This window comes from Vibrio cincinnatiensis DSM 19608 (assembly GCF_900167345.1).
Lineage (GTDB): Bacteria > Pseudomonadota > Gammaproteobacteria > Enterobacterales > Vibrionaceae > Vibrio > Vibrio cincinnatiensis.
Map to the genome: position 1 here is coordinate 230,685 of NZ_FUXB01000003.1, position 57,671 is coordinate 288,355.

The 57,671-nt window shown below is 43.6% G+C and carries 46 protein-coding genes (2 of these 46 cut by a window edge); 19 read left to right on the top strand and 27 right to left on the bottom strand.

What is annotated here, in order from left to right; genetic code table 11:
* The 7 genes from pabB to B5D54_RS03915 form a co-directional block, all read left to right on the top strand.
* On the top strand, positions 1-1,021 hold the 3' portion of the coding sequence (pabB, locus tag B5D54_RS03885) for an aminodeoxychorismate synthase component 1 (protein ID WP_115173918.1). The gene continues 344 nt to the left of window position 1, outside the view; 1,021 of the gene's 1,365 nt are visible here — the last part of the coding sequence; its start codon lies off the left edge, out of view; the stop codon is at positions 1,019-1,021.
* A gap of 47 nt (positions 1,022-1,068) precedes the next feature.
* Positions 1,069-1,674: a CoA pyrophosphatase gene (locus B5D54_RS03890; protein ID WP_115173942.1), complete on the top strand. Its 606-nt coding sequence runs from the start codon at positions 1,069-1,071 to the stop codon at positions 1,672-1,674.
* 293 nt (positions 1,675-1,967) lie between these two features.
* Positions 1,968-3,221, top strand: coding sequence for an aromatic amino acid transport family protein (locus B5D54_RS03895; protein ID WP_078925169.1), 1,254 nt, complete (start codon positions 1,968-1,970; stop codon positions 3,219-3,221).
* 92 nt (positions 3,222-3,313) lie between these two features.
* Entirely contained in the window at positions 3,314-4,675 is a 1,362-nt protein-coding gene (locus B5D54_RS03900; RefSeq protein ID WP_078925170.1) for an L-serine ammonia-lyase, read from the top strand.
* 171 nt (positions 4,676-4,846) lie between these two features.
* The gene (locus tag B5D54_RS03905; RefSeq protein ID WP_078925220.1) at positions 4,847-6,034 is read left to right on the top strand and encodes an efflux RND transporter periplasmic adaptor subunit; all 1,188 of its coding nucleotides are present in this window, start codon (positions 4,847-4,849) and stop codon (positions 6,032-6,034) included.
* The gene (locus tag B5D54_RS03910) at positions 6,034-8,004 is read left to right on the top strand and encodes a MacB family efflux pump subunit (protein ID WP_078925171.1); all 1,971 of its coding nucleotides are present in this window, start codon (positions 6,034-6,036) and stop codon (positions 8,002-8,004) included. The genes B5D54_RS03905 and B5D54_RS03910 overlap by 1 nt, the downstream gene beginning before the upstream one ends.
* Before the next feature lie 2 nt (positions 8,005-8,006).
* Positions 8,007-9,389, top strand: a complete 1,383-nt coding sequence (locus B5D54_RS03915; protein ID WP_078925172.1) for an efflux transporter outer membrane subunit — start codon at positions 8,007-8,009, stop codon at positions 9,387-9,389.
* A 35-nt stretch (positions 9,390-9,424) separates the two neighbouring features.
* On the opposite strand, the gene queD is transcribed toward B5D54_RS03915, so the two are convergent.
* Positions 9,425-9,784 carry a 6-carboxytetrahydropterin synthase QueD gene (queD, locus tag B5D54_RS03920; RefSeq protein WP_078925173.1) on the bottom strand — a complete coding sequence of 120 codons (360 nt, stop codon included), beginning with the start codon at positions 9,782-9,784 and terminating at the stop codon, positions 9,425-9,427.
* Positions 9,785-10,136: 352 nt separating this feature from the next.
* Here queD and asnS point away from each other — a divergent pair, with 352 nt between their 5' ends.
* The 4 genes from asnS to B5D54_RS03940 all read left to right on the top strand — a co-directional run bounded on the left by asnS (position 10,137) and on the right by B5D54_RS03940 (position 15,705).
* Entirely contained in the window at positions 10,137-11,537 is a 1,401-nt protein-coding gene (gene asnS / locus B5D54_RS03925; protein ID WP_078925174.1) for an asparagine--tRNA ligase, read from the top strand.
* A gap of 140 nt (positions 11,538-11,677) precedes the next feature.
* The gene (locus tag B5D54_RS03930; protein WP_115173919.1) at positions 11,678-12,868 is read left to right on the top strand and encodes an amino acid aminotransferase; all 1,191 of its coding nucleotides are present in this window, start codon (positions 11,678-11,680) and stop codon (positions 12,866-12,868) included.
* A 222-nt stretch (positions 12,869-13,090) separates the two neighbouring features.
* A complete protein-coding gene (locus tag B5D54_RS03935; protein ID WP_078925176.1) occupies positions 13,091-14,980 on the top strand; it encodes a DUF294 nucleotidyltransferase-like domain-containing protein in 1,890 nt (629 codons plus the stop codon).
* Between the two features lie 8 nt (positions 14,981-14,988).
* Positions 14,989-15,705: a 3'-5' exonuclease gene (locus tag B5D54_RS03940; protein WP_078925177.1), complete on the top strand. Its 717-nt coding sequence runs from the start codon at positions 14,989-14,991 to the stop codon at positions 15,703-15,705.
* 59 nt (positions 15,706-15,764) lie between these two features.
* On the opposite strand, the gene B5D54_RS03945 is transcribed toward B5D54_RS03940, so the two are convergent.
* The gene (locus B5D54_RS03945) at positions 15,765-17,648 is read right to left on the bottom strand and encodes a methyl-accepting chemotaxis protein (protein WP_078925178.1); all 1,884 of its coding nucleotides are present in this window, start codon (positions 17,646-17,648) and stop codon (positions 15,765-15,767) included.
* A 216-nt stretch (positions 17,649-17,864) separates the two neighbouring features.
* Complete coding sequence (locus B5D54_RS03950; RefSeq protein ID WP_078925179.1) at positions 17,865-19,439, bottom strand: BCCT family transporter; 1,575 nt, start codon at positions 19,437-19,439, stop codon at positions 17,865-17,867.
* Between the two features lie 388 nt (positions 19,440-19,827).
* Here B5D54_RS03950 and B5D54_RS03955 point away from each other — a divergent pair, with 388 nt between their 5' ends.
* Positions 19,828-20,304, top strand: a complete 477-nt coding sequence (locus B5D54_RS03955) for a MarR family winged helix-turn-helix transcriptional regulator (protein WP_078925180.1) — start codon at positions 19,828-19,830, stop codon at positions 20,302-20,304.
* 83 nt (positions 20,305-20,387) lie between these two features.
* Here B5D54_RS03955 and B5D54_RS03960 read toward each other — a convergent pair whose 3' ends face one another.
* Positions 20,388-20,777: a MarR family transcriptional regulator gene (locus tag B5D54_RS03960; RefSeq protein ID WP_078925181.1), complete on the bottom strand. Its 390-nt coding sequence runs from the start codon at positions 20,775-20,777 to the stop codon at positions 20,388-20,390.
* 214 nt (positions 20,778-20,991) lie between these two features.
* On the opposite strand from B5D54_RS03960, the gene B5D54_RS03965 reads away from it, so the two are divergent.
* Complete coding sequence (locus B5D54_RS03965) at positions 20,992-21,657, top strand: DUF2982 domain-containing protein (RefSeq protein ID WP_078925182.1); 666 nt, start codon at positions 20,992-20,994, stop codon at positions 21,655-21,657.
* Positions 21,658-21,670: 13 nt separating this feature from the next.
* Here B5D54_RS03965 and B5D54_RS03970 read toward each other — a convergent pair whose 3' ends face one another.
* The 6 genes from B5D54_RS03970 to gyrA form a co-directional block, all read right to left on the bottom strand.
* Entirely contained in the window at positions 21,671-22,327 is a 657-nt protein-coding gene (locus B5D54_RS03970; protein WP_078925183.1) for an MBL fold metallo-hydrolase, read from the bottom strand.
* Between the two features lie 67 nt (positions 22,328-22,394).
* A complete protein-coding gene (gene mepK, locus B5D54_RS03975; RefSeq protein WP_078925184.1) occupies positions 22,395-22,946 on the bottom strand; it encodes a peptidoglycan L,D-endopeptidase MepK in 552 nt (183 codons plus the stop codon).
* Between the two features lie 164 nt (positions 22,947-23,110).
* Entirely contained in the window at positions 23,111-24,658 is a 1,548-nt protein-coding gene (locus B5D54_RS03980) for a L,D-transpeptidase family protein (protein ID WP_078925185.1), read from the bottom strand.
* A gap of 123 nt (positions 24,659-24,781) precedes the next feature.
* Positions 24,782-25,378 carry a GTP cyclohydrolase II gene (ribA, locus tag B5D54_RS03985; protein WP_078925186.1) on the bottom strand — a complete coding sequence of 199 codons (597 nt, stop codon included), beginning with the start codon at positions 25,376-25,378 and terminating at the stop codon, positions 24,782-24,784.
* Between the two features lie 231 nt (positions 25,379-25,609).
* Positions 25,610-25,789 (bottom strand): hypothetical protein, encoded by a 180-nt coding sequence (locus B5D54_RS03990; protein WP_078925187.1) that lies wholly within the window; start codon positions 25,787-25,789, stop codon positions 25,610-25,612.
* A gap of 446 nt (positions 25,790-26,235) precedes the next feature.
* Positions 26,236-28,932, bottom strand: coding sequence for a DNA topoisomerase (ATP-hydrolyzing) subunit A (gyrA, locus tag B5D54_RS03995; RefSeq protein ID WP_078925188.1), 2,697 nt, complete (start codon positions 28,930-28,932; stop codon positions 26,236-26,238).
* 354 nt (positions 28,933-29,286) lie between these two features.
* On the opposite strand from gyrA, the gene ubiG reads away from it, so the two are divergent.
* The 4 genes from ubiG (at position 29,287) to yfaE (ending at position 34,237) form a co-directional block, all read left to right on the top strand.
* Positions 29,287-29,997 (top strand): bifunctional 2-polyprenyl-6-hydroxyphenol methylase/3-demethylubiquinol 3-O-methyltransferase UbiG, encoded by a 711-nt coding sequence (ubiG, locus tag B5D54_RS04000; protein ID WP_078925189.1) that lies wholly within the window; start codon positions 29,287-29,289, stop codon positions 29,995-29,997.
* A gap of 427 nt (positions 29,998-30,424) precedes the next feature.
* Complete coding sequence (gene nrdA / locus B5D54_RS04005) at positions 30,425-32,707, top strand: class 1a ribonucleoside-diphosphate reductase subunit alpha (protein WP_078925190.1); 2,283 nt, start codon at positions 30,425-30,427, stop codon at positions 32,705-32,707.
* Positions 32,708-32,825: 118 nt separating this feature from the next.
* Entirely contained in the window at positions 32,826-33,959 is a 1,134-nt protein-coding gene (gene nrdB / locus B5D54_RS04010; RefSeq protein WP_078925191.1) for a class Ia ribonucleoside-diphosphate reductase subunit beta, read from the top strand.
* Complete coding sequence (yfaE, locus tag B5D54_RS04015; protein WP_078925192.1) at positions 33,959-34,237, top strand: class I ribonucleotide reductase maintenance protein YfaE; 279 nt, start codon at positions 33,959-33,961, stop codon at positions 34,235-34,237. Before nrdB ends, yfaE begins: the two co-directional genes overlap by 1 nt.
* Before the next feature lie 48 nt (positions 34,238-34,285).
* Here yfaE and B5D54_RS04020 read toward each other — a convergent pair whose 3' ends face one another.
* Both B5D54_RS04020 and B5D54_RS04025 read right to left on the bottom strand, forming a co-directional pair.
* Entirely contained in the window at positions 34,286-34,540 is a 255-nt protein-coding gene (locus B5D54_RS04020; protein WP_078925193.1) for a 30S ribosomal protein S6 modification protein, read from the bottom strand.
* A gap of 226 nt (positions 34,541-34,766) precedes the next feature.
* Complete coding sequence (locus B5D54_RS04025) at positions 34,767-36,014, bottom strand: CinA family nicotinamide mononucleotide deamidase-related protein (protein WP_078925194.1); 1,248 nt, start codon at positions 36,012-36,014, stop codon at positions 34,767-34,769.
* A 360-nt stretch (positions 36,015-36,374) separates the two neighbouring features.
* Here B5D54_RS04025 and B5D54_RS04030 point away from each other — a divergent pair, with 360 nt between their 5' ends.
* Positions 36,375-36,884, top strand: a complete 510-nt coding sequence (locus B5D54_RS04030; RefSeq protein ID WP_078925195.1) for a glycine cleavage system transcriptional repressor — start codon at positions 36,375-36,377, stop codon at positions 36,882-36,884.
* A 50-nt stretch (positions 36,885-36,934) separates the two neighbouring features.
* Here the strand turns inward: B5D54_RS04030 and nspC are convergent, their stop codons facing one another.
* The 15 genes from nspC to B5D54_RS04110 form a co-directional block, all read right to left on the bottom strand.
* Entirely contained in the window at positions 36,935-38,071 is a 1,137-nt protein-coding gene (gene nspC, locus B5D54_RS04035; RefSeq protein WP_078925196.1) for a carboxynorspermidine decarboxylase, read from the bottom strand.
* A 108-nt stretch (positions 38,072-38,179) separates the two neighbouring features.
* A complete protein-coding gene (locus B5D54_RS04040) occupies positions 38,180-39,424 on the bottom strand; it encodes a carboxynorspermidine synthase (RefSeq protein WP_078925197.1) in 1,245 nt (414 codons plus the stop codon).
* A gap of 15 nt (positions 39,425-39,439) precedes the next feature.
* Positions 39,440-42,325: a pyridoxal phosphate-dependent class III aminotransferase gene (locus B5D54_RS04045; protein WP_078925198.1), complete on the bottom strand. Its 2,886-nt coding sequence runs from the start codon at positions 42,323-42,325 to the stop codon at positions 39,440-39,442.
* A 589-nt stretch (positions 42,326-42,914) separates the two neighbouring features.
* The gene (gene mnhG, locus B5D54_RS04055; protein WP_078925199.1) at positions 42,915-43,310 is read right to left on the bottom strand and encodes a monovalent cation/H(+) antiporter subunit G; all 396 of its coding nucleotides are present in this window, start codon (positions 43,308-43,310) and stop codon (positions 42,915-42,917) included.
* On the bottom strand, positions 43,303-43,578 hold the full coding sequence (locus tag B5D54_RS04060; protein WP_078925200.1) for an MrpF/PhaF family protein: 276 nt from the start codon (positions 43,576-43,578) through the stop codon (positions 43,303-43,305). Before B5D54_RS04060 ends, mnhG begins: the two co-directional genes overlap by 8 nt.
* Positions 43,579-43,584: 6 nt before the next feature.
* Positions 43,585-44,058, bottom strand: a complete 474-nt coding sequence (locus B5D54_RS04065; RefSeq protein ID WP_078925201.1) for a Na+/H+ antiporter subunit E — start codon at positions 44,056-44,058, stop codon at positions 43,585-43,587.
* Positions 44,055-45,551, bottom strand: a complete 1,497-nt coding sequence (locus tag B5D54_RS04070; protein ID WP_078925221.1) for a Na+/H+ antiporter subunit D — start codon at positions 45,549-45,551, stop codon at positions 44,055-44,057. Before B5D54_RS04070 ends, B5D54_RS04065 begins: the two co-directional genes overlap by 4 nt.
* The gene (locus tag B5D54_RS04075; RefSeq protein ID WP_078925202.1) at positions 45,551-45,901 is read right to left on the bottom strand and encodes a Na+/H+ antiporter subunit C; all 351 of its coding nucleotides are present in this window, start codon (positions 45,899-45,901) and stop codon (positions 45,551-45,553) included. Before B5D54_RS04075 ends, B5D54_RS04070 begins: the two co-directional genes overlap by 1 nt.
* Before the next feature lie 2 nt (positions 45,902-45,903).
* Positions 45,904-46,335 carry a Na+/H+ antiporter subunit B gene (locus tag B5D54_RS04080; RefSeq protein ID WP_078925203.1) on the bottom strand — a complete coding sequence of 144 codons (432 nt, stop codon included), beginning with the start codon at positions 46,333-46,335 and terminating at the stop codon, positions 45,904-45,906.
* A complete protein-coding gene (locus tag B5D54_RS04085) occupies positions 46,332-48,620 on the bottom strand; it encodes a putative monovalent cation/H+ antiporter subunit A (RefSeq protein ID WP_078925204.1) in 2,289 nt (762 codons plus the stop codon). The genes B5D54_RS04080 and B5D54_RS04085 overlap by 4 nt, the downstream gene beginning before the upstream one ends.
* Before the next feature lie 351 nt (positions 48,621-48,971).
* On the bottom strand, positions 48,972-50,162 hold the full coding sequence (nhaA, locus tag B5D54_RS04090) for a Na+/H+ antiporter NhaA (RefSeq protein WP_078925205.1): 1,191 nt from the start codon (positions 50,160-50,162) through the stop codon (positions 48,972-48,974).
* A gap of 293 nt (positions 50,163-50,455) precedes the next feature.
* Positions 50,456-51,583, bottom strand: a complete 1,128-nt coding sequence (locus B5D54_RS04095; RefSeq protein ID WP_238843260.1) for a lipocalin-like domain-containing protein — start codon at positions 51,581-51,583, stop codon at positions 50,456-50,458.
* A complete protein-coding gene (locus tag B5D54_RS04100; RefSeq protein WP_078925206.1) occupies positions 51,580-54,036 on the bottom strand; it encodes an ABC transporter permease in 2,457 nt (818 codons plus the stop codon). Before B5D54_RS04100 ends, B5D54_RS04095 begins: the two co-directional genes overlap by 4 nt.
* Positions 54,017-54,688, bottom strand: a complete 672-nt coding sequence (locus B5D54_RS04105; RefSeq protein WP_078925207.1) for an ABC transporter ATP-binding protein — start codon at positions 54,686-54,688, stop codon at positions 54,017-54,019. The genes B5D54_RS04100 and B5D54_RS04105 overlap by 20 nt, the downstream gene beginning before the upstream one ends.
* 123 nt (positions 54,689-54,811) lie before the next feature.
* Positions 54,812-56,227: an MATE family efflux transporter gene (locus B5D54_RS04110; protein WP_458860760.1), complete on the bottom strand. Its 1,416-nt coding sequence runs from the start codon at positions 56,225-56,227 to the stop codon at positions 54,812-54,814.
* Positions 56,228-56,365: 138 nt separating this feature from the next.
* Between B5D54_RS04110 and B5D54_RS04115 the strand changes: the two genes are divergently transcribed.
* On the top strand, positions 56,366-57,671 hold the 5' portion of the coding sequence (locus tag B5D54_RS04115; RefSeq protein WP_078925208.1) for a DUF2867 domain-containing protein. The gene runs 134 nt beyond the window's last position; 1,306 of the gene's 1,440 nt are visible here — the first part of the coding sequence; the start codon lies at positions 56,366-56,368; its stop codon lies beyond the right edge, outside the window.

A 57,671-nucleotide genomic window follows, 5' to 3' on the forward strand; every position in this document is an offset into this window, starting at 1 on the left:
TGATTTAGGCCGTCGCGTGGAAAAATTACCCTCTATCGCTAAGCACGACCTATCGATACCAGACATGGCATTCGGTCTTTATGAATGGGCAATCATAATCGACCACCATCAACAATCAGCGTGCTGGGCCGGCCAACATCTGGACAAAGCACAAGCATGGCTAAATTCCCAGACTCAAGTTTCGCCTCTTCCTTTTAAACTCACTACAGCTTGGCAATCCAATATGTCCGCCGAACAATATCAGCAGAAATTTACTCAGATTCAAGAATACTTACGCTCAGGTGATTGTTATCAAATCAATCTCGCGCAACGCTTTCAAGCTGGGTATCTTGGCAGTGAATGGTTGGCTTACCAAAAACTAGAGCAAGTCAATCAGGCCCCTTTTTCAGCTTTCATACGCCTTAAAGAAGGCGCAATCCTCAGCGTTTCACCTGAACGTTTTTTACTGGTCAATCAAAACGAGATTGAAACGAAACCGATTAAAGGAACCCGTCCTCGCAGTGAGGACCCAGAACAAGATGCAAGCAATGCAAGAGAACTGGCTTGCGCTGAGAAAGATCAAGCAGAAAATTTAATGATCGTCGATCTACTGCGTAATGATATTGGACGGGTCGCTAAACCCGGAAGCGTTCATGTCCCTAAACTATTTACCATTGAAAGCTTTCCTGCCGTCCACCACTTAGTGAGTACGATTCGAGCTAAACTGGATGCGCAGTATCAAACAACCGATTTGTTGCGAGCCAGTTTTCCCGGCGGCTCCATCACAGGAGCCCCTAAAATACGGGCAATGGAAATCGTTGAAGAGTTAGAGCCGCACCGTCGAAGTGCTTATTGCGGCTCTATCGGTTATATCAGCCGCCATGGGCGTATGGATACCAATATTAGCATCCGAACCTTGATAGCCCACCAGCAGCAATTGTATGCTTGGGCAGGAGGTGGCATCGTTGCCGACAGCCAATGTGATGCAGAATATCAAGAAACATTAGATAAACTCAGTCGTATTTTGCCTATTCTTAAATAATAAGACCAGATAGAAACCAAGGGCCTATGGGAATAACTCACGTGGATATTGCTAACGTTAATAAAACACAATTAATGCAAAGCTTTCTTTTAACCATGCCTGCGGCCTATCATGCTCAGTCTCTTCTGCGTGTCGCCCATTTATCGCCAAATTCATTACGAAAAGCATCCGTTTTAGTGGGGTTTGTCGAACGTGAAAATGGGCTCAATATTGTCTTAACAAAACGAGCCGCTCACCTTAAACATCACCCCGGGCAAATCAGTTTTCCCGGTGGGAAATATGAAGAGAGTGATGGTTCACTCTATCAGACAGCCAAACGTGAAGCACAAGAAGAAATTGGGGTATCAAGCAACGAAATCGAGATTTTAGGCCAGCTACCCGAGCTGGTCACTGTCAGCCATTTTGCCGTAACCCCCGTTGTTGCATTCATTGATGCTAATTATAAAACGCGTATCGATCGCAATGAAGTGGAGGAGGTTTTTGAAATTCCAGCCAACTATTTGCTGGATCAACGTAAACTCTACAGCAGCACTTTTCAGATACAAAATACCCTACATAGAGTATTTGCTATTCCATATAAACATCATTTTATATGGGGTATGACCGCTCAAATCATCCAAGCTCTGCAAAACCATATTAATCTGTCTCGTTAGCCAAATTTATCGTCTTTCACAGCACTCTTTTTTCATATTCACCTTTCTTCGCACAAGAAAAGCAAACGTTTGGTATCAATAAAACCCTATCAAAAACACCATTAGATAACTTTATCTAATCCATATATTAACATTTTTCACATGTAGCACAGTTTTTTCGTGATCGTGAGTCGGTTTTTGACATATCATTCAGTAACACAGGTAATACATGATTTAGATCTATTTTTTATTGTAAGAAAAACTGCAAAATTGCACCCGATTTATTTCCTGTTCCCAAAATGAGTAAATTAAACATGAATACAACCACAAAGGTTTTATCGACCACACAATCTGCTGGTAAATGGACCTATAAAGATTTCGTATGGTCACTGTCACTCTTCGGCACCGCCGTCGGGGCTGGCGTCCTATTTTTGCCGATTAAGGCAGGGGCGGGAGGCTTTTGGCCATTAGTTATTCTAGCCCTACTTGCTGCACCTATGACTTGGTTTGCCCATAAAGGATTAGCACGTTTTGTACTTTCAGCGAGCAAACCTGATTCCGATATTACCGATACGGTTGAAGAACACTTTGGTAAAACTGGCGCTAACCTTATCACTTTTGCTTACTTTTTTGCCATTTACCCTATTGTTCTTATCTATGGTGTCGGTATTACTAATACCGTTGATTCTTTCTTAGTTCACCAAGTTGGTATGGCATCCATTCCTCGTTGGCTACTTTCTGGTGCTCTCATTACCGCAATGACGGCGGGTGTCGTTTTTGGTAAAGAACTGATGCTAAAGGCCACTTCGGCTATGGTTTACCCCTTAGTCTTTATCCTGCTTGCGCTTTCTCTATTCCTAATTCCTGATTGGAATACTTCAATGATGGAAAGCTCACCAGATTGGTCTTCGCTCCCATTAGTAGTATGGCTTGCGATTCCTATTATCGTCTTCTCTTTTAACCACAGCCCTATTATTAGCCAGTTTACTAAAGTACAACGCCTTGAGCATGGTGATAAAGCGGTAGCAAAAACAGATATGATTACCGCAGGCTCAGCAATGATGCTGATGGGATTTGTGATGTTTTTTGTCTTCTCTGTAGTACTTTCTCTGACCCCAGAGCAATTACATATGGCGCAGGAACAAAACATCAGTGTATTGTCTTACCTAGCGAATGTGCATGAATCTCCGCTTATCTCTTATTTAGGCCCTATTGTTGCTTTTGCAGCGATTACCTCTAGCTACTTTGGCCACTTTTTAGGTGCCCATGAAGGCTTAGTTGGGTTGGTCAAATCACGTAGCCAACTGTCGACAACGAAAATTGAAAAGATCTCATTGCTGTTCATTGTTCTGACTACTTGGGTGATTGCTATCATTAACCCTAGTATCCTCGGCATGATTGAAACCATGGGGGCTCCCATGATTGCGGCCATCTTGTTCATACTGCCTGTTTTTGCGATGCGCAATGTACCAGCAATGGCAAAGTATAAAACCTCTGCTCCTGTACAAATTTTTACAGTTATTTGTGGTTTTGCCGCCATTAGTTCTGTAATCTACGGCGCTCTTTAATCTCTGAATCAATGTATGAGATTAAAAACATAAAATAGAATGATAAGAAGGCCTCCCTTTTTTAAGGGGGGCCTGATTTTGAGGTAATCAATATGATTAGTGTATTTGATATCTATAAAATTGGTGTCGGACCATCAAGCTCACACACGGTTGGCCCAATGAAAGCGGGAAAACAATTTATTGATGACCTCCGCGCAATGGGAAAATTGCGTGACATCACTAAAATAACCGTGGATGTTTATGGATCATTATCACTGACAGGGAAAGGTCACCATACGGATATCGCCATTGTTATGGGCTTGGCAGGTAATACGCCTGAAAAAGTCGATATTGATGCAATTCCAAATTTCATGGCTCGCGTTGAAGAAACCGAGCGACTTCCAGTCGGTATGCACTGTCATACGGTCGACTTCCCTCGTGAAGGAGGCATGAATTTCCACAAAACGAACTTGTCTTTACATGAGAATGGAATGCAAATCCACGCTTGGATCGATGATGAAGTCGTTTATGCTAAAACCTACTATTCTATTGGTGGTGGCTTTATTGTTGATGAAGAAAGCTTTGGAAAAGCCATTGATTCCCCCATCCAAGTACCTTATCCATTTAGCAGTGCTGAGCAACTGATTAACCAGTGTCAAGAACATGGCTTATCGATCAGTACACTCGTGATGGCAAATGAAAAAGCGATGCACTCTGATGAAGAAGTTCACAGCTATTTTGCTAATATCTGGCGGACAATGCGTGAATGTATGGAACGCGGAATGAGCACAGAGGGCATTTTACCCGGACCGCTACGCGTACCTCGCCGAGCCGCGGCCTTGCGCCAACAATTATTAACCTCAGAAAAAACCACTAATGATCCCATGGCCGTGGTGGACTGGGTCAATATGTATGCCTTTGCTGTCAATGAAGAAAATGCAGCAGGTGGACGAGTCGTCACCGCACCAACAAATGGCGCTTGTGGCATCATTCCCGCCGTTCTGGCCTATTACGATAAATTCATCCAAACCGTCACCGAAAAAGATTACATTCGTTATTTCGCCGCATCAGGTGCGATTGGGGGTCTTTATAAGCAAAATGCATCCATTTCTGGTGCCGAAGTAGGTTGCCAAGGGGAAGTGGGCGTCGCCTGCTCAATGGCAGCGGCAGGCTTAGCGGAACTACTCGGCGGTAGCCCTGAACAAGTGTGTATGGCCGCAGAAATCGCTATGGAACATAACTTAGGCTTAACGTGCGATCCTGTCGCTGGCCAAGTACAAGTTCCCTGCATTGAACGCAACGGGATTGCTGCGGTTAAAGCCATTAACTCCACTCGTATGGCTATGCGTCGCTCTTCCGCTCCACGCGTTTCCTTAGACAAAGTGATTGAGACGATGTTAGAAACAGGAAAGGATATGAATGCCAAATACCGTGAAACCTCCCAAGGTGGATTAGCGGTTAAAGTGATCTGCTAATTCTTTCCTAAAACATTCATCTCTCCAAGCCTGATGCTTCTGCGTCAGGCTTTTTATTTCGCCTTTACCTATCTTTACTTAGCTTTACCAAACAACCACTTGTTTTATCTCAAGATAACGTTATAAATGGTGATAATCATTCTCTTTTATATGCTGGTTCACCTTATTACCATGTCATCCTCTATTACTAAGAAAACCACTCTCACGCTGTTGATCGTCATTTTGATCCTTATCGCACTGGGTTATACCTTGTATCCCAAACCCAAAGCGGCAACCTACGTCACCGATACCGTTCAACGCGGTAATATCGAAGAAACCGTGCTTGCTACCGGAATGCTACAAGCTTCAAAGCTAGTGGCAATTGGGGCTCAAGTCTCAGGTCAAATTGAGACACTGGCCGTCAATTTAGGGGATCATATTCGACAAGGCGATTTAGTGGCTCAAATCGACAACCTGACTCAGCAAAATAAACTCAAAGAAGCCCAAGCCTCATTGAACAGCTTAAATGCACAATATCAAGCCAAACAGGCGTTGATTCGTCAAGCTCAAGCTGAATTTAACCGACAAAAAGCCATGTTGGCAGAGAATGCTAGCTCACAAGCCGATTACGAAGCCGCTCAGGCATCACTTGCCGTGTATAATGCAGAACTTAAACAGCTAGAAGCACAGCAAGAGCAAGCAAAAATTAATGTGGATAGCGCCAAACTCGACCTCAATTACACCACCATTCGAGCGCCGATGGATGGAACGGTGGTTTACAATGCAGTTGAAGAAGGCCAAACGGTTAATGCTAATCAAACCACCCCCACGATTATTGAGCTAGCAGTCCTCGATACCATGACGGTAAAAGCTCAAATATCGGAAGCCGATATCATTAAAGTCACTCCGGGGTTACCCACTTATTTCACCATTCTAGGCCAGCCCAATAAACGTTATTCCAGTACATTACGTGCTATTGAACCCGGTCCAACATTAATGACAGGCAATGACAGTAACCTTTCAATCAGTAATGACGAAGCGATTTACTATCATGGCTTGTTTGATATTGATAACTCTGATGGACTATTACGTATCGGCATGACGGCTCAAGTCACCATTGTTTTACGCCGCTCAGAAAATACGCTATTGATCCCCGCTCAAGTGCTCATCAGACAACCGGGACCAAAACCTCGCTACCAAGTTCCGGTATTAGAAAATGACCAACCTGTGTTTCGTGATGTCAAAATTGGCATCAACAATAAAGTGAATGTAGAAATTCTTGAAGGGCTCAATGAAGGCGATACTCTGATTTTAGGCATGCCAAACACACTCAGTGACAACACGAGCCGTCGTATGGGTCCACCGGGGATGCGTTTCTAATGTCGGATGCTTTATTAAAAATCGTCAATGTTTCCCGCCATTTTACTTCTGGCGATGAAACGCTCACTGTCTTAAAAGAGATCGATCTTACCATTACTCGAGGTGAAATGGTTGCCATTGTTGGCGCTTCTGGTTCAGGTAAATCGACCTTAATGAATATCTTAGGCTGCTTAGATACGCCAAGCTGTGGTGAATATTGGATCAACGGACAGAACACCTCACAACTGAATTCTGATCAACTGGCTGAGCTACGCCGTGAATATTTTGGGTTTATCTTTCAACGCTACCACCTGTTAGGGGATTTAGATGCCTTAGGGAATGTGGAGGTTCCGGCTATTTATGCTGGATACGATAAACAGGCTCGCCATGAAAGAGCGCGTAAACTGCTTGAACGATTAGGCCTAGCCGACCGGCTGGATCACAAGCCGAATCAACTAAGCGGTGGGCAGCAACAACGGGTTTCCGTTGCTCGGGCCCTCGTTAATGGAGGAGATGTGATTCTTGCCGATGAACCGACGGGGGCGCTTGACAGTAAAAGTGGTTCGGAAATGATGCAACTGCTGCAAGAGCTACATAGCCTTGGGCACACCATCATTATCGTTACTCACGATATGCATGTGGCTCAGTATGCTGATCGCATCATTGAGATCAAAGATGGTGAAATTCTCAGTGATCGTATCAAACCCTCGACGAGTGATACTGCTCTACGGCCAAGCGCCCTTCCCCATAGCACTCCTCCATTCAATACCTCGACTCTCGGTCGTAGCCAAAAGTGGATCGACAATTTTTGGGAAGCGTTAAAAATGGCGCTTTTAGCCATGTCAAACCATCGGTTAAGAACCTTCTTAACTATGCTCGGAATCATCATTGGGATTGCATCGGTGGTTTCCGTTGTGGCGCTCGGAAATGGCTCACAAAAGTCGATTTTAGAAAGCATTGCCTCTATGGGCACCAACACGATTGATATTATGCCCGGAACGGGCTTTGGTGACCGACGTTCAGGGCGAATTCGAACGTTAACCGCAGAAGATGCTCAAGCGCTGCAATCACTGCCGTTTATTGACAGTGTCACCCCCACCGTCAATAGTTCCGCCACCATCAAATTTAGTAATCAATCGGTCACCGCTTCCATACAAGGGGTTGGGCCTGATTTTTTCCGAGTTCGTGGCTATGAACTTGCCAAAGGACAATATTGGGATCAGTCCAGTGTTGATCACTTAGCCCAAGAAGCCGTCATCGATCACAATACATTAACGGCGCTTTTTGCTGATGAAAATCCCATCGGTAAAGTCATTTTTGCAGGTAAACTGCCTATCCGAATTATTGGTGTGACTGCGGCCAAAGAGAGCGCATTTGGCAATAATGACTCCCTCAATATATGGGTTCCTTACAGTACAATTAATGCACGGATGATGCGTCAAACCCATCTCAATCGAATTACCGTGCGTCTTGATGACAACATCCCCAGTAATGCGGCAGAACAAGCCATTATCTCTTTATTAACCATGCGCCATGGTACTAAAGACTTTTTCACGATTAATACCGACACCATTCAACAAAACATCCAAAAAACAACCGCCACCATGACTTTACTCATCTCCGCCATTGCCGTTATTTCGTTAATTGTTGGTGGCATTGGCGTCATGAATATTATGCTGGTTTCGGTCACCGAACGTACCCGAGAAATCGGGGTGCGAATGGCCGTAGGTGCAAGGCAGCATGACATTTTACGTCAATTTCTTATCGAAGCCGTGCTTGTGTGTTTGTGCGGTGGGGTCATCGGAATTGCCCTCGCCTATTTAATCGGAGTTGGTTTTTCCTCGTTCGGTAGTAGTTTTACCTTGATCTATTCTACCTCCTCGATCGTCTCTGCATTTTTGTGCTCAACATTAATTGGCGTTTTATTTGGCTATCTTCCTGCGAAAAATGCCGCTCAGCTAAACCCTATTGATGCGCTTGCTCGGGAGTAAACATGTTACCTTCAACTCAATATTCAAGCTTAGCTTTATCCATGTTGCTACTGTTTGGCTGTTCCTCTCACTATGAACCCGTAGAACCTTCTGTTTTTATTGCCACTGATTGGCATACGCCTCAACAAGACACCAATACGGTGTGGGAAAGCCAGTGGTGGAAAAACTTTCAAGATCCTAAGCTTGATCTGTTAGTCGAGCGCGTTCTGTCCACGAACCACGACCTTGCATTAGCGACGCTCACTTTAAAACAAGCTCGCTTAAACGCTAACCTAGACAGAGATCAACGGATTCCCGATCTCGCTGCTGGGGTATCCGGCAACCGTTCAAAAGATCTCAACCATGGCGACACGTCTAACAACTATCAGGCTAAAATCAGCGTCAGTTATGAAGTGGACTTATGGGGTAAGCTTTCAGCGACGATTGATGAAAGTCAATGGCTGGCCCTCGCAACGCAACAAGAGCGAGAAGCAACCGCACAAAGTTTAGTAGCAACCACCGCCCAACTCTATTGGCAAATCGGCTATTTAAAACAACGAATCCGTTTAAGCCAACAAGATATTGATAACGCCATACAAACATTCAACCTTGCTCAAAGCCAATATGCCCATGGTGCGAGCTCACGCTTGACCATGTTAGAAGCCAAACGCTCACTGGCTGGATTGGAAGCGGCACACCGTGATTATCAGCAACAATATCGACAAGCCAGTAATGCCTTAGCTATTTTGTTTGAGCAGGATCCAGATCAAGCCGATATTGAAATTAATCAACTGCCAGAGCAACCCCTACCTTCGATTTCAGCAGGAATACCCGCAGAGGTTTTGGCACGCAGGCCCGATGTCAAACAAGCCTTATATCAACTTCAAGCTTTTTTGGCTGCTAAGGAAAGCACTCGTCGTAGTTATTTTCCCGCGCTCACTCTGACTGGGGCACTGGGAGGATCTTCGACGGAATTAAAGAAACTACTGAGCGATCCCATCGGTACCTTAGGGGCCGACCTGACTCTGCCATTTTTAAATTGGAATGAAATGCAGCTAAAGCGAGACATTGCACAAGTACAGTATGAATCGGCCATCATCACTTATCGCAAGACCTTATATGCCGCCTTTCAGGATGTCGATAATGCCTTATCCGCCCGAGAAAATTATCAGTACCAAGCTGAAAAATTAGTCCAGCAATGGCAAAGCGCCGCTGAAGCAATGCGTATCTATCAAAGCCAATATCAACATGGGGCCATAGAAATTAAAACGCTACTGGATGCCCAAGAAAACGAACGTAATGCACGAGCCGCTTTACTGGAGAACGACTACCATCAACGGGTAACGCTAAGTACCCTTTATCAAAGCCTAGGGGGAGAGACGATCCTCTCAGAGGAAGAGAGTTAAGCCTTTTTGCCCAAGCCTCATGCTTGGGCATCGTATTATCCGGTATACACGCACCCGGCTGTACAGGTTTCTTTAATTTCGACTTTACTCAATAAAGGTAGGTTGGGTTTCAATTGTTGCCAAATCCACTTTGCTAACACTTCACTGGTTGGGTTTTCTAACCCTTCAATGTCATTTAAATAATAGTGATCCAGACGCTCATAAATCGGTTTAAATACCGCTTTAATCTCTGCAAAATCAACGATCCACCCGGTATGGGGATCAACCTCCCCCTCGACATAAAGTCGAACTAAGAAAGAATGCCCATGCAAACGACCACATTTATGCCCTTCTGGCACATGCGGTAAACGATGGGCAGCCTCAAACATAAACTCTTTATAAATTTCGGTTTTCATCTAACGACTCGGGCTTTTGAAAAGAGGGGCCATACTACGGAATCTCATGACATGAGACAAGTACCATCCACACAAGTAAAGTATGCCCTAGGATGGTAAAAATCTTGGCCAATACCCCATGATCAAGGATTAAAATCCGAAAAATTCGCCTTGATCTTGTTCAACATCCCCCTTTCGAACAAGAATTAAGCCGTGAAATGATATTAAAGGTTGATGCGGAAAAATTGACAGGTAATATGTGCCATTGAATTTGTAAAATTTAATCCAACCCAATGTTTAGCCTATTTTTAAACAAAAATACTGTGAATGAACATTGGGTTGAATTTTTACCTCAATGGAGACTATAACAAACATGACTTACGCGCCTGTAAAAGACGTATTAAGCGGTAAGCTTGCAGTAGACAGTGAAGTCACTGTTCGCGGCTGGATCCGTACACGTCGTGATTCCAAAGCTGGAATCTCTTTCCTTGCCATATATGACGGCTCTTGTTTCGACCCGATTCAGGCCGTGGTCCCGAGTAATCTCAATAATTATCAAGACGATGTTTTGAAACTGACCACCGGATGTTCTGTAGAAATTACGGGGACGGTTGTTGAGTCCCCAGCAAGCGGACAAGATTTCGAACTCGCCGCGACCCATGTCAAAGTGGTTGGTTGGGTTGAAGATGCTGAGACTTACCCAATGGCAAAAACTCGTCATTCCATTGAATATTTACGAGAAGTCGCCCACCTACGTCCACGTACTAACGTAATTGGTGCAGTCGCTCGCGTTCGTCACTGCCTCGCTCAAGCCATTCATCGTTTCTACCACGAACAAGGCTACTACTGGGTTTCTGCGCCATTGATCACCGCATCCGATGCGGAAGGTGCTGGGGAAATGTTCCGTGTTTCAACACTAGATATGACCAACTTGCCCCATAAAGACAATGGCGACATCGACTTTAGCGAAGATTTCTTCGGCAAAGAAACCTTTTTAACGGTATCAGGCCAGCTCAACGCCGAAGCTTATGCTTGTGCTTTGAGCAAAGTCTATACCTTTGGCCCCACCTTCCGCGCAGAGAATTCAAACACCAGCCGCCACTTAGCAGAGTTTTGGATGGTTGAGCCGGAAGTGGCGTTTGCTGATCTTAATGATGTAGCAAAACTGGCTGAAGATATGCTCAAATATGTTTTCAATGCCGTACTGACTGAACGTCGTGACGACCTTGAATTCTTTGCTTCTCGCATCGATAAAGACGCCATCACACGTTTAGAGCAGTTTGTTCAATCAGATTTTGCACAGGTTGACTATACCGATGCGATTACGATTCTGCTCGATTCTGGTCGCAAGTTTGAATTTGATGTGGAATGGGGTATCGACCTTTCTTCTGAACATGAACGTTACTTGGCTGAAGAGCACTTTAAAGCACCCGTTATTGTGAAAAACTATCCAAAAGACATTAAAGCCTTTTATATGCGCCTTAATGAAGACGGTAAAACCGTTGCCGCAATGGATGTTTTGGCCCCAGGTATTGGTGAAATTATCGGTGGTTCACAACGTGAAGAGCGTTTAGACGTACTTGATGCACGCATGATTGAGATGGGTATCGACCCTGAACATATGAGCTGGTATCGTGATTTACGTCGTTACGGCACTGTACCACACGCAGGATTTGGTCTTGGTTTCGAGCGCCTCGTTTCTTATGTCACCGGTATGGGTAACGTAAGAGATGTCATCCCATTCCCTCGTACGCCACGTAGTGCTAACTTCTAAACAGCTGGTGTGATCAAAAACCTTCGCTAAGCCGAAGGTTTTTTTCATTTTCCACTGGACTATGGTTGTCACTGCGCAACCAGAAAGGTATAAATAGCTGGAATCAATCTTCTCACCTTAACTTTACATGGATGGATATTATGTTTGAAAAAGTTGTCGCGGCCCCTGCTGACCCAATTCTTGGTTTGACTGAAGAGTTTAAAAATGATCCTCGAAAAGAAAAAATCAACTTGGGTGTGGGCATCTACAAGAATGAAGCAGGTGAAACGCCTGTTCTTGCGACAGTGAAAAAAGCCGAAGCTGCACTGCTTGAATCAGAAAAGACAAAGTCTTATCTGACCATTGAAGGAACGGCCGAGTACGGTCTTGCGGTGCAAAAACTTCTGTTTGGCGATCAATCAACGATCGTCACTGAGAAATTGGCAAAAACGGCCCAAGCCCCGGGTGGTACTGGCGCACTGCGTGTCGCAGGAGAATTCATCAAACGTCAATTAGGTGATGTTAAAGTTTGGATCAGTAACCCAACATGGGCGAACCACCATGGTGTATTTAATGCCGCTGGGCTTGAAACCACTCAATATACTTACTACAACGCAGCAGCTAAAGATAAAGATTTTGCAGCGATGGTTTCCGACCTTGAGCAAGCCAGCGCGGGTGATGTAGTCTTATTTCACGGTTGTTGTCATAACCCAACGGGCATCGATCCAACATTAGAAGAGTGGGAAATTTTAGCAAAACTAGTGGCAGACAAAGGCTTACTTCCACTGTTTGACTTCGCTTATCAAGGTTTTGCAAAAGGGGTAGAAGAAGATGCTGCGGGTCTGCGAATTTTTGCACAACATAATCAAGAAATTTTAGTGGCTAGCTCTTTCTCGAAAAACTTTGGACTGTATAACGAGCGAGTGGGTGCATTCACCTTAGTCGCAGGTTCACCAGCCGTTGCAGAAACCGCCTTTTCCCAAGTAAAAGCCATCATCCGTTCGATCTATTCTAACCCACCGGCACATGGTGCGGCAGTCGTGACTTATATCCTCAACAACGCAGAACTTCGTGCAGAATGGGAAGCAGAAGTAGCTGAAATGCGTGAGCGTATTCAAGAAATGCGTGAGCTCTTTGTAACCAGCCTCAAAGAGCGAGGTGTCACCACTGATTTTAGCTTTATTGAACGTCAAAACGGCATGTTCTCATTCTCAGGGCTCAGTAAAGAACAAGTGCTGCGCTTAAAAGAAGAACTCGCCATTTATATCGTCGGTTCAGGCCGCATCAGTGTGGCAGGAATGACAAAGTCCAACATGTCACCACTGTGTGATGGGATTAAAGCGGTATTATAAACCTTTTCTACTTTTCCCAATTAAAGAGTTGGCCCCTCCAACTCTTTTTTCTTTTCACTTCCTTTCCATACGGATAAAACCGTCCACTCAAGTGGGGATGGTCAGCGTAATAAACTAAAATCGTGTAGTATGTACGACTGGCTAAATCACCTTCTGGCTATTCAACCTTGCCTAAAGCTGATTTATCCCACTCCCATTTTCAGAAAACACAGGAGCCATTTCATGGAAGCCGAACTATTAGAAATAAAAAACTTCCTCGCTCACTATCCTCCTTTCAATGAACTTCCTGACAATATTTTGGAAGATATCGCCCATCATGTAGAAATTGCTTACTTCCGACAAGATACTCCAATCATCCATGCGGGTGATCACATTCAAGATCTGTACATGATAAGAAGTGGAGTGGTTGAAATTTACCGGCGCAAGGGCGAACTGTATAACCGAATCACCGAAGGTGGTCTCTTTGGACAAATGGGGCTTTTGACCAATAATAAAGTCAGCTTTCCCGTTACAGCGATTGAAGACACGTTAATCTACTGCATTCCGGAAGTCGTCTTTCAAAAACTCTATGATGAATATGATACGTTTGCCGATTATGTTGAAGTTCAAGATAATGCACGATTACGCCAAGCCATTTCGAATACAGCTGAACAAAATGATTTAACTACCTCAAAAGTCAAGCGCTTACTCACCCGTGAAGCACCTTTTGTTTATAATGATGCCTCGATTCAAGATGCGGCGATCAAAATGTCCGAAGAAAATGTCTCATCATTATTGATCATTGACCCTAATATCATGCAAGACAATGATGACGACAGCAGCCCAGTAGTTGGAATCATTACTGACCGTGACTTATGCCGACGAGTAATAGCGACCGATCTCGATCATAGCCAACCCGTCACCGAAGTGATGACCAGTGAGGTAATCTCTCTCGATCACAACGCCTATGTTTATGAAGCCATGCTCACCATGCTTCGCTACAACGTACATCATCTTCCCGTACTAAAAGAAAACAACCCCATCGGTATCATAGAAATTACTGATATTGTTCGTTATGAATCGCAAAATTCTCTATTACTCGTCAGTAGTATCTTCCAACAAAACAGTGCAGATGATTTAGCACAGCTCTCTAAACAAGTGAAAGATGCTTTTGTCCGTTTAGTTAATGAAGATGCAAACTCCCATATGGTCGGCACTGCGATGTCAACCATTGGGCGTAGTTTTAAACAGCGTATTATTGAATTAGCAGAAGAAGAGTTTGGCCCTGCCCCCATCCCTTATTGCTTCTTAGCATTAGGGTCAATGGGGCGAGATGAGCAGCTGATCGTCACCGATCAAGACAATGCGATTATTTTAGATGACAGTTATGATGAAACCATCCATGGTGACTACTTTGCCAGACTGGCAACCTTTGTCTGTGATGCATTGGATAAGTGTGGTTATAGCTACTGCACTGGCGATATCATGGCAACCAACCCTATGTGGCGAATGACCCGCCAGCAGTGGGAAGCCTGTTTTGCTGACTGGATTGATAACCCAAACCCGAAAGCCCTGCTTAATGCTTCCATCTTTTTTGATTTAGATGGGGTCTATGGGCGTTTAAAATGGGCAGAACAGCTCAATGGCTTCATTGTGCGTCGAGCAAGACGCAACAACCGTTTTCTCGCTTGTTTGGCACGTAATGCCTTAAATCGTACACCACCACTAGGGTTCTTCAAAAATTTTGTGATGGAAAAAGATGGCCGTCATAACAACTCGATTAACTTAAAACGTCGTGGCACCGCCCCTTTGGCCGATTTAATCCGCGTTCATGCCCTCGCCGTCGGCTCTCGCTCAAAGAACTCGTTCGAGCGGTTAGATGATGTCATTGATGCTGGAATACTACCCAAAGGCCGAGGGCAAGATCTGCGTGATGCATTAGAATTTATTTCAATGGTCCGTATTCGCCACCAAGCCTTCGATGTGGAGAATGACATCCAGCCAGATAACAATATTGAGCCAGAACACCTTTCTGAATTTGAACGTCGAAATTTAAAAGATGCATTTCAAATATTGAGCAATGCCCAAAACTTTCTCAAATATCGTTACCAAGCCAGCAGTAATTTTAAGTAAGGGTGATCATGAAACGAATTTTTCAAGCGCCCAGTATCGACTGGCCTTATAAATATCGAGCCAAGCAAACCGTCGTTCAAACGCCGGTGTTGCAACATTTTTATCAAGCGGAGATTGCCAATGGGAACACTGAGCTTGGTGAAATGGAGTTCGTTGCGATGGACTTTGAAACGACGGGATTAAATGCCGATAAAGATGAAATCATCACCATTGGTTTAGTCCCCTTTACTCTGCAACGCATCTATCTCAATAGAGCGAAGCATTGGACCGTTCGACCTCGCCAGAAATTGGATGAAGAGTCCGTTATTATTCATGGCATTACTCACAGCGATATTATGGGAGCGCCGGATTTAACTGACATTATTGATGACCTACTTGAGCAATTACGAGGGAAAGTCGTGGTCGTGCATTTTCATAAAATTGAACGCGAATTTTTGGATCATGCCTTTCGACGACGGATTAACGAGGGGATCGAATTTCCCATCATTGATACCATGGAAATAGAAGCGCAAATACAGAAAAAAGTGACCGCCGGTCTTTGGAATAAGTTAAGAGGCAAAAAAGCCCAATCGCTACGTTTGGGCCAAACCCGACAGCGTTATGGCCTACCCGCTTATCATCCCCATCACGCTTTAACTGATGCGATTGCGACGGCTGAATTAATGCAGGCTCAAATTGCGCATCATTATACGCGCCAACACCCAGTGCGTTTATTCTGGTTATAAAAAAATCTGGTTATAAAAAAGAGGAGCCTTGGCTCCTCACCATTACCTTTCTCTGCGGTTTACAATTTAAACCGGCGAATCTCTTGATCGAGCTGATAAGAAAGCTGAGAGAGCTCAGCTGCTTGTGAAGCGGCTTCATGCGCCTCTTGGGCTAAATCATTAGAAGCATCACGGATCCCCACTGTATTACGCGTGATCTCCGATGTCACCGAAGCTTGCTCTTCTGCCGCAGACGCAATTTGAGTCGCCATATCACTAATGCTCTCAACCGCTTGATGGATCTGCATCAAGCTGGCTGCCGCAGAGTTCGCATCATCAACGCTGGTATCCGCCAAGCGACGACTATCATTCATAATACCCACCGCTTTGCTGGTCGTTCCTTGCAGCATCTCGATCATGCTTTGAATTTCTTGGGTTGAAGCATGTGTACGTTGACTTAACACGCGGACTTCATCTGCAACAACCGCAAACCCTCGACCTTGTTCTCCCGCTCGCGCCGCTTCAATCGCCGCATTTAGAGCCAATAAGTTGGTTTGCTCCGCGATACCTTGAATCGTTGAAAGAATGGTACTGATCTGGTTGCCATGCTCCTCCAATTCTTGAATAACATCCGTTGCAACCTGAACTTCTTGAGCTAAAGAGTGAATGGAATTCTGAGTTTGTGATACTTGCTTCGATCCGTGAGAGCAAGCATCAACAGCTTCTGATGAATTTTGTGCCGTACTTTCGGAATTATTCGCTATTTCTTGAGTCGCAGCAGCCATTTCGTTAATCGCCGTTGCCACCATATTAACTTCATCTTGCTGCATACGAATACGCGCACTGCGTTCTTCTGCATGAGCAGCCGTCATTTGAGACTGAGCCGATAAGGATTGAGAGATTTGGCTTAACTGGCTCACCATGTTGTGCATATTACCAACAAAAATATTAAAGTTTTTCGCTAATAGCCCAACTTCATCGTCACTACGAGGCTCTAAGCGTTGAGTTAAGTCCCCTTCGCCAGTCGCTATCTCTTCCAATGCTTTTGAAACGCGGACTAAATCACGGAATAAAAAGCTAACCAGCCAAGAAACAATCAAAACGACAATGATCGTGATAATCAGCGCTGTCACCAATAAGCCCGTCAGTAATTGGCTATGAGCCGCAAATTCCGTTTCTTTATCCATTTGCACCGCAAACACCCATGGGGTATTCGGTACTCTGGTAAAATAGAAGAAAGCTTCTTGTCCATTAAGATTCAACTCAAGTAACTGCTGACGATTTGCCGCCTGCTCAAGGACGGTCATGTTAAGCGCTTTATTGAGTGAAGCAACTGGCTTAAGTAATAATTTCTTATCGGGGTGAGCAAGAAAATTACCATCTTGCGTATCGATCAACATGGTATAAGCATTATCACCCGCATCCATACTCAATACATCATTAATGAGCTGATCAATTAAGACATCTGCCCCAACAATACCCGCAAATTGTCCATTATGGCGAACAGGTTCCGCTATCGTCACCAGTAGCGCATTAGTTATTGCATCTTGATATGCGGTAGTGATGATTTGTTTGCCCGCGGAAGAAGCATCTTTATACCATGGACGAGTCCGAGGATCATAGTCAGCGCGGTTTCGCTCAGGGTGAGAACGAAACATCTCTCCCTTGGGTGTTCCAAAGAAAATATCATCAAACCCACCCGCTTTACGCGCTTGCTGCAGGAATGGCACCACATCCGGCTCTGCACTGTAGTCATTAAATGCGCTGGAAATCTCTTTACGAATCGAGATCCAATCGGAGATCCCTTTTGTTGCAGTTGAAGAGATGGCTTCAGCACGCGCTACAATACCACGGCTGGTTTGTTGTTTTAGTTGATCAGCAGATAACCAAGTCAGAGCGGCGGCCATCACAAGAACGGCTGAAAGGCTTGAACCTATTAGCTTTTGTTTTAGAGTTAGTTTCATTGTCATTTATCGTCGAAAAAAGGAACATTGCGAACAAAATAGTAACGGCATTTAACCGGCTTTGCACGAATTATGTAAAAATGAATTCATCAAGCCAAGCTTTTGCTTTTAATCATATTTACGTCAAATTAATGACAACAAAAACGCCAAAAATCGTTTGAATTTTGACAATAAAAAAGCGGGTAAAACCCGCTTTTTCCATTTCGTCGACTAAAGCTATTTTTTCTGTTCAGTGCGCATTCCCATGATCAGGCTAACACACATCAATAAAAGAATCAGGGTAAATGGTAATGCAGTAGAAATGGCGCCTGCCTGCAGTGCCTGTACCGCTTCCGTTCCACCAATCCATAGTAAAGCGATTGCAATTGCCCCTTCCATAATAGCCCAGAATATACGCTGTAAAACCGGAGCATCCATTTTCCCCCCCGCAGTAATACTATCAATCACAAGCGAGCCTGAATCTGAGGACGTGATAAAAAAGACGAGAACCAGCACAACCGCAATCATGGAGAGTAATGTCCCCATTGGTAGCCCATCAAACATTTGGAACATAGCCAGAGAGACATCCGTTAAACCTTTATGTCCTAACTCGCCCACCCCATCAATGACTTGTTCAATCGCCAAACCACCAAATACCGACATCCAAATCACCGTTACCGCCGTTGGCACCAGTAATACCGCAGTAATAAATTCACGTACTGTTCGCCCTTTAGAAACACGAGCAATGAACATCCCAACAAAAGGTGACCAAGAAATCCACCAAGCCCAATAGAATACCGTCCAACCTTGAAACCACGCCTCATCGGCTCGACCATGAGGGTTACTCAGTGGAATGATGTTTTCAATATAGGCCATCAATGTTGTTGGAATCGAAGAAAAAGTGACGGCATAACCAATAATGGCGACTAAAATCAGTAATAAAAAAGCCACAATCATGTTGATGTTGGAAATGACTTTAACGCCACCATCAATCCCTCTAACAACCGATATTGTTGCCAGTAGCGTAACCCCAACAATCACCGCAATTTGCAACCCTATCCCCGCATCAAGGCCAAAAACATGGTGAATACCACTGGCTGCCTGCTGAGCACCTAATCCTAATGACGTCGCTAAGCCAAATAAGGTCGCTAATACAGCAAGAATATCAACAATATGACCAGGCCATCCCCAAGCTCTATCACCAAGGATTGGGTAAAAAATGGACCGTACAGATAATGGCAACCCTTTGTTATAACAGAAAAAAGCCAAAGAGAGTCCAACTACACCATAAATTGCCCAAGGATGAAGCCCCCAGTGATACATGGTTGCACCCAAAGCTAACTTAGCCGCTTCTGGTGTATTAGCTTCAACCCCAAGTGGCGTTTCATACCAGCCAGTAAAATAAGCGACCGGTTCTGCCACACTCCAAAACATGAGACCAATCCCCATCCCGGCAGCAAAAAGCATCGATAACCAAGAAATGAAAGAATGATCGGCCACCGCCTCTTCACCACCTAAACGGATTTTACCCAATGGAGAAATGATCAATCCTAAACAAAAAAGGACAAATAGATTACCAGACCAGATGAATAACCAGTCAAACGTGCCAATGATTTTCCATTTCATCCCATCAAGAACATTTTTAGCGCTATCCGCATCACTAAACAGTATTGCGACTAAAAAAAGGACAAGCAGGCCAGCCGTTGTACCAAACACTGGATTGTGGACATCAAACCCCCACTTCTGCACATTGTCTTGCCCGACAGTATAATCGGTACTATCAATACTGTATTTATCAACTCCTCGTGTCATTTTCCCTCTCTTTTATTGATTCTAAATAGAACTCAATAACCATGACAACGAAATAAATTCTCCAGTAAAACCGGGGCAATCCCGTCAAATATATTTCGTGCTCATAACTATAAAGTGTAATAACCGTGAAGCATGGTACACAAAAAGAGACAAAAATCTAGAAAAACAACCATAAAAAACAGAAAACAGACCAAAAACAAGAGATTTTGTATAAATAACCAACAACTCAAATATAAAATTACTTTGACAACAAAACATTAATACACTCTTTATTTCTTAAAACATTTCTATACATGGAGAGCAAAAAAGAAGGAGGTCAATACTTTCAAATTCATCACAACTAAGGTATGGTCCGAGCTAATTTATCCAGAGGTTGTAGGTAGGCATTGTGGAAAAATATGAAGAAGTGTTAGTGGCTATTCGTCAAATTATTCGAGCGATTGATTTACACTCAAAAAAATTGAGTAAAGATGCTGGATTAACGGGGCCACAATTGATTCTAATGCGCTCGATTGAAGTATTGGGAGAAGTCACTATCCGCCAGCTTTCAAAGCATACCAATATGAGCCAAGCGACGGCGACAACCATACTCGATCGCTTAGAACGCAATCACTATGTACAGCGAGTGCGAAGTCATACCGACAAACGCAAAGTCCATGCCCATTTAACAGAAGAAGGAAGAGCGCTACTGGCTAAAGCTCCCCAGCCACTTCAAGACAGTTTTGTCGATCAGTTCAGACAATTAGAGGATTGGGAACAAAGCCTACTACTTTCCTCCGTTCAGCGGTTATCTGCTATGATGAATGCAGAAAATATGGATGTGGCTCCTATGCTGGAAATAGGTAGTATTACCAAAACGGAGTAATACGACGTTCATTGCGCCCCCCCATGGTTTATAAAGAATGAAGCCCTGAATATTTCAGGGCTTCATTCTTTATTGGGCACAGATTACAGAACTCGGTAAATAACTTTATTACCCGCTAATGGCTCTTTTGCCACCAGATTTTCTTCCAACAATTTTTTCAACGCTCCGGCAGCCCAAGAAGCCGCTTTTGCTTCTTCTTGCCCTGCGGCTAAACCGATTGCTTTAGGGTTAATACCGTCTGCATTTGCAGCGACAATGTCGAATACTTGTTGTTGCTTTGGCGTTAATACGATTTCTGCGCGATTTGGAGCAGAAACCTTGGCGACATTTGATTGAATTGATACTTTCTTTTCAACAGCAGGTTTCGCCGCTACAGGCTTTGCCATTTTTGGTACATTAGCAATATGAGTAACCATCGCTTTGATCCGTTTTTGCAACTTAGCCTGTACTTTGCGCTTATGAGCAAGTCTCATCGGGTATCTCTCTCCATTTCACTGCATCGGGTGCAGTGGTGAAAATTTGAAGCGCGTTTTATAGCAAAATTTACAGACTATTTGTAGGGTATAAGGCCAACTTCATATTGAAAAGCCGACATTTCCCTAGCAAACGACTAAAATTTCATCATATCAAGAAGAAATAAAACATAAGGAATAACGCCCTTTTCCCAACTGCCACCGTGAGGTTTGTATGCCAACGCTACAACTATCCAATCATCCTTTTTATTCTGTAACTGAAATAAAACGCAGGCTGGGGCTGCCTTTCATCATTCTTATTGCACTCATTATTCTCTTCACTGATTGGCCATTCAACGCTCTACTATGCTCTTTTTTACTATTAATAGCAGGGGTTGGCTACGGAGTTTTATGCAAAAGTTGGGTCGGGTTTACCTTAACCGCCACCCACTTTCAACAACATTTTTATTATGGAGGCTGGGTGGTTAAGTGGAACAATATCAGAGATATCGGGGTTTGCAGCTATCAGCAAGAAGGGTGGCACCAGCCTCTACCTTGGATAGGTATCCAACTAAAAAGTTACTCGCCCTTTTTAGAAGCCATTTGCCCCCGAGTAGCAAGGGAAATGCTACTAAGCCAAAGAGCGCTCCTCTACTTAGGAGCAAAGCAGCAAGAAAAAACGATCATGTTTGAAGACATTGTTCTAGATTCTACCCCCTATAAGGATGAAAAGGGGCACCTCTATACCGGGTTAATGGCGATGCTTGCCAATCGAATGTGCTACCAGAGGGAATACTACGGCTTTGATATCTATATTGCGGAAGCCGATCTAGACCGTAATGCTAATGAATTTGTGGGGTTGGTTCGACGGTATCTCGCAGCCGCCGAACCCGAGCGATAGCCTTGTTAAGGGCTTAATATAAGGGCATTTCATCAGCCACAAATGGGTTGTTCGCTCGCTCGCGGCCGAATGTCGAGGTAGGACCATGCCCTGGAATAAACGTCACATCATCGCCCAGAGGCCATAATTTATTTTTGATAGAGTCAATTAAAGTGTTGAAATCCCCTTTGGGGAAATCAGTACGCCCCACACTGCCATTAAAGAGTACATCTCCAACAAAGGCCAATCGAGCTTGTTCACTAAACAAAACAATATGGCCTGGCGTATGCCCAGGAGTATGTAATACCGTTAATGTCTGATGTCCAAAGGTAATGGTGTTTCCTTCTTCTAGCCATTGAGAGGGCTCAAACGCTTCAGTCAATGGAAAACCAAACATTTGGCTTTGCCCAGCTAACCCTTGCAACCAAAAATTATCTGCCTTGTGCGGGCCGACAACCTCAATTCCTCCTAATAATTCAGCCAAGGGTTGAGTTCCTCCAACGTGATCCAGATGACCATGTGTCAACACTAAGTTAACCACCTGAACGCCTAACTCATCTATCAGCATTTTAAGCTGTTTTACATCACCACCAGGGTCAATCACAATACCTTGCATGGTTTCATCACACCAAACAATGGAGCAATTCTGCGCAAAAGCGGTTACAGGAACAATCTGATATTTAAGGGACATGGGGAAACCTGTTCAGTAACGATAAAATATGGCAAGGACTATGACATTCTCACTGTCATTTGACAAGTCAGGCCCCTCGCCACTGGCGAATCGCTCCCGTATCAATATGGATGAAGTTACTCTTGGGATAGTAACCTACGCCACCTGCTTTTAATTTCAGTGCAGCATCATGTACCGTACTGAGTTTGACGCCTTCTAAACGAAAATCAATGGCTTGCCCAAGCATATGTAAGCTTTTTGTTGCTACCCCACCACCATTATTGCTGCGTAGCATCTCATTGGTCGCGGGTGAACGATAACCAGAAATAATCTCAACTCTTGCTTCTGTTCCAAGCAAGGTCTGAATACGAGAAAGTTGATCGAAGAGCGCTTTATCCATTGGATGAACTTCATTACGACGAAAATCTCGACAAAGATGATTTAACCGCTGTAGTTCAGATCGCACATATCGATGGCCGTTAAAATAGCAAGATTCTAAGCTTTCACCGGTATGCAAATTATTGAGGGTTAATACTCTAGGCTCTTGAGGCAAAGAGGCATGAACAAGTGAAGGTAAGGTAGCAGCCGAAGCTATGCCCAAACCAGTCAATTGAAGAAAATGACGACGAGATAAATGCAAAACAATACCTTCACGACTTATTTGTGGTGGAATGAAGGCGAAAAATAGCGAACTCCAAGGCTAACATCAAATATTACATAACGATAATTTGAAGGATTTCTGTCTTAATCAGGCTTACTTATTGACAATAAAGAAATTATTTTTCTGTCATTTTTTAGTCAACCTTATTGAGAAATAACACGATCAAGATGATAGATATCATCACGAAAATGTATCTGACCACGATCATACCATGTTGTTTGATAGATAATCTGTACCGGAATACGCTGCCTTAACGCGATAGCATGATTAACATCACTGCTCTGTGGTGCATATTTTTCATTATCGAGCCCCTGCTTTTTCAGCAAAGTACTGGCAAATAGATCCGCATTTTCGACACGAATACATCCAGAGCTAAATGCACGGGAATGATAATTAAACAAATGTTTACTTGGCGTATCATGTAAAAAAATTGCTCGACGATTAGGAGTATTAAATTTGTATAACCCTAATGCATTTCGGTATCCAGCTTGTTGACGAAGGCGATAAGGGAAAGATTCAGGTTGCACATTCTCCCAATCAATTAAAGCCGGATCCATCGCTTGTGTCGCTCCCCAATTGGGTAATATCTCAATATGCTGTCGGGCTAAATATTGCCTGTCCCTTTTTGCTATTGGCAAAATATCTTCGACCATAATTTTATAAGGTACATTCCAAGTTGGATTAACAATTAACGAATCTAACCGAGTTGTCATGACTGGTGTTGGGCGAGTAACACGCCCAACGACAACTTTTGATTGAAATACCGCCTCCCCTGCATGCCAGTATTTAAGCTCAAAGTTGGGTACGTTAACCACTATCGCGGTGCTTGAAGTCGGCCATAAACGCATACGTTCAGCATTTAAGGCAATCAGCCCTAACCGTGCATTCACTGATAAATTCAACCATTTGAGCGTATTGGGTCCAATAATCCCATCTGGAGCTAGGCCATGCAATGTCTGAAACTGTTTTACCGGTTCAACCAAAGAATTATCATACCAAGAGACATCATTACGTATTGTGGTGATATCGATATTCACTAAAGCCAAACGTTGAATCAGTGTTTGCCTATCCTCCAACTTATCCCCCACTTTTTTTAGGCCACGTTGTTGATAAAGAATGAATGGCGTTTGACTCAATGGACGTAAAAAGCGATAAGCATAAATTAACTGCTGATAAGCGGGATCTTGTGGAGTATAGCGATAAATTAAGTGGTCAAGAGTCTTCGATCCAATGGCCACATGCAGGGCAAAAAGTGCACTTTCACTCGGAAGTGGTAAAATATGCTCTAATTTGTGACCATTGAAAAACCACCCCATCCCCTCTTTAGTCGCCAGCTCTGCATAACTTAAATACATCAGCAAGGTATCGGTTGCGAGTAAATCATACTCAAACCAAGCTTCCTGTTGCCGCGTCTCACTCAGCTGCTTTAGCCGTTGAGTAAAGAGTGGGCTGATTTTGGCCCAGTGAATCAGATCCAACTGCTCTTCAAACTGCATACGGCTAAGCATATCCGTCCATATCAGTTGATCATTATTACGGTGGTAGATCTGCTCTAATTGTTCGGGATAATAAAACGAGAATGAGTACGCTTCATCACGGGTTAGCCACTCCAGTTTTGTAAAATACGGAGTCGCAGCAAGGGGAAGGCTGAATAAAATAAAAAAACCAGCAACTAAGAAACGATATTTCATCACAGCTCGGCCTTACAGAATTAGCGTTGAGCTAAGTATGGCAAAAGAACGGCATTTAACCAAACTGTTCAGAGGTCTCGGTACACATAAAAAAACCTCATCGAAATGAGGTTTCCATTGCCTTTACAGTTTCAAACTATGCTTACCATGAGCAACTTTCGCTTGCAGGTATTTTTCATTACCGTGCTTAATATGTGCCGCAGTATTCACAACTTCAACAATCTCGATACCCTGTTCTTTTAACTCTCGAATCTTTTTAGGGTTATTCGTCACCAAACGGATTTTTGTCACTCCCAAGGCTTTGAGCATTTGGGCAGCTTCAGTAAAATCACGGAGATCATCACTAAAACCAAGGTGGTTATTGGCTTGGTATGTGTCCATTCCTTGGCTTTGCAACCGGTACGCATCAATTTTGTTATACAATCCAATCCCACGCCCTTCCTGACGCAAATAGAGAATAATGCCGCCATGCTCTCCCATTTTATTAATGGTTTCTTCTAACTGCTCACCACAGTCACATCGAGAAGAATGAAAGACATCACCGGTTAGGCACTCAGAGTGCATTCTCACTAAGGGAACCGACTGAGTTTTATCTGCGGACTGGAAGATAACCGCTACATGCTCTTTCTCTGTTTTTAGCCCTTGGAATGAAAGTATTTCCGCATCAATGTTACTTTTCAAACCCACTTTTAAATCAACTCTGGCTCTTACTTCCGCCATATCTGCACTCACTTGAATTTTTCTGGTTGCATGCTGGAATGGTATGCATCTTTTTACGCTATTGTGACTTTACTATGGGGACAGCTTGCCCCATTTTCAACGAAAAGTTCACAATTTCAATATTTGTTATATTATAACAATTTCAAAAAACGGCAACAAAAAACCCAGTCTTACTTACACATAAGCTGGGTCTCTTTACTAGTAAGCCTTGTACGTAGTTTCACACTACGCTTAATGGCTCTGTGATTTCTTCCATACCGTCAATTCAACCCAGATTTGCTCTAGTTGTTTTAGCTCTTCTGCCGTTAATAACGACAAGGTTGTTTTTTCTTGAGATAAGGGGTATGACTGAAAGGCACTTATCTGCGCATAAAAATCTTTTTTTAATTGCGTAATGGCTGCGTAGTCCACTGGATACCCCTATCGAAATAGCTTGGTGATTATTCATACGAATTAAATACTATCACTTTATTCTCGTAACTGACAATTATATTTTTATTTTGGAATAGTTATCACAATAACATAAGCGCAAGTAATAATTAACGATAAATAATGAAATCGATCATTTCACTTCATTATTAGATCAAACATAAAATGATCAGCCTATATTCATTATTTTTAGCGATAGATATAGAGAAAATATATAAATAATGATCTTACCTATTATCGATAGTCGCCCATTTCCTTTCACTAACAATAACACCTATCTTTAAGGTTTCTTCAGATGATCACTGGCTTAATTGAGTTCAACGCTAATATGTGACATTTGATCTCCTCGCTTGTTGCCGATCTATAGAATAAAAAAAACCGAGCTTATTATCCGCTCGGCTTTTTATGATTCATCGCGTAAATACTATTTACTCTTCTGAATCTGTCTCGCTAGCATTAGCAGCTGGATCTTTTGCATCAACGACAGTGTCTTCTGCCTCTTCTATTGGAGGTAAATCGGCTTCATCCACTTCTTCAATGCGCTGTAAGCCAACCACTTTTTCATCTTCGGAAGTGCGAATCAAAGTAACGCCTTGCGTGTTACGACCCACTTGACTAACTTCAGCAACTCGAGTACGAACCAAAGTACCAGCGTTGGTGATCATCATAAATTCATCGCCTTCTTCAGCTTGAACTGCACCAACAACACTACCATTACGCTCAGACACTTTGATAGAAACAACGCCTTGAGTACCACGACCTTTGGTCGGATATTCAGACAAGCTGGTGCGCTTACCGTAACCATTTTCGGTCACGGTGAGGACATCACCTTCCGTCTTCGGCACGATCAATGAAACCACTTGATCGCCATCAGCCAACTTCATACCACGGACACCCGAGGCAGTGCGTCCCATAGGACGGACACCTTTGAACTTAATTTCTGGCTGACCGTTTTCATCAAGTACAGGTTGACCATTCTCATCAAATACCGCGATTTCTTCCGCTTCTTTAAAGCGGACCACTTTACCAAATTTTGAGAACAGCATGATTTCATTATTACCATCGGTGATATCAACCCCAATTAATGAGTCATCATCACGCAGATTGACGGCAATCAAACCATTAGCCCGAACATTAGCAAACTGGTCTAGGGACGTTTTCTTCACCGTACCGTCGCCCGTAGCCATAAAGATAAATTTATCATCACTAAACTCGGTAACCGGAAGAATAGCTGTAATGCGCTCTTCGGCTTCCAATGGCAATAGGTTGACAATAGGTTTACCACGTGCGGTGCGACTTGCTAGCGGTAATTGATACACTTTCAGGCGATATGTTTTACCACGAGTCGAGAAGCACAAGATATTATCATGCGTATTCGCAACCAAAAGACGCTCAATGTAGTCTTCGTCTTTCATCCGAGTCGCACTCTTACCTTTACCGCCTCGGCGTTGCGCTTCGTAATCACTGAGTAATTGATACTTCACATAACCTTCGTGAGAAAGCGTCACCACCACATCTTCACGAGCGATCAGTTCTTCCATATCAATATCATGCGTTGCCGCAGTGATTTCAGTACGGCGAGCATCACCAAAGTTCGCTTTTGCCATTTCCAATTCTTCACGAATCACTTCCATTAAGCGTTCGGTATCAGAAAGAATACGAATCAACTCTGCGATTTCATCCAACAACGCTTTATATTCATCGAGGATTTTCTCGTGCTCTAATCCGGTTAAACGGTGTAGGCGTAGATCTAGAATCGCCTGAGCTTGCTGCTCAGTTAAGAAATACTGACCATCACGGATACCGTATTGAGGCTCAAGCCATTCAGGACGAGCGGCATCAGTTCCTGCGCGTTCTAACATGGCAGCGACATGACCTAATTCCCAGCCTCTTGAAATCAAACCGACTTTTGCTTCAGCCGGTGTCGGCGCTTTACGAATTAAATCAATGATGTCATCGATATTAGCCAGTGCTAGTGCTAGACCTTCAAGAATATGTGCACGTTCACGTGCTTTACGCAATTCAAAGATAGTCCGGCGAGTCACCACTTCACGACGGTGGTTAACAAAACATTTCAACATCTCTTTTAGGTTGAAAAGTTTTGGCTGACCATTATCCAGTGCCACCATGTTAATACCAAAGGTGGTTTGCAGTTGAGTGTTGGCGTACAGGTTATTCAGTACCACTTCACCCACCGCATCGCGGCGACATTCAATCACAATGCGCATTCCGTCTTTATCAGACTCATCACGCAGCGCACTAATACCTTCGACTTTTTTCTCTTTGACTAAATCGGCAATCTTTTCAATCAAACGAGCTTTATTCACTTGATACGGAATTTCCGTGACAATAATGGTTTCTTTACCATGTTTATCGGCTTCAATTTCCGCTTTTGAACGCATGTAAACTTTACCGCGCCCAGTTTTGTAAGCATCAATGATCCCTTTACGACCGCTGATTAGTGCTGCCGTTGGGAAATCAGGCCCTGGAATATACTCCATAAGCTCATCAATCGTGATGTCTTCATTATTGATATAGGCCAAACATCCATCGATAACTTCCGTCAGGTTGTGCGGAGGGATATTCGTGGCCATACCAACCGCAATCCCTGACGAACCATTAACTAATAAGTTAGGAATTTTGGTGGGTAAAACCGCAGGAATTTGCTCTGTGCCATCATAGTTAGGCACAAAATCCACGGTTTCTTTATCTAAATCGGCAAGAAGCTCATGGGCCATTTTTGCCATACGAACTTCGGTATAACGCATCGCCGCCGCTGAGTCACCATCAATAGAACCAAAGTTACCTTGGCCATCAACTAACATATAGCGGAGTGAGAATGGCTGTGCCATCCGAACAATTGTATCGTAAACCGCACTATCACCATGTGGGTGATATTTACCGATTACGTCCCCTACCACACGGGCAGATTTTTTATATGGTTTATTCCAATCATTACCCAGTACATTCATCGCAAATAAAACGCGACGGTGAACTGGCTTTAGGCCATCACGCACATCGGGAAGAGCACGACCCACGATAACTGACATCGCGTAGTCTAAGTATGAACCTCGAAGCTCATCTTCGATGTTTACGGGCGTGATCTCTTTAGCTAGATCGCTCATAGAGCCATTATCCCTCTACAGTTTGATCGGTATATCCAGATCACATTGAATGCTGTTCTAAAAACAGAACCAAACATTACCGATGTGTCACCCGGATAATATTGATACTTATAAGGTTGGAAAATATAACACAAGTTCACCGGGTTCGGCATCACTTTCCCTGCCCTTTTATCAGGTTGTGAGCTTTGTTGGGTACCAAATGCTGAGAAATCACACACTCATCCCATATCCGACTGATAACTGGTCGGTTTTTGTTCAACATTTAACGAATCATCGATAACGGGTGGTATGAATCACGAACCTGGTTATAATGCCAGCTTAATTTCTGGATGCATAACACAGGCAATGATAAGCATGACTCAAGCACAAAATGTCGATCCAAACGAAATCAAAAAATTTGAAGAGATGGCTTCACGTTGGTGGGATTTGCACGGCGAATTTAAACCCTTACACCAAATCAACCCATTACGGCTTCATTATGTTTTGGAAAAGGCCAATGGCCTGTTTGGCAAAACCGTGCTTGATGTGGGATGCGGCGGTGGGATTTTAGCAGAAAGTATGGCTAAAGAAGGTGCGATAGTCACTGGATTAGATATGGGTAAGGAACCGCTTGAAGTGGCGCGCTTACACGCTTTAGAAACAGGAACGTCACTCACTTATCTCCAAAGTACGATTGAAGATCATGCCCAACAATATCCCCAACATTATGATGTCGTCACCTGCATGGAAATGCTGGAACATGTGCCCGATCCTCTTTCGGTTGTGCGTTCCTGTGCTCAGCTCGTCAAACCCGATGGACACGTCTTCTTTTCAACGCTTAACCGCAACCTCCAGTCTTACTTATTTGCGATTGTGGGTGCTGAACAGTTACTCAAAATTGTCCCTCGTGGCACTCATGATCATGCGAAATTCATTCGTCCCTCAGAACTGCTTAAAATGGTGGATCAAACACCATTACAAGAGCAAGGGATAACTGGCCTACTCTATAATCCGCTGACCGATACATATCGATTGGGTAAACATGTGGGTGTCAATTATATCGTTCATACTCAATACCTAAAATAACCCGATGAAGTTCTCGTAGAAAAGAGTGAAGATAAAATCAAAACAAGAGGTTCAGATGGTCAAAGTCTAAGCCTCTTGCAGCAAGTCAATTTATCCAAAAAGATCAAGTTATTTTTTTTTGATCTGGTGAGTATAAAACCAATATCCAAACCTCTATTTTTTACCTTTAACTCTGCTCTTTGATTGTCGGTAAGCAGCTACTAACTGAAATTTTTCTTACCCAACTTATCCACAAACTATGCAGAAACTGTAACTTGCATTCCCCCCCCGATAGCACTATCTTGTAATCCGAATGCTGATACGCCCCTATATATAGTGTTTACTCGCACGATAGGTAGGGCAAGTCCAACCACAAAGCCAACGTTAAATTTACAAAAACCACACCAAAACACGGCTTTTATCAGTTTTGTTAGGGAAATAAAGCAGAATGAACCAACAACTTACTGTCACCAAACGTGATGGCCGCAAAGAAACTATCGATCTCGATAAAATCCACCGCGTAATCGCATGGGCCGCTGAAGGTCTAGACAACGTCTCTGTATCACAAGTTGAACTGCGTGCTCATATCCAATTTTATGATGGGATCACGACCTCAGATATTCATGAGACGATCATTAAATCGGCAGCCGATCTTATTTCAGAAGAGACCCCAGATTATCAATACCTAGCCGCACGCCTCGCTGTTTTTCACTTACGTAAAAAGGCCTATGGTCAATACGAGCCGCCAACACTCTTTGAACATGTCTCGGTAATGGTAGAAAAAGGCAAATACGACAAACACTTATTGGAAGATTATAGCCAAGAAGAATTTGCGTTGATGGACGAGTTTATCGACCACCGTCGTGATTTGAATTTTTCGTATGCTGCCGTTAAACAGCTCGAAGGAAAATACTTCGTGCAAAACCGGGTGACAGGTCAAATCTATGAGAGCGCTCAGTTTTTATACATTTTAGTCGCCGCTTGCTTGTTTGCGAAATATCCAAGAGCCACTCGCCTAGATTATGTCCAGCGTTTTTACGATGCCACCTCAACGTTTAAAATTTCACTACCAACCCCAATCATGGCAGGAGTTCGGACTCCAACGCGCCAGTTCAGTTCGTGTGTATTGATTGAATGTGGCGATAGCTTAGATTCTATCAATGCAACCGCAAGCTCTGTGGTTCGCTATGTTTCTCAGCGTGCAGGCATTGGCATCAATGCTGGCCGTATTCGTGCCCTTGGTTCTGAAATTCGTGGTGGAGAAGCCTTCCACACTGGCTGTATCCCTTTTTATAAATACTTCCAAACGGCTGTAAAATGCTGCTCACAAGGTGGCGTACGTGGTGGTGCGGCCACGGTATTCTATCCACTCTGGCATGGTGAAGCAGAATCACTGTTGGTACTAAAAAATAACCGTGGTGTGGAAGAAAACCGTGTTCGCCATATGGATTACGGTGTTCAGCTGAATAAATTGATGTACAAACGTTTAGTTGAAGGCGGCAATATTACACTGTTCTCTCCTTCCGACGTTCCGGGCCTATACGATGCTTTCTTTGAAGATCAAGATGAATTTGAGCGTTTATATGTCCAGTATGAAAATGATCCTTCCATTAAAAAACGCAGCGTAAAAGCGATTGAGATCTTCTCTCTTTTAATGCAAGAACGCGCGTCTACGGGGCGTATTTACATTCAAAATGTTGATCATTGTAATACTCACAGCCCATTTGATGCGAGCGTTGCTCCAGTACGCCAATCAAACCTATGCTTAGAAATTGCGTTGCCAACTAAACCGTTGACGAATGTAGAGGACGATAGTGGCGAAATCGCGCTCTGTACTCTTTCTGCATTTAACTTAGGTGCCATTAATGCGTTGGATGATTTCCAAGAACTGGCAGAGTTAGTGGTACGAGCACTGGATGCACTGCTTGATTATCAAGATTACCCACTTCCAGCCGCACGTAAGTCAACCATGAACCGCCGAACTCTAGGGATTGGGGTCATTAATTACGCTTATTACTTAGCAAAAAATGGCGTTAAATATTCAGATGGTAGTGCTAATGCCCTGACTCACCGGACATTTGAAGCGATGCAGTATTATCTCCTCAAAGCATCGGTAAACCTTGCTAAAGAGCAAGGAAGATGTCCGGCATTTGATGAAACTAACTACGCAAAAGGCTTACTCCCTATCGATACCTATAAGAAAGATATTGATCTTATTTGTAGTGAAGCTCTGCATTATGATTGGGATGCTCTGCGTAGTGAGATTATGGAATTTGGTTTGCGTAACTCAACACTGACAGCGCTTATGCCTTCAGAAACCTCCTCTCAGATTTCGAATGCGACCAACGGTATAGAGCCGCCTCGTGGCTATGTATCCGTCAAAGCCTCTAAAGATGGCATTCTTAAACAGGTAGTGCCTGAGTTTACCAAACTCAAAGAGAATTATGAGTTATTGTGGAATATTGGCTCTAATGATGGCTATCTACACTTAGTGGGTATCATGCAAAAATTTGTTGACCAAGCCATTTCTGCTAACACCAACTATGACCCGAGCCAATATGACTCTGGCAAAGTCCCTATGAAGAAGTTACTACAAGACTTACTCACCGCGTACAAGTTTGGGGTAAAAACGCTTTACTACCACAACACTCGTGATGGCGCGAAAGATGATCAAAAAGATGCTGTTCAGCCACAAGATGACGATTGTGCTGGCGGCGGATGTAAGATCTAACTTTGCCGTTTACTCACCCATAATAGAGCATCATGTGCCCTATTATGGGAATAAAACGTTACTCACTGATGATTTGTATGCCGCTTGATTAAGCAAGTGGCGAAACGGATGAAACACTATGGCTTACAGTACTTTTACCCAGAAAAAAAATAACCAACTTAAAGAACCTATGTTTCTTGGCCAATCGGTTAATGTGGCTCGCTACGATCAACAAAAATATGAAATTTTCGAGAAACTCATTGAAAAACAACTGAGTTTCTTCTGGCGTCCTGAGGAAGTGGATGTCTCTAGCGATCGAATTGATTATGGTAAGTTGCCTGAACATGAAAAGCATATTTTCATTTCTAACCTAAAATACCAAACACTTTTGGATTCGATTCAAGGCCGTAGCCCAAACGTTGCTCTGTTGCCTTTAGTTTCACTGCCTGAACTGGAAACGTGGATTGAGACGTGGTCATTTTCTGAAACGATCCACTCTCGTTCTTACACTCATATTATTCGAAATATCGTCAATGATCCTGCTGTCGTCTTTGATGATATTGTTGAAAATGAACATATCCTTAAACGCGCAAAAGACATTGCCCACTATTATGATGACTTAATCCAATACACCAACGATTACCACCGTTTGGGAGAAGGTACTCATCAAATCAATGGCAACACTATCGATGTGAATCTCATCGAGTTAAAGAAAAAACTTTACCTATGCCTCATGTCAGTCAATGCGCTTGAAGCCATTCGTTTCTACGTCAGCTTTGCGTGTTCCTTTGCTTTTGCTGAGCGTGAGTTGATGGAAGGGAATGCCAAAATTATCAAGCTGATCGCTCGTGACGAAGCTCTCCATCTCACGGGGACTCAGCACATGATCAATTTACTGCGTAATGGTATTGATGATTTTTCATTCTTACAAATTGCAGAAGAGTGTAAACAGCAATGCTTTGATCTCTTTAAAGAAGCCGCTGAACAAGAAAAGGAATGGGCCGCTTATCTCTTTAAAGATGGTTCAATGATCGGGCTAAACCGCGATATTCTCTGCCAATACGTAGAATACATTACCAATATTCGTATGCAGGCGGTTGGCTTAGAGGCTGCCTATCCTAATGCAACCACGAACCCGATTCCTTGGATCAACGCTTGGTTGTCATCGGATAATGTACAAGTGGCTCCACAGGAAGCCGAGATTAGCTCCTATTTAGTGGGTCAAATTGATAATGAAGTAAAAGCCGATGATTTTGAGGGCTTTGAACTGTAATGGCCAGCCTTAAGATCAACAAAGTATTGACCATTGAATCCAACGCCTCCAACACTTTACTTGAAAGTATGGAGCATGCAGGGTTACAACCCGAATACAATTGTCGAGACGGCCACTGTGGGGCTTGTCGTTGCACTTTGATTTCTGGTGAAGTGGAATATGTTGGTTTTGCTATGGCTTATACGCTTGGTAATGAAATTTTACCTTGTATCTGTAAAGCAAAAAGCGCGCTTGAATTGGCGGACGTGAAGTACTTTCCCAAAGCCAAACGTGCTTAATCGCTTTACTCGCAAGCCCTACTCTCAAGCCCTACTCTCAAGCCAGAGCTACACTCTGGCTTGTTTTTTACCAAACAGCAAACTATCTGCCGTGCTCACTGATACGGATTTATTCGCCACTTCTCGCCCATCATCATCAAACAACGATAACTGATAGCCATAACCTACCTTTACGGGCTCTTCTGATGGAGCATGACGCCAAAGTGAAGTCATGTCTTGAGAATGGTGGACGAATGCTTCACCTAATATCACCTTCTGACTGGCAATTTTATACCACACAATAATTTTTGATTGATGGACCATCATAGCCTCCTGCCGAAATGATTCAAACCGACGTTGATGAATAAACAAGGTTAAGTTTATAAACAAATAAGCACGGTCGTATGAATCAATTCTGACGGTTTAGCAACACTCTCAATGAATCAGGCAGTTACCATTTAGACTGATTATGCATAGAGATAACACAATATAATAAAGCTCAGTAATAAGCTTATCTTTCATTATGTTAGGAGGTTAAATCTCCGAGTCTTTATGATGAAACTTTCAATGCATAAGCAGGCAAATGCATATCTTTTACAACACTCGCTGAACCATAATGGGTAAATACGCTTTTACCCGAAAGATAGCGACGCAACATATCACCCGCAATGGTGCTAATCAGCTCTTTTTGCTCAGACAGTGAATACGATCGGGTAAAGGTCAATTGTTGCCCCCATTCACCTTGCGGCGTAGATAGCGCAATACAAAAGGTATCCTGATGCAAAGGCCCAGTGACAAGAGCAAGATCCGTTGAACATTTCTCTTTCGTGGCTCCCGCTAGGGCAAAAATAGCCGCAAGAGGGTCTTTCTCCCCTAGCCCTGCCTCAACTTGATGGCTGAGTATCCAGCTGTGTCCACTGAGTTGTTCTATCTGCCTATTGCTCAGTAACCACTGTGACAACCAACCTTTGGTTGCTTGTTCAGCAATGGATAAAGAGAGTCCTTTGTCAGCCATTAAATGCCCGAGATGATCGAGCATAGGCTCATCGATACTGACGACATAAGTTTCAATCAGAGAGTGGAGGATCTGCATGAGCTTAACACGTTTGGACAAATCTTGACGGGGGCCAAATAACTTAATCTCAATAAAAGGCAAATAAGAGCGATAACCCAGCCAATACCCTTCGGGCAACTGAAGTTTCGCCAGACGATCCGATAAACCCGATTCAGAGCTACCCAATGTATACAATTTGCTGCATTCAAGCCCAATCTGTTGAGGAAAGTTCTGCTTTAAATCTGGAAGAATTTGCTCACTGACCATTCGCTTAAACTCTTTTGGCACACCGGGAGTAAAATAGAACCAACAATCGTTGATCTGCATTTTAAACCCACACGCGGTACCGATGGGGTTATCTAAGATCGTTGATTTTTCCGGCAACATCGCCTGCTTCAGATTACTTTCTGGCATCGTTTTTTGCCGACGAGCAAAAAAAGCTTCTAGCTTAGTCAACCATTCCGAAAAGAGAACCAAAGATTGCTCTGCCGCTTGTGCCGCAGCCGCAGCACTAAGATCATCACTCGTTGGACCTAAACCGCCATTTACAATCACAACATCATTATTGAAACTGAGCATCAGTAACTCTTCTGTCAATACAGTTTGACTATCACCAACCGTCGACCGCTTACAGAGACTAAATCCATTTTCGAAAAATAGACGGGAAAGCCAAGCCGCATTAGTATCAAGGATATCACCGTGTAATACCTCTTCTCCTGTACTTAGCATTGCTATTTTGAGCATAATTGAGCCTTATCCTATTGGTGGAGAGTGAAGAAGCCTAACTCTCTCTACTTTTTCGCTATTCAGTATACCTAAATATTCGTCGAACCCGCGATGATTACTCAAAAAACATCGCTATGACTTAAGCCATATTTAGGATTAAGTACTCTAGTATGATGAATATATTCGATTTAACTTGGGCTTAAGTCAGCCTGTAGTCTTTTTATCGACAAAAGGCGTCATCTCTTTTGTGCGTAAGGTAAAATTATCGCATCTTTATCATAACGCCTATTGCAAAAATTGACTCATATCAATCTTTATTAGAAATAAACCCCTACACTCATAGTAGGAAATCGATTAGGTAATGTTCTGGAGGCCGTTATGAATTGTACCTTTATTGTAAACTTTGTGGGCACAGCGACTGCTGCTACCATTAAACAGCTTGCCGCCATTACCCATGAAAACGATGGAAAGTGGCTGATTAGTAAAGTCAATTTTATTGATAACCAAGTCGCTGCCGTTATCAAAGTTGAAATGCCACTGGATAAAGCTTCTATTGTTAAAGAAGCATTTCAATCACACCCGGATCTTCTCGTCAAGATCGTTGATTGCGAAGCGAATATCAATAAGGAAGAGTCTATTTATCAAGTTCGCTTAGATGCGAATGACCGCTTTGGTATCGTCAACGAAATCACCCATTTGTTAGATGGACAAGGCATCGGTATTCTAGATATGGATTGTCAACGAGTCTTTCTAGCGGGGGGAGGCGTAAGTTCAAACCTCTTTACCGCAACAATGGCGATTCGTTTACCCGCTGAGATTAATATTGAGGATGTGGCTAAAGAGCTAGAAGCTCTTAGTGAAGATACTCGAGTCGTCATTGAGTCGTAAGTATCATTGAGAAAATTGAAAAGAGGGAGGTTTACCTCCCTCTTTTCATATTAACGATGCACCGACCACTGCGATAATGAGCGTTTAAAATCTTGATAACCAAATTCGTTCAGCTTCTCAATTTTTCCGTCTCTGCGCTCACAATAGACTGATGGCATCTTCAAACCATTAAACCAATTGAGTTTAACCATTGTATATCCTGCACTGTCCATGATATGCAATTTCTGACCAATTTTAAGCGGTTCATCAAACGTCGCTACGCAGAATTGGTCGCCCGCTAAACAAGAACATGAACCAATGACATATTCGTACTCACCATTCTCACAAGCTTCCAGTACCGATGCAGGTTCTTTGTAGATCAACGTATCCAAACGGTGCGCTTCGGTTGCTGAATCAACAATAGCGGTTTTCATGCCATTCTCAACGATATCCACAACAGTCACCACAAGATCGGTCGTTTTCGTGATCACGGCTTCACCGGGTTCCAGATAAAGCTGAACGCCATGCTTTTCCGCAAATCCTTTTAATGCTAAACCCAGTTTTTCAACATCGTAACCCGGCCAAGTAAAGAACACACCACCACCAAGGCTTACCCAATCTAGCTTGTTTAAGTACTCGCCAAAACGTTCTGAAATGGAATCCAGCAAACGGATAAACGCATCCACATCTTTGTTCTCACAATTCATGTGGAACATCACGCCATTGAGGGTCTCAAATACGGCTGGATCAAGGTGATCGGCTTGTACACCTAGGCGAGAAAACTGACGCGCAGGGTCGGCCAGATCTTGTCCTGCATAGCTTACACCGGGGTTAAGGCGTAAGCCTAAAGAAGCCTTCCCCTCCACCAAATGGCGATAAGCGGAAAGCTGAGACTGAGAGTTAAAGATCATTTTATCGCAGATATCCGCAACGTCTCTTACGTCTTCTTCACTGTATCCCACACTATATGCATGGGTTTCACCACCAAAAGTTTCATACCCCAGTTTGACTTCAAAAGGGCCTGAGCTTGTAGTTCCATCCAAATAGGGTTTTATCAAGTCAAAGACCCCCCATGTTGAAAAGCACTTCAGCGCCAACACCAACTTCACCCCTGAAATCTCTTTAAGTTGTTTGGCAATTTGTAAGTTAGCGATCAATTTACTTTCATCGATCATAAAGTAAGGGGTTTTTAATTCGCTCTTCTGCATTTCATCTGCTCCAGGTGTCGTATAGAACCACACCTTATGAATCTTTAAATGGAAAAAACAGCCATCACTTTCCATGACGGCTGTTTTTAGTACGACTCAAAAGTAAATTTACTTAAGAATATTAATCACAGGTTGACCTGGTTCGAGTTCCAATACATCCCAATCGAGCCCAATAGTCGGCATGGTTTCCAGAAATGGATCTGGGTTCAACTGCTCAACATTAAAGACCCCTGCCTCTGCCCACTCACCACGGAAAAACTGAAGGGCTGCAGTAATCGCTGGCACCCCGGTAGTGTAAGCAATAGCTTGGTGCTCTACATCGTGATAAGCCACTTCGTGATCGGCATTATTGTAGATAAAGACACTACGTGGTTTGCCATCTTTCAGACCTTGAACCCAAGTACCGATACAGGTTAAACCGGTATAACCGGGGGCTAATGAGGTTGGATCTGGCAGCAGTGCTTTCAATACATGCAAGGGTTGAACAACTGTTCCATCTTGCAATGTCAGAGGTTCGGGGCTTAACAGACCGATATCACGCATGCAGTTAAAGTAATTCAGGTAACGGTCACCAAAGCCCATCCAGAATTCAATGCGTTTAGCTGGAATGAACTCTTTTAATGAACGAACTTCATCATGTGCCATAGAGTATACTTTGAATGGGCCACATTTAGGGAAATCAAATTCCATCATACGAGTATGACAAGGTACCTGTTTCCACTCTCCCTCTTCCCAAAAGAAAGAGTCCCCCTGAATTTCCAACATATTCGTTTCTGGATCAAAGTTCGTAGCGAACTTCTTACCGTGATCACCCGCATTAATATCCATCACATCGATGGTATCTATCTCATCAAAGAGATGCTTAGCGGCATAAGCGGCAAACACACTCACGACGCCAGGATCAAACCCTGCGCCAAGAATTGCGGTGATCCCCGCTTCTTTAAATTTCTCACGGAAAGCCCATTGGGGATCGTACGCTTCCGGAACTTGCTGCCCTTCAGAGCATAAATCAACGGCAACCGATGTATCTAAGTAGGATACTTTTGCTCGGTAACAAGCCTCCATAATCGGTACGTTAACCCAAGGAGGGCCAGCATTGATCACCAGATCAGGCTGAACCGCTTCAATTAACGCGACCAATGCGTCAACATCGTCAGCATCCACTGAACGAGCTTCTAGTTTCTTAGTTGAATCTTTTAAATTGTGTTTACCTTTAATCGATTCAATGATTTTCTCACACTTCTCAATAGAACGAGAAGCAATGGTAATATCACCCAGCACGTCGTTGTTCTGCGCTGCTTTATGTGCAACGACCCAACCAACACCGCCCGCCCCAATCTGTAGAATTGACATAGTCTCCGTTTACCTTTATTTCGCTAGCTCAGCCGCTAGAGTTTCAATTTTAGCCAGTAAAGATTCGAAGTCCGAAATCTTTAAGCATGGGTTCAAGATTGTGAATTTCAAGGCAGTTTTGCCATCCACAATGGTTTCGCCAAGAACAGCGATACCACGTATCAAGGCCTGTAGACGAACTTGCTTATTCAGTTCATCACAATCAGACGCTTGACTGTTTACCGCGCGGAATAACACGGTAGACAAAGATGGTTCAGCCAAAAGCTCAAAAGCTTTATGCTGACGAACCAAATTAGCCACTTGTTGAGTTTGCTCAAGTAGGTGGTCATACATTGCGCCCATTTGTTTAGGACCCACATTTTGCATGGTCATAAACACTTTCAGAGCATCAAATCGTTTTGTGGTCGAGATCGACTTATCGACCAAATTAGGTAACGTATCGTGCTCACGGTTCAAGTAGTCAGCATGATGCAGCAAGAACTTAAAGTGGCTTTTCTCTTTTAGCAATAATGCACCACAACTGATCGTTTGGAAAAACAGCTTATGGAAATCTACGCTGATAGAATGCGCTCGCTCAATGCCATTTAGGCACTCTTTATGGCTGCTCAAAATCAGCGCACCACCATAGGCACTATCCACATGCATCCACATTTCATGTTTGTCTGCGACATCTGCGATGGTCATCAGGTCATCGATTGCACCGTGGTCCGTGGTCCCTGCCGTCCCTACGATAGCAAATGGGATTAGCCCTTCCGCTTTCGCTTGTTCGACCACTGCATTTAGTTGAGTCACATCCATCGTGCCGTTAGGCAGAGCATCTACCGCTAAGATGGCCTTCTCACCCAGCCCCATCCACGATGCAGACTTTTGCACGGTAAAATGTGATTTTTTCGAGCACACAATCCGCAATTTATCGGCATAGTCTGGTAAACCCAATTTTTGAATCGAGTGACCACTCAACGTATTTGCAATCCAGTCACGCGCCAGCATTAACCCCATTTGGTTGCTTTGCGTTCCCCCACTGGTGAAAATACCGTCTGCTTGTACTCCTAGTTCAAACTTCTCACACATCCAATCAACAACTTTCTGCTCAACGAACGTTGCCGCAGAAGCTTGATCCCATGAATCCATCGATTGGTTCAAAGATGCAATCATGGCTTCTGCCACCACAGAAGGCATCAAGGGTGGGGTATGTAAATGCGCGATGCAATCTGGATGCTGAACGATGATCGAGTGCTTTGCAACCCGTTCCGCGGTGTCAGAGATCACCTCTTTCAGAGAAGCATTCTTGTTATCCAGATCAACCGAGTAAATCGCCTCTTCCAACGTTTTAGGATCAATGCCTGAATACGGTGCCTTCACACTTTCAAACACCGCTTTCATGGCTGCCGTGGTGTGGTTCATCACTTGAGAAAACTCTTGACTGCCCATCGGGCCAGTCTGGATGAAATGTTTTTTCCACTCTGGATTGGCCTGTTCTGGATCTTTCTTACCGCCACCCGCAGCAAGAATCGCAGCTTCCAACGTGCGCAGAGCAAAATCGATCTGTTCAAAGGAAATAATCATAGGGGGAAGAAAACGAATAACAGAGCCTTCACGTCCTCCTTTTTCGACCATCAAACCCCGTTCCAACGCTGCTCGCTGAATCGCTAAAGTCAACTCGGGTGCCGCTTTGGGCTCACCAAATTTATTTAGCTCACCGCTTGGGTCTTGAATTTCTAACCCCAGCATCAAACCTTTGCCCCGTACTTCTGCAACGCAGTTTACGCGGCTTTGAATTTTTTCCAGCCCCATACGTAAGTATTGGCCCGCAATATTGGCATGTTCAACCAAGCTATCCCGCTCAATGATTTCCAGCGCTTTTGCCCCAGAGACCATCGCTAATTGGTTACCTCGGAAGGTTCCGGTGTGCTCCCCTGGGCGCCAAGTGTCATGCTGTTTCTTAATAACAAGCAAAGACATGGGTAAACCGCCGCCGATCGCTTTCGACAAACACAAAATATCTGGAACAATTCCGGCTTCTTCAAACGCAAAGTTATAACCTGTTTTTCCTACACCACATTGAATTTCATCAAAAATCAATAAGATGCCATATTCATCACAGATTCGACGCAGTTCACGTAGCCAGAAAGCTGGAGCAGGAATGACTCCTCCTTCGCCTTGCACTGGTTCAACGATAATAGCAGCAGGCTTCATGATACCGGCTTCATCATCATTCAATAGACGTTCAATATAACGAATGCTCGCTTTCGCTCCCTCATCGCCACCTAAACCAAATGGGCAACGAAGGCTGTATGGAAAAGGCATAAAATGTACATCAGACATTAACCCTGTACGGCGTGCTTTAGTATTGAGGTTACCCATCATTCCCATGGTGCCATTGGTCATACCATGGTAAGCACCACGAAACGCAAACATAGTATTACGACCCGTCGTTTGTTTTGCTAGCTTAATAGCGGCTTCAACGGCATCAGCACCGGATGGCCCACAAAACTGAACAACGCAGTGACTGCCTAACTCTTCAGGCAGAAATCGCTTAACCGTTTTGATGAAATGGGTTTTTGCTTTCGTTGCAATATCCAACGTTTGGTAAGGAAGCCCTGAATCCAATTGATCTTTTAAAGCTTGGTTAATTTCAGGGTGGTTGTACCCTAATGCCAGTGTTCCAGCCCCAGCTAAACAGTCTAAATAAAGCTGGCCACGTGTATCTTCTACTAGACACCCATATGCTTGTTTGATGGCAATCGGTAAACGTCGAGGATAAGAACGAACTTCAGATTCATGTTCAACTTGGTCAAGCAAAACATCATCTAATGTCAGATCATAAGTACCTTCAACAAGCGGTACTTGGTTGGAAAAATAGGTTGCGATAGTGTTATCGACTTCAAAGGCTGTACTCATCTTTGTCCCCTTGAAATGGTTAATATTCTGTGCATTTCCCACCTCGAAGCTAAAAAGGGAAATGACAAATAGCAAAAGTTCCGATCATGTCAGTAGACAAAGCCGGAATTCGGGCCATCATCATGATGGCAAGTCACTAAAACAGAGAATCAAGGTTCGGTTATGCTGCTGTCCTGACGGACTGGGCATAAAGGATGAACAAAGCTGATTAATGTGTGTTGTATGTAGTTAAGTGAGTTCAATGTTGGGTTTCCCATTCACATGCTGTTCCAACAGCAAGAGTATCCCGTCTATCAGTAAAAGGACTTACTGATACCTACCCTACGTAGTGTCACAATCAGCCTGAATGGTCACTACGCGTATCCCCCAGAATCATCGTCCGAGATTGTTGCGGAAGTTAACATACAATTGGCGATATTCGCAACGATTTTCATCAATGATTTGCCCATTTAATCTCAAGATCCATAAACAAAAATGATAATTTTGTTCATTTTTTACTCTCCCCAACTCTGGTTAGATGAAACTTAAGCTAGGTGAATAGACAAAAAAGCCACCCGTTCTGATGGCTTGTTTTATAAAACAGAATCAACTAATCATTTTTTCTATCTGGATCTTCTTTTGAAGGCATATGACGACTCGCTAACTCATGGGTTTTCAAATTATAGCGTTCTTTAATCACATCTTTTACCACGCCATCCCATTGGGGAACACCGACGAAATAGCTCGCTCGCGCTAAGACGTGAGCGGCAATCGGAGCCGTTAAAATGACAAATATCACCACGGCAAGCGCTCGTGCGACAAAAGCAAAATCTCCCCAATTGACAACGGCAAAAGCGACAACCATTAGCCCAACCCCTAACGCGCCCGCTTTTGTGGTGGCATGCATTCGAGTTAAAAGATCTGGCATTCGGTTAATTCCAATGGCAGCAAGTAGCATCAAAAATGAACCAGAGAGAACTAAAATAGAGATAATAAAATCAGTCATCGTCACGGTGTCCTCGTTTCTCTAAATAACGGGAAAAACCCACAGCCGCCATAAAAGAGGTAAGGGCTAATACGATGGCTACATCAATAAAATAAGGTTGTTGATAACGAATACTGTACAACACCACTAAGCCTACTGTTAATGAAGCCATCAGCTCTAATGCCACCACCCTGTCTGGGAGCGAAGGGCCTTTTAATAAGCGGACGGTTGCCAGCACTAAACTTAACGCTAACATGGCAAAACAAAGGGTATAGATGATATCCAACATAGTAATTTACCCCAACAAGTCTATTACTCGCGCCTCTAAGCGCTTAAATTCTTCAATCTGACGAACTTCATCTTCAAAGTACATGAGATGGACATAGAGTACACTTCTGTCCGTCGCTACATCCAATGCTAATGAACCAGGTGTCACGGTAATTAAAGTGGCGAACATAGTGATGGCTCCCTCATCCCTTAATTCTAAAGGAATGGCAATCACTGCAGGTTTCATTAAATGGGTCGGCGTTAACACATCGTAAGCGACTCGCCCATTAGCTTTAATGAGATCCCAAACAAAGAACAGCCCAAAACTAATCACTTTAGGTAACTTATTAAAGTAGGCTTCAAATGTTGGACTGTCCCTTAACAGGTAAGCCAAAATCACATAACTCATGATCATGCCAGCAAATAAGTTAGAGATAGTGTAGGTTCCTGAGAGTATGAGCCAGACTAAGGCCAGCAGCATATTCCATCCAAAAGCTTTCATCTCTGACCTCCTAGTACCGCATCAATATAATATTGAGGGTTCATTAATTGCTCAGCAGTTGCAAACATTAGCTGAATAAACCATTCCGCCCCTAAACCAATGATCACCGTCATTATTACCATTAAGAATATCGGGAAATAAAGGCAAAATCGTTCACTATCACTCATTGGTGAGAGTGTCTGAGCACCATCAGGTAAAGGCTTCCAAAATGCTTCTGCCCAAATTTTCACCATAGAGTAAAGCGTTAGCAGGCCAACGGCTAATGCAGAGAAGATAGCTAACCACTGCTGAGCACCAACCCCACCAGTAATCACGACATACTTAGCCATAAATCCAGAAAATGGGGGAAGCCCAGCAAGTGAAGCCGCGCTAATAGCAAAGAGTAATGCCAAGATAGGGGCACTACGATAAAGCCCGCCTAACTTTTCCAGTTTATAGCTACCATGACGACGATGCATGACTCCACTGATCAAGAAGAGGTTTGTCTTCACGATCATATGGTGAACGACATAAAGAATTCCCCCCGCGACAGCAAGAGGAGTAAAAAGCGCTAGCCCTAAAATCATATAACCTATCTGGCTAACACTGTGAAAAGCCAGAATACGGCGAACTTCAAACTGAGCCGCCGCCCCTAAGACCCCAACGACCATAGAGAAAATACCCATCCACAGTAATACCGTTTGATGAGTAAACTCAACATCACTGATAAAAATAAGGCTAAAAACTCGATAAAGAGAATAAACACCAACCTTAGTCAGTAAGCCGGCAAAAGCAGCAGAGATCGCCACCGGAGGGGTATGATAAGAAGCTGGTAACCAAAAGAATAACGGAAACGCAGCCGCCTTTATTCCAAACGCAACTAAAAATAGTAGCGAAATCAAAATGACGATTTGTGGATTTTCAGATAGTGACAACTTCTGTGCTAAATCAGCCATGTTTAAGGTGCCGGCATAAGCGTAAAGTAACCCAATGGCTGATAAAAATAGGGCTGATGAAAGTAGGTTCAGCGTGACGTATTTCAGCGCGCCTTCCATTTGCTCACGTTCACCACCTAAAATTAATAACCCAAATGAAGCCACTAACATAATTTCAAACCAAACGTATAGGTTGAAAATATCTCCGGTGAGAAAAGCGCCAATCACCCCAGCAATCATCAAGTGCAATAATGGATAAAAACCGAATGCTTCATGCTCTTCACTCATGGAAGCTAATGCATAAATTGAAACACACAATGCAACAAAAGCCGTCGACGTCACCAAAATTGAGGAGAGGAGATCGGCCACCATCGAAATTCCAAATGGAGCTTGCCACCCCCCAAGGTAAACCACTTGAATACCATTGAGGTATACATCGTGAAATAAAATAAGTGCCGTAATCAAAACCGCAGAACTTGAAAACACACTCAACCAACGTTGTAATTTTCGATGACGCCAAATGATCATCGATATAGCCGCGGTGAGCATAGGGATAAGAATAGGCATTAATAACATCATCATTGGGTATCTGTACTCGTCATCTTGTTCATATCATCAGCCCCTATCACTTTATAGGCTCGGTGAATCAGTACTACAGCAAAAGCCAATACGCCAAAGCTGATCACTATCGCCGTCAAAATTAAAGCTTGAGGTAATGGATCGGCGATATCATGTACTGGTACAGTCATTCCTTCAGGTATCAATGGAGGAGCACCACGAACGAGTCCGCCTCCTGTAAAAATGAGTAAATTGGCCGCGTTAGATAAAATCATCAAACCAATCACGAGCTTAACAATACTGCGCCGCAACATCATAAATAAAGCTGCGGCATATAAACCACCAATAATAAAAGCAAATAATGTTGTCATTTTTACTCCTCCACTTCTGCTAGAGTGAGTAACAGTGTGGTCACCATACCAATGACGACCAGATAAACACCGATATCAAACAATAGGGGGGTGCTCAATTTCAATTCACCCACTCCCGGTAAATAAACGCTCCACCAGACACTGGTTAAAAAAGCACTACCCGATTGGATAACACCGATTATTCCACTCAATACTGCCGTTAATAATCCAGCGCCCATCAACTGGGCACCATCAACACCCATTAACTGGCGAGTTTGTACTGGAGTAAAGGCAAACAGATGCAAGGCAAATGCACTTGATGCAACAAGCCCGGCAATAAACCCCCCGCCCGGTTCATTATGCCCACGCAGCAATAAGAAAATGGAAAACAGGAGCAACATAGGTAAAAGAAAACGTGCCGCGACCTGTAATATTAATGCCGAATCCGTTTTCATGATTTTTTCTCCAATTTGATCATGGCCATCACACCAATCGCAGCCAATGCTAATACGAAGATTTCACCTAACGTATCTAAAGCTCGGTAATCCACTAAAATAACGTTGACGATGTTACGTCCTTTAGCAATCAGGTAGCTGTTCTCAATCAAGTAATCACTGATACGATCCGGTTCAGCAAATTGAGTCACCGTCATCACCAGCAATGTCATCATGCCACCAAATACAAGGGCAACAAAGGCATCACGCCAACGAACATCAGAACTGGATAAACGTTGGAATCTCGGTAATTTAAAGAGGACAAAAACCAATAAAATCACCGTCAATGTTTCAATGAGAATTTGTGTAATCGCTAGATCGGGGGCACTGAAAAAGACATAGATCAAAGCCATACAAAAGCCTAATGCACCAATTGCGGCAACAGCACCTAACCTTTGTTCCGTAATACAAGCATATCCCACAACCGCAACAATGATTCCCGCCACTAATAACTCGTAAATCTCTAAATCAGAGAAATCGAGTGTGCCATACCATCCCACTCTTGTTGCAATCACATATCCAACTAACACAATCGTAAAGATAAAAATGGTCAAAATATAATTAGACATATAACCATTCTGTACTTTGCCCGTCGTCCATTTCGCAAAAAAGACTAAACCACGCATTACGATGTCGTAACCTTTCTCTGGGCCATAATTGAGTAGTGGCTTCATGCCTGAAACCTTAAGAGCTAAGTGATCCCAGTGTTTAAAAAGCAGATATCCCAAACTCAAGGCGATTGCACTTAGCAATAACGGTAGATTAAAGCCATGCCATAGTGAGAGTGATACAGGGTTAACCGACTCACCCACCACCGATGCGGTCGCAGCAGTGATCAAAGGAGCGATCAATGAGGGAATAAGACCAAATATTAATCCAAAACTAGCCAGCAGAGAAAATCCGATTCGCATCGTCCAAGGGGCTTCATGAGGAGCTTTAGGTGTTGCCACTTGAGAGCCAAAAAACGGTTTGATCACCAGTAATCCAGCACTCGCCACCAGACAAATAGAAGAAATAACGCCAACCAGCAGTAAAGTACTTTGCCACGGACTCGAGAGCAATCCTTCAAGCATGGACTCTTTCGCTATAAAACCAAGCACTGGAGGAACGCCCGCAAGTGCAAGTGCCGCCAATGACATGAAAAAAGCGGTATGAGGCATACTGCGTTTAAGGCCACCAAGTTGACGAATATCTTTGGTCCCCGTTTCATGATCAACGGTTCCCGCTGCCATAAACAGCGCCCCTTTATATAACGCATGAGCCAGTAAAAAAACCATTGCGGCTGTCAGTGCGGATTCACCACCAATACCAATCAGTAATGTTAATGTTCCTAAAGAAGCCACGGTGGTATAGGCTAGAATACGTTTTAAATCCGTACTCGTCACCGCCATTAACGAGCCTACGAACATGGTCAACGCACCGATACTGGTCAGCAGTACCGTCCAGTACATATCACCGACCATCACCGGCTGCAAACGGGCTAATAGGTACACACCAGCTTTAACCATTGTCGCGGAATGTAAAAATGAACTGACGGGCGTTGGAGCAGCCATCGCATTTGGTAACCAAAAATGGAAAGGAGTTTGAGCCGATTTAGTGAACGCTCCCGCTAGAATCAACAATAGCATCGGAGTAAAAAGGGGCTGCTGTTGAAGATTCGCCCCTTGTGCCAATATTTCATCAAACTGGTAACTGCCTGCCAATTGCCCAAGCAGAATAACCCCAGCCATTAAAGCAAGCCCGCCTCCAACAGTAACGAATAAGCCTTGAAGTGCTGATTTTCTTGATTTTTCTTGTTCATGATTGAAACCTATCAGCATATAAGAAGTAATACTGGTCAGTTCCCAAAAAACAAACATCGCCATGATATTATTAGAGAGAACAACACCTAACATTGCCCCCATAAAAGCACAAAGAAACATCACCAATTTATGCTGATCACGATGCCCAGAAAGATAACTTCCTGCATAAATGATGACCAAAGTACCAATACCGCTGATCAACAAAGCAAAGAGCAAACTCAATCCATCAAGCCGCAAATCTAACGAAATGCCCAATGAAGGGATCCAATCATAGTAAAACAGCAGAACCTCACCGCCAGCTATCTGTGAAGTAAAGCTAAGAAAATAAATAAACAACAGTGCAGGTAACGTCGCAACCCACCACGCTGCACGTTCTCCCAATTGGCGATATAGCCATGGAACAAAAAAAGCAAAAATAAATCCTGACATTAATGCGTATAGCATCTAATGATCCCCCACTATCGAAACTCTATTGTGCCGCATATATTCCTCTTCCTCGTCAGAATTGGACAGCTCTTGCCGAACTCTCAAATCAGATGTCATCAAACCATCATGCGATTTCACGCTAAGTTCAGTACGAAGCAAACTCTGAGTGCGATCCCTTATTATGACCGTAACACGATTTTTTATGATTTATAAACAAGTTAGCTAAAGAATAGCTGAGCCTTTAGAAAATAAGAAAGCATAAAACTAGGTTTTATGCTTTCTTTGTCAATCGAGTCTTAGCTTATATAAGTGATCAAGCTCACGCTAGAGAGCTGACATCACTTGAAACACTAAGTACCCAATTTGCGTCTAAAATTCATGTTTCTGCTCTTCCACTAATACGGCTTTATCCATCACCAAGCGTTTAGGTAGTGTGGCTCGAAGCATCATATAACCAGCCAATGCTGCGGTTGTTGACCCCATTAAAATACCTAAACGGGCATAATTATCTAATAAAATATAGGTACTACCAAATGCCAATGATGAGATAAAAATTGACATCGTAAAACCAATACCACACAAAACAGAAACTGCAAAAATATGCCTAATATCAATACCTTCAGGTAGCTTAGTCATCCCCAACTTTACGGAAATCCAGCTAAAAGTAAAAATCCCCAGAGGCTTGCCCACAAAAAGGCCAAGCGCAACCCCTAAAGGTAACGTCGATGTCAGCCCTGACATTGAAATACCGGTGAGTGAGATCCCAGCATTCGCCAGCGCAAATAATGGTAGGATAAAAAACGTCGACCAAGGATGGAGCGTATGTTCCAAATGTTTCAGAGGTGAAACGCCCTCCTTCTTCACTTTTAGAGGAATAGCGAAACCGACGATAACGCCAGCCAAAGTTGCATGTACACCTGATTGTAAAACGGCATACCAAAGTATCGCGCCTACCACCATATAAGGTGTAATTTTTGAGACTTGATAACGATTAAGAAGATAAAGCCCTCCCGCCGCCGCCGCTCCAAGAGTCAAGGCAACAACCGACAAATCACTCGTATAAAAAAGAGCAATAATCACGATGACACCCAAGTCATCAATGATAGCTAAAGCAAGCAAGAAAGCTTTCAAACTCACTGGAACACGGTTACCCAGTAACGCCATGATCCCTAGCGCAAACGCAATATCCGTGGCCGCAGGAATCGCCCAACCTTGGCTGGCTGTTGGATCCGAAGAGTTAAATAACGTATACACTAATGCAGGCGCTAACATCCCACCCAGTGCTGCAATTGCAGGGAAAAGTGCTTGTTCTTTTGTTTTTAGTGAACCATCAATCAACTCACGTTTCACTTCCAATCCTATGAGAAGGAAAAAGATAGCCATCAAACCATCATTAACCCAATGAGCAACTGACATGCCGAAAAAACTGGCATGTAATGAATGTTGATAAAGTTCATCAAGTGGTGAATTGGCAATCAACATCGCCGAAATAGCGGCAATAACAAGCAGAACACCACCAGCCGCTTCCGACTTTAAAAAACTACGAATCATATGAATCATGGTGAAATCGTCCTTAATTATTCTGAGAATAAACGATAAAAGAACCTAATTTAGACAGGAATGGGAAACTTAATACTGTCAACACGGAAAACAAGAAGGTAGTAGGAGTTTACTCAGAGAAGGTTCGCTTTAAAAATCGCTTGTAATGAATGAATAACTCGAAATAACCGAATAATAGAACTTTAATGTACGTATATTCCGTCATGTTAGAAAGGGCGATGCATCCAGTTTCTATAGAAATGAAACTCAATTCATTGACACATCCGCCTTCTAGAGAAATAAGAAAAACCGTGCTAATAACCCGTTAATTGCATAAAGCCTCGAGCTTCATGGGTCCCTGTTGCATGAATCGGCCCCTCCCAATATGGAAGGGCAAAAGGAAGCCATAAATTCGGGTTTAAAGCTTTGGTGGTAATGTGAATATTTTGGCTTGGAACAGAGATATTCCACTGCAATGGCAGCACTTTATCTCCCCCAATAGTACTTGCTGACTGTGAGGAAATGTTAATTTCTGAGTCAGATAAAACCACCGTTCGTCCCTCTCGCATGGCTAAAGTTCCATACAGATAAGGGCGCTGGTTACGGTATCGATGGCGAATAACGGTTAAAGTACGGCTATTATCAAGGTGAAGAACAAACCAATCCCAACCTTGTTGACCTTCACCAAGTAATCCACTGCCCCATACTTTACTCACCCATGCCTCCCCTACCACTGAAACAGCATCCGAGTAAGGATCCAATTGAAGCTTTCCCTTCACCGAAATAAATGGAGCATAAATAGAGTAAGAAGCTAGAGAGGAATGATCATCTCGACTCTGGTATCCATTCTCTCCGGGTAAGACATAAGGGCCATTCGCCACCAACTGCAATGACGCCCCAAAGTTATCGGTCTCGATCATTAACTGGCTTGGTAAGGGGCCGGAACCCAGAGAGCGCCATTGCCAGTTATCAATCCATAAACGAAAAGGTTGCTGCGTCATATCCGCTTGACCTATCCCACCACGGGCAATACGTTGATCTTTCCACGATTGCTGGGTGTTAGAAATAACGACATGAGAGATAAATAACTGGGAATTATGCCACCCCGTATCTTGCCGATCATCGTTCGCAACCCGGAAATAGTTCCACTGCACTCCATATTCTTCGCCTTTTGCATCACGAACATTAGCAAAGACATGCCACCACTCATGTTGATATTCAGGATGAATGGCAAAATCCTGTGGTAAACGCACTGACTTATCAGGAGAGACTAAAGCAAAGCGTTGATCTTCATTCGACAAAAGTAGACGACTGGATTTACTTTCTAATGATGAATGAGTTTCACTGAGAAAATGGGGGTAAGTACGATAAACAACCGCCCCAAGCAGAGCCGCAACTATGGCCAAGATAAGGAAAACTCGACACGTTATCACTTTTTTCACACGGCATCCCTCAATGATTTCATTGCCGTTTGGCGCACTAAACGAATAACGGGAAGCGCCCCTGAAATAATCAAAGCCAGCATAGACAGCCCGCCCGTTTTCGCATAAGCGGAAGGCACCATTTGTAACTCAATGGTCCAACCAAAAGCTTCACGAATGACGACTTCCACCACTAACTTAGCCAACGCTAAACCTAATGGTAATGCAATCAATAGCGAAATAATGCCAAACACAAACAGTTGCAAAGCACCGATAATAACCAGCTCTTTGCCTGATACCCCCAAGCATCGCAGTAATGATATATGCCGCTGACGAGAGACTTCTCCTGCTAAAGTAGCAAAGAAAATACCGCATATTGCGATAAACAGCGTGATATTGCCTAAACTATCGGCAATCGCAAACGTTCGATCGAAAATGCGCATTGCTTGTTTATGCAAGCTGCTATTATCAAACATCCGCTCGGAATCCAGTCTAAAAATAGCATCCAATCGATTGATTAATGCTTCAACACTTCCCTGCTTATTTTTCAGTATGACACCTAAAGAAACATTACCACTGTTGGATAAACCTTCGAGCCAGTTTTTGTGAGACATCAACACCTGATGATAAGGGTTACCATAATCATAATACACCCCCACAACGAGCCAGCTTTGCCCCAATGGCATCGACAGATCTAAGTAATCGCCGGGGCGAATGCCCAACCTTAGTGCCATCGACTCACTGATCATCACACTACGAGAATGATGCAATTGATACCAATAATTAGGCACACCTAATTTGACCGTGAGCGATTGCAACTCACCTTCAGACGAACCAGTACTGACCACTTGAATGGTCCCCTTATCACTCATCAGATCCTTTTCCCAGCGATGCCACACGGTTTTTACTTCTGGCTGTTGGTTTAACCACTGCGTCATTCTTGCTGCGGAGCTATTGGTCGGATAAAGATAGAGATCGGCCGCTAAACGTTGCGTCAACCAAGTATCGGTAGTTTGTCTAAAGCTGCCAATCATGGTTTCCACACCAATATTGGCGGCCATCGCCAACATAAAGGCCATGGTTGCAACACCTCGGTAACTCATACTGGCGGCGGCATCGGCAAAAAACCAGCGAACCTTAACCCAACGTAATGTATAAGAGAAGCTGATAAATAACTTCCAAATCAAATATGGCGTAAGGAGTGCTGCTCCTAATAACATGAATCCAATAATGATAAAACCTGTGGTTTGGCTTCTCGGCGCTTGATACACAGCAAGGGCGGCAACCAGCAAAGCACAAGCCCCCAACGCTTGTATGGTGAACTCCGATCCAGCAAATCGAACCAGCGATAAACGTGTAGTGAGGCGAATAGGTTGAGATTTCAGTAAACGAATCAAAGGCCACGTACATGATACCAAGGCCGCAATCATTGCCATAAGCAGGCTGTAACTACTCCACTTCCAACTCCAACTAATAGAGAGGCCAACATGCGCATCATACAAATTACTTAAACTGGCCGACACTGACGGCAGGAGTTGATTGGCTAATAGTAACCCGAGCACATTCCCACATAGCCAACTGAAAAGGATTAATCCGATTAGTTCTATCGCTAACGCTTGAGCTAACTGCCAGCCAGAAACGCCGGTTTGCCGTAACACGCCGACTAAAGGCTGTCGCTGGATCAATGAGAGGGACATCGCCTGATAAAAAATAAACATCCCAACTAAAAAAGACAACATACCCAAAGAGGTTAAATTGGTGTGAAATGCCCGCGTTAACGCTTCCAGTTCAGAACGAGATGTGCGCACTAAGGCCATACCATTTGGTAAGCTTCGCTCTAATTTTTCTAACTTATTCTCTGGCATCTCTGCACACGCAATGACAGAAAATCCAGCGCTTTTGCGTAACGTTCTGACTAACGAAAGATCAGCGATAACTCGAGTACCATTGATCAAGCCGTGACGGTCAACCGATATCGGGCCTAAGGTGGTTTCATCTTCTAATAAAATAAAATCACCATCATTCCATTTTTGAATAGCGGCAAACTCTTGGCTAACAAGAATCGGATACGGTGCTCGCATCAAAGATAGGGTAACCATTTCAGATAATGAACGATTACTGTTGATGGGCAGCATTGCCACCGTATCAATCCCTAGTAGGGTAATATCAACCCCATTTTTAGTCATGAGGCGATAATTATCAAAAGGAACACATTGCTGAAAACCTTCTCGGCGAAGCTGCACATAAAAACCTTGGGGAATTTTATTGGCGATGTGTTTAGGGCGAATCCGGTAAGGCAGAGGGTTTGAGAAAAGTTTCTCACCGTGTTGATAACTTTGTTGCGCGTGTTGATTAATTGCGGTGACCCCCACCAATAAGGAGACACTCAGGGTTAAACCAAGCCAGACTAAAAAAATTTGTAATGGATAGCGCCGATAATGCCCAAGTAATGCTTTAACTACGGGCCACAACATGAAGTCGCCCTCCTTGTAGCCGGATACATCCTGCCATGTGTTGCGCGACTTTTTCACTATGCGTCACCAGCAATAAAGCGCAATCTAATTGGCGAGTTAAACTGGTCAGTAAACGCATGACCGCTTCTGCGTTACGCTCATCTAAACTTCCCGTAGGTTCATCAGCCAATAACAAAGCAGGTTCCATATACAAAGCTCGAGCAATGGCGGCACGTTGCTGCTGCCCTCCTGAAACCTCTTCAGGATAACGGCCTAATAGAGGCATTAAGTCTAATGAAGAGAGAATTTGTCGCAGCAATCGCTGATCTTCTGGTAGCCCTTTTAGCTGGCGACAAAAACGAATATTATCGGCGACATTGAGCGTCGGTAACAAATTAAATTGTTGAAATATATGGCCAATATTATTGCGCCGAAAAGCCGTTCGTTTGTTCTCAGGGCAATCATGCATCGCAAAGCCGGGAAACCAAATTTCACCCGAATCGGCAATATCAAGTCCAGCGATTAAATTTAACAGGGTACTTTTTCCAGAACCACTTTCCCCCATCAACGCGAGTTGATCTCCTCGATTTAACGTCAACTCTGCACCTTGTAACACAGGGTGGAATTCATCACCATCCACGTAACCTTTGCACAGGTCTATCAGCTGTAACATTAAATCACTCACCGTTGCTCAAAATAGGACTGAGAATCTACACTAAATCCCTTCCGGTAGGAAGTATTTTGGATTCGAGATCACAGAATATGAATTCAATTGCACCAAATTGGTGGTTAGAGTCTAATTGTCAATCAAATTACGCATCCATTTTCTGCTAAACATCCGCCACATAGAACCGCCCCATTTGATGAATTCTTCCAGTAAAAACAATAAATAAATCCATTCAGGTTTGATGTTGAAATAGATTGCTGCCAATGCCGTGAGGGGAATTCCTATCACCCATTGAGCCAACACATCTTGAGCCAGACAAAATTTCACATCCCCACCCGCTCGGAGTACTCCAACAATCACCGTCATCGGCACCGATCGAAGCACAATCCCCACGCTCAAAATCATGATAAATTTTTCGGCTAACTGGCGAGTTTCTTCCGTTAATGCACTAAAGGCATTCAAAATAGGAATTTGGATAATAAAAAGGGCAATAGCAACCACAATACCAGCGATAAAGCTTAAAATCGTTACCCCTATTGCTTGGTAATAAACCGCATCATACTGCTTTGCCCCCAACTGGTTACCCACCAAAACGGCGGCGGCATTCGACATACCAATTAACAGGCTTAAAGAGATCGACTCTACGGGAGTCATCACCGATAAAGCCGCTAAACCTTGTACACCACTTTGTCCCATGATGGCATGGTAAACAAATAGCCCGCCAGCCCAAGTCAAAAAATTGAACGTGGTGGGCAAAGAGAGTTTCAAAAAACGGGCAATGGGTTTCCACACCATCACCGCTTTAATATCATTCCATCCAAAAGCCAAAAGGTGATTTTTGCTATAAAGATACCCATACAAGCAAGCAACTTCTATCGCCCCGCTTAATACGGTAGCGATGGCTGCCCCTTCAATCCCTAAAGCAGGGAAGCCCAATTTACCAAAAATTAACACCCAGTTAAGAATCACGTTGGCGACAATACCAATACCACTGAAAAAGGTACTAATTCCTGGTTTGTGCATCGCACGCAGCCCTACCGCCATACTGCTTACACAAGCAACAGCCAGCATACTCAGTGAGGTAATAATCAGATATTGACTCCCCAACGCATTGACTTGCAACGAGTCCGTTGTTAATCCCATGATCTGGCTAGGAAGCAGTAAAAAGAGCGCGACAGTAAATAGAGCAAAGAACATGGAAATCAACCAAGTCAGAGCGGTACTTTCCCGTACCCCTTGATGGTTGGCGGCTCCCCAATACTGGGCAGTTAATAACGCGCCTCCGGTGGTAACGCCTACCAACATAATGGTAGTCACAAAGGTAGCTCTAGCAGCGACACCCACAGCGGCAATTTCAGCCTCGCCAAGCTGACCGAGCATCAGCACATCCACTAAGCCTCGGCTAGAAAACATGATACTTTGCAAACTGATCGGTAAGGCAATGGCGATCAAACGACGCAAAAAATCCCCTCTGGTGTAATATATCACTTGAGAAATGGCAGACAACGGATCACCTCTATAGTCAATGTGTGAAAAAAGTATCATGATATTTGCCGCCATTCATCATCGGCAAAACAGTTTTCGAATCGGTAGCTCTGATAGATCTGGAAATGAGGCCAAACGGCTAGTGATAAATTATACGCATCCCGATAAATTCAAACTAGCCCATATAAAGGAATAACCATGAAAAAGGTATTAGTGTTAGGGGCATCAGGCTATGTAGGTTCGCAATTAGTACCGCTTCTCCTTCATGAAGGTTACAATGTCACTGCAACAGCGCGACAAGTCGAGGAGTTATCCGCCCGTATACCCACTCATCCTCAGCTTACCATTGCGCACCTCGATCTCGCGGATCGAGCAAAAACAAGCCAACTCATGAGTGATTTTGACTTAGTCTACTTTCTGGTTCATGGCATGGCTCAAGGTGGTGACTTTGTTGATTACGAACTTTCTCTTGCTGAAAATGTTCGTCTCGCATTAGATCAAAGCCAAGTTCAACATGTGATTTATCTCAGTGCATTACAACCCATTGTCGGCCATTCCGAACATTTACTAGCAAGGCAGAAAACCGGAGAAATTCTACGCCAAAGTCAAGTGCCTATCACGGAATTGCGTGCAGGCGTTATCATCGGCCCGGGGTCAGCGGCTTTTGAAATCATGCGGGATTTTGTCTATAACTTACCCATTTTAATTACCCCCAAATGGGTAGACTCCAAAGCCAACCCAATTGCGCTCCATAACCTCAACCATTATTTATTAAAACTCGCTAAAGAAACGCCCCTCGCTCACCAACAGTTCGAAGCGGGTGGCCCAGATATTCTCAGTTACCGAGAGCAATTTCGTATTATTTGCCAATTAGCGAATAAACCTTTTCGACTCTGGTCAACCCGTTTGCTCACCCCTCGTATGGCATCCTACTGGCTTGGACTTGTCACCTCTGTACCCTCGAATATTGGACGCGCACTACTCGACGGATTAGCGCATGACTATGTCGCCAAAACTGGTGAGCTACATCAGCGCTACCCTCAGCCGATGATCACCTATAAGCAAGCAGTAAAAAGTACCATCGAGCAAGAAGGAAAATTTATCCGCAGTAATGTGTGGGGGTTTGATTCTGGAGCTATGCAACGTTGGCAGCCCGGTTTTGGGTTTTATCCGAAAAAAACGGGAGCCACGATAACGACAGAGGCAACCAGAGAGCAACTTTGGCATGTCATAAAAACGATTGGAAGCCGTCAGCAAGGGTATTTTTTTGCGAATGCTTTATGGCGCACCCGAGAATGGTTAGATGTATTATTCGGATCCAGTCGCCCGATTCGCCGTCGACCACAAGGGCCTGAGTTACAAGTTGGCGATTTTATTGATTCTTGGAAAGTCATCCGCTGTGAATCAGGTCAGTTTTTATCTTTACTGTTTGGTATGAAAGGGCCGGGGCTAGGTCGACTTGAATTTATGATTAAAGAACAGGAAGGTAAACGCATATTGACCG

What these genes read in the sequence shown, in the direction of transcription:
- B5D54_RS04030 (WP_078925195.1), top strand. Translation starts at nt 36,375, where the DNA reads ATGAATTGTACCTTTATTGTAAACTTTGTGGGCACAGCGACTGCTGCT.
- ribA (WP_078925186.1), bottom strand. Translation starts at nt 25,378, where the DNA reads ATGGCGGAAGTAAGAGCCAGAGTTGATTTAAAAGTGGGTTTGAAAAGT.
- B5D54_RS03960 (WP_078925181.1), bottom strand. Translation starts at nt 20,777, where the DNA reads ATGAGACTTGCTCATAAGCGCAAAGTACAGGCTAAGTTGCAAAAACGG.
- B5D54_RS03945 (WP_078925178.1), bottom strand. Translation starts at nt 17,648, where the DNA reads ATGAAACTAACTCTAAAACAAAAGCTAATAGGTTCAAGCCTTTCAGCC.
- queD (WP_078925173.1), bottom strand. Translation starts at nt 9,784, where the DNA reads ATGAAAACCGAAATTTATAAAGAGTTTATGTTTGAGGCTGCCCATCGT.
- B5D54_RS04075 (WP_078925202.1), bottom strand. Translation starts at nt 45,901, where the DNA reads ATGACAACATTATTTGCTTTTATTATTGGTGGTTTATATGCCGCAGCT.
- asnS (WP_078925174.1), top strand. Translation starts at nt 10,137, where the DNA reads ATGACTTACGCGCCTGTAAAAGACGTATTAAGCGGTAAGCTTGCAGTA.
- B5D54_RS04105 (WP_078925207.1), bottom strand. Translation starts at nt 54,688, where the DNA reads ATGTTACAGCTGATAGACCTGTGCAAAGGTTACGTGGATGGTGATGAA.
- ubiG (WP_078925189.1), top strand. Translation starts at nt 29,287, where the DNA reads ATGACTCAAGCACAAAATGTCGATCCAAACGAAATCAAAAAATTTGAA.
- B5D54_RS03905 (WP_078925220.1), top strand. Translation starts at nt 4,847, where the DNA reads ATGTCATCCTCTATTACTAAGAAAACCACTCTCACGCTGTTGATCGTC.
- B5D54_RS04060 (WP_078925200.1), bottom strand. Translation starts at nt 43,578, where the DNA reads ATGTTGGATATCATCTATACCCTTTGTTTTGCCATGTTAGCGTTAAGT.
- B5D54_RS04080 (WP_078925203.1), bottom strand. Translation starts at nt 46,335, where the DNA reads ATGAAAACGGATTCGGCATTAATATTACAGGTCGCGGCACGTTTTCTT.
- nspC (WP_078925196.1), bottom strand. Translation starts at nt 38,071, where the DNA reads ATGCAGAAGAGCGAATTAAAAACCCCTTACTTTATGATCGATGAAAGT.
- B5D54_RS04020 (WP_078925193.1), bottom strand. Translation starts at nt 34,540, where the DNA reads ATGGTCCATCAATCAAAAATTATTGTGTGGTATAAAATTGCCAGTCAG.
- B5D54_RS03980 (WP_078925185.1), bottom strand. Translation starts at nt 24,658, where the DNA reads ATGAAATATCGTTTCTTAGTTGCTGGTTTTTTTATTTTATTCAGCCTT.
- B5D54_RS03970 (WP_078925183.1), bottom strand. Translation starts at nt 22,327, where the DNA reads ATGTCCCTTAAATATCAGATTGTTCCTGTAACCGCTTTTGCGCAGAAT.
- B5D54_RS03910 (WP_078925171.1), top strand. Translation starts at nt 6,034, where the DNA reads ATGTCGGATGCTTTATTAAAAATCGTCAATGTTTCCCGCCATTTTACT.
- B5D54_RS04065 (WP_078925201.1), bottom strand. Translation starts at nt 44,058, where the DNA reads ATGAAAGCTTTTGGATGGAATATGCTGCTGGCCTTAGTCTGGCTCATA.
- nhaA (WP_078925205.1), bottom strand. Translation starts at nt 50,162, where the DNA reads ATGATTCATATGATTCGTAGTTTTTTAAAGTCGGAAGCGGCTGGTGGT.
- B5D54_RS03950 (WP_078925179.1), bottom strand. Translation starts at nt 19,439, where the DNA reads ATGACACGAGGAGTTGATAAATACAGTATTGATAGTACCGATTATACT.
- nrdA (WP_078925190.1), top strand. Translation starts at nt 30,425, where the DNA reads ATGAACCAACAACTTACTGTCACCAAACGTGATGGCCGCAAAGAAACT.
- B5D54_RS04070 (WP_078925221.1), bottom strand. Translation starts at nt 45,551, where the DNA reads ATGATGTTATTAATGCCTATTCTTATCCCTATGCTCACCGCGGCTATA.
- gyrA (WP_078925188.1), bottom strand. Translation starts at nt 28,932, where the DNA reads ATGAGCGATCTAGCTAAAGAGATCACGCCCGTAAACATCGAAGATGAG.
- B5D54_RS04100 (WP_078925206.1), bottom strand. Translation starts at nt 54,036, where the DNA reads ATGTTGTGGCCCGTAGTTAAAGCATTACTTGGGCATTATCGGCGCTAT.
- yfaE (WP_078925192.1), top strand. Translation starts at nt 33,959, where the DNA reads ATGGCCAGCCTTAAGATCAACAAAGTATTGACCATTGAATCCAACGCC.
- B5D54_RS03915 (WP_078925172.1), top strand. Translation starts at nt 8,007, where the DNA reads ATGTTACCTTCAACTCAATATTCAAGCTTAGCTTTATCCATGTTGCTA.
- B5D54_RS03965 (WP_078925182.1), top strand. Translation starts at nt 20,992, where the DNA reads ATGCCAACGCTACAACTATCCAATCATCCTTTTTATTCTGTAACTGAA.
- B5D54_RS03895 (WP_078925169.1), top strand. Translation starts at nt 1,968, where the DNA reads ATGAATACAACCACAAAGGTTTTATCGACCACACAATCTGCTGGTAAA.
- B5D54_RS04110 (WP_458860760.1), bottom strand. Translation starts at nt 56,227, where the DNA reads ATGATACTTTTTTCACACATTGACTATAGAGGTGATCCGTTGTCTGCC.
- B5D54_RS04040 (WP_078925197.1), bottom strand. Translation starts at nt 39,424, where the DNA reads ATGTCAATTCTACAGATTGGGGCGGGCGGTGTTGGTTGGGTCGTTGCA.
- B5D54_RS03935 (WP_078925176.1), top strand. Translation starts at nt 13,091, where the DNA reads ATGGAAGCCGAACTATTAGAAATAAAAAACTTCCTCGCTCACTATCCT.
- B5D54_RS03930 (WP_115173919.1), top strand. Translation starts at nt 11,678, where the DNA reads ATGTTTGAAAAAGTTGTCGCGGCCCCTGCTGACCCAATTCTTGGTTTG.
- mnhG (WP_078925199.1), bottom strand. Translation starts at nt 43,310, where the DNA reads ATGACTGATTTTATTATCTCTATTTTAGTTCTCTCTGGTTCATTTTTG.
- B5D54_RS04045 (WP_078925198.1), bottom strand. Translation starts at nt 42,325, where the DNA reads ATGAGTACAGCCTTTGAAGTCGATAACACTATCGCAACCTATTTTTCC.
- nrdB (WP_078925191.1), top strand. Translation starts at nt 32,826, where the DNA reads ATGGCTTACAGTACTTTTACCCAGAAAAAAAATAACCAACTTAAAGAA.
- B5D54_RS04085 (WP_078925204.1), bottom strand. Translation starts at nt 48,620, where the DNA reads ATGCTATACGCATTAATGTCAGGATTTATTTTTGCTTTTTTTGTTCCA.
- B5D54_RS03900 (WP_078925170.1), top strand. Translation starts at nt 3,314, where the DNA reads ATGATTAGTGTATTTGATATCTATAAAATTGGTGTCGGACCATCAAGC.
- B5D54_RS03940 (WP_078925177.1), top strand. Translation starts at nt 14,989, where the DNA reads ATGAAACGAATTTTTCAAGCGCCCAGTATCGACTGGCCTTATAAATAT.
- B5D54_RS04025 (WP_078925194.1), bottom strand. Translation starts at nt 36,014, where the DNA reads ATGCTCAAAATAGCAATGCTAAGTACAGGAGAAGAGGTATTACACGGT.